Source organism: Pseudomonas sp. NFACC51, from assembly GCF_900103575.1.
Taxonomy (GTDB): domain Bacteria; phylum Pseudomonadota; class Gammaproteobacteria; order Pseudomonadales; family Pseudomonadaceae; genus Aquipseudomonas; species Aquipseudomonas fluorescens_Q.
The window spans coordinates 1-57,671 of record NZ_FMXH01000016.1 but is presented as its reverse complement, the minus strand read 5'-3'; the positions used below and the strand labels follow the sequence as shown (position 1 = coordinate 57,671).

Sequence of the window (57,671 nt, the reverse complement as noted above, 5' to 3'; positions counted from 1 at the left end):
TATTCAAGCCAAACTGCTGATCGTCGATGATCTGCCTGAGAATCTGTTGGCCCTGGAAGCGTTGATCAAGGGGGGCGACCGCGAGGTCTTCAAGGCCCTGTCGGCGGACGAAGCACTGTCCCTGCTGCTGCAACACGACTTTGCCCTGGCCATCATCGATGTGCAGATGCCGGACATGAACGGTTTCCAACTGGCCGAGCTGATGCGCGGCACGGAGAAGACCCGCAGCATCCCTATCATTTTCGTCAGTGCCGCTGGTCGTGAACGCAACTATGCCTTTACCGGTTATGAAAACGGAGCGGTGGACTTCCTGCACAAGCCGTTGGACACCCAGGCGGTCAAAAGCAAGGTCAATGTGTTCGTCGAGTTGTACCGTCAACGAAAGGCCATGAAGGAGCAGGTCGTAGCCCTTGAGCAAAGTCGCCGCGAGCAGGAGGTTCTGTTGCAGCAACTGGAGGCTACCCGTGGCGAGCTGGAGCAAGCGGTGCGCATGCGTGACGACTTCATGTCCATCGTCGCCCACGAGGTGCGCACGCCCCTCAATGGCCTCATCCTCGAGACACAACTGCGCAAGATGCACCTGGCCCGGGACAACGCCGCGGCCTTCAGCCTGGACAAGGTGCGGGCGATGGTTGAACGCGATGAGCGGCAGATCAAGAGCCTGATCCGGCTGATCGAGGACATGCTGGATGTCTCGCGGATTCGCACTGGCAAGCTGTCGATTCGTCCGACCCGCTTCAACTTGACAGCATTGGTGGAAAACCTGCTGCGCAATTTTCAGCCGCAGATCGCCGTTGCCGAATGCTCGTTGACCTGCCTGGCTGAACCGTCGGTGGAGGGGCTTTGGGATGAGTTTCGTATCGAGCAGGTGATCTCGAACTTGTTGACCAATGCGTTGCGCTACGGCGGCAAGGGCCCGATCGAGGTGCGCGTCTACAAGACGCCCGACCACGCCTGTATCGAGGTCCAGGACCATGGCATCGGTATCAGCGAGGAAAACCAGAAACGTATTTTTCAGCAGTTCGAACGCGTATCGTCCAAGGCGGCTGCTGCCGGCCTTGGGCTGGGGCTGTTCATTTCCGAGCAGATTGTCACGGCCCATGGCGGGACAATCACGGTCAACAGTCGCCTCCATGAAGGGGCCTTGTTTCGTGTTTGCCTGCCTTTGCAGAAAACTGTCTTGGACAAAACCGCCGAACAGACGCAACCTCTGCGAGACCCCAAGGTCGTATCAGCAGCTATTGATCGAACAAAGGCTTCTCATGAGTGAAGATGCGCAAGATGTTGTATTGATCGTCGAGGATGACCCGTCGATCCTGATGGTGTTGTCGGCCTACCTGTCGGGCGAGGGATACCGGGTGCTACAGGCCGAAAACGGTGCCCAGGCGTTCGAGATCCTGGCGAGCAAGCCTCATCTGGACATGATGATTACCGATTTCCGCCTGCCGGGTGGTATTTCCGGCGTGCAGATCGCCGAGCCTGCGGTAAAGTTGCGTCCTGAGCTGAAGGTCATTTTCATCAGTGGCTACGCGCAGGAAGTGCGCGACACTGACAGCCCCATTACCCGCAAGGCGCCGGTCCTGGACAAGCCGTTCGACCTGGATGAGCTGCAGCGCATCATGCAGTCGATGTTGTCGTAGGTTTTGTCTGGGCTGGGGACATGGCTGTGGCGCTGCAACTGATTTTTCCCAGCCTGCTACCAAGTGTTTGTATCCGGGTTGCTTCATGCAGATAAATGAGGCGCCAGGGCGGCTTTTTGTGGCGAGGGAGCTTGCTCCCGTTGGACTGCGCAGCAGGCCCAAGGCAGGCGACATCATTGAATCTGGCATAACCGGGATTGAGGTTTTAGGGCCGCTTCGCGCCCCAGCGGGAGCAAGCTCCCTCGCCACAACAGACATTCAATCGACTCAAACCGTGATCATCTCCCGCACCTTGGCTGTCAACAAATCAAACGTGAATGGCTTGGTGATCATCTGCATCCCCGGGTCAAGGAAACCGCCGCGTACCGCTGCATGTTCCGCGTAACCGGTGATGAACAGTACCCGCAGGTCCGGGCGGATCTGCCGGCCGATTTCTGCCAGTTGCCGGCCATTCATGCCGGGCAGGCCCACGTCGCTGATCAGCAGGTCGATGCGTTGGCCTGACTGGAGGATTGGTACTGCGCCGTTGGCATCGGCCGCTTCCACAAAGGCATAGCCCAACTCGCTCAACACCGCGCTCACGAGCACTCGCACCGCTGGATCGTCCTCGACGATCAGCACGGTCTCACCGTCCTGCGCATGCGGTGCATGTGGGGTGGTGGCCTGTGGTTCGTGTATTTCCTCGCCGCGAAAGCGCGGCAGGTAAAGGTTCACCGTGGTGCCTTTGTCGACTTCGCTGTCGATGGTCACATGCCCGCGCGATTGCTTGCTGAACCCATAGATCATCGACAGGCCCAGCCCGGTGCCCTGGCCGATTGGCTTGGTGGTGAAGAACGGATCGAACGCACGACCGATGATCGCTTCGGGCATGCCGCAACCGCTGTCCTGCACGCTCAGCACCACATAGTCGCCGGGTTCCAGGTTGGTGTAGGCGTCGGTAAAGTCGGCGTCAAGGTGCTGGTTGCAGGTCTTTACCACCAGGTTCCCGCCATTGGGCATGGCATCCCGGGCGTTGAGGACCAGGTTGAGCAGGGCGCTTTCCAGTTGGTTGGGGTCGGCTTCGGCGACCCAGAGCTGCTCGTCCAGCTGCATGTCCAGGTGGATGCTTTCGTTGAGGCTGCGTTGCAGCAACTCGCCCATGGACAGTACCAGCGTATTCATCTGGACGGCCTTGGAGTCCAGTGATTGCCGACGGGAAAACGCCAGCAGGCGATGGGTCAGGCCGGCGGCGCGGTTGGCCGAGGTCACGCCCAGGTCGATCAGGCTGTCCAGGTCCTCGGTGCGGCCCCGGGCCAGGCGCCGGCGCAGCAGTTCGAGGCTGCCGATGATTCCGGTGAGCATGTTGTTGAAGTCGTGGGCGATACCGCCGGTGAGTTGGCCGACTGCTTCCATTTTCTGTGACTGGCGCAATGCCTCTTCGTTATGGCGCAACTGGGCGGTGCGTTCTTCCACTTGCTGTTCAAGGGTTTCAAGGGTGGTTTGCAGGCGCAGTTCGCTGTTGCTGAGGTCGATCAGGCGGTCGCGGGCTTCGTACTGCCTTCGACGACCTCGCAGGGCGGTGGTCACCAGGCTGATCAGGGTCACTGGGTGGAAAGGGCGCTCAAGGAAGGTCACGTTGCCCAGTTGCGTGCCGATACGCGCCGCCGGGTTCTGTTCCGGGCCGCCGTGATGAGTCAGCAAGACAATGGGCAGGTCAGACCAGGCCGGCTGCTGCTCGATGTACAGGAACAGCGCTTCCAGATCAGGCCCCACCAGCGCTTCCGAGGAAATCACCAACAGGCCGGCACCTTTTTCCAATTCTTCGCACAAATGGCCCAGATGACGGCAGATGAGGCCGGCAAAACCGGCTTCATTGAGGATCATCAAGGCGATCTGGCTGTCCCGTCCCAGCGGCGCGAGGATCAGCGCCCGCTCGGACAGGGGCTCGGCCAGCGTCACCGGTGTTCATCCCTGAGCAGCGGGTTGCTCTCGCCCACATAAGAGGGAACCCCTCGCAAGACACCTTGGAACGCCTCGAGCGGCTCGCCGATGGTCATGCCCAAGCCGCTGATGCGGTATTCGCGGATGGTCGACTCATGGCTGCCCGTGCGTTTCTTGATGATGGAGATCGCCCGGCGCACCTTGCCCAGTGCTTCGAAATAACGCAAGAGAATCACCGTGTCAGCCAGGTAAGTAATGTCGACGGGCGCCTGCATGTCGCCGACCAGACCGTGCTGTGCAACAGTCATGAAGGTCGCCGCGCCCTTGCGGTTGAGGTAGAGCAACAATTCATGCATGTGCAGGACCAGGGCGTTCTCCTCCGGCATGGCCGCCTGATAGCCATTGATGCTGTCGATGACCACGGTCTTGATGTCTCCCTCATCGACACAACGGCGCACGCGGTGGGAGAACTCACCCGGAGACAGCTCGGCGGCGTCCACTTGTTCGATCAGCAGGTTGCCGGTCTCTTGCAGGGCTTGCAGGTCGATGCCGATGTTTTTCATGCGTTCGAACAACAAACCCAGTTCTTCATCGAAGATGAACAGCGCGGCTTTCTCGCCGCGATGTACGGCGGCGGCGGCAAAAATCAGCGCTATCAGCGACTTGCCGGTCCCCGCCGGGCCGAGAATCAACGTGCTGGAGCCGGTCTCGATACCGCCACCCAGCAGGGCGTCCATTTCGCCGATGCCGCTGGAGAGTTGCTGGCGCAGGTATTGGCCTCGGTGCTCGGCGGCCACCAGGCGTGGGAAGACATGTACCCCGTCGCCCATGATGGTGAAGTCATGATAACCGCCGCGGTATTTCTGCCCGCGATACTTGACCACCCGGATCCGCCGCCGTTCGGCGCCATAGTTGGGCGTCAGTTCTTCCAGGCGAATCACCCCGTGGGCGACACTGTGGACGGTCTTGTCGAGGGACTCGGTGGTCAGGTCGTCGAGCAGCAGGACCGTGGCGTCGTAGCGCACGAAGTAGTGCTTGATCGCGAGGATCTGGCGACGATAGCGCAAGGAGCTTTGCGCCAGCAGGCGGATCTCCGACAGGCTGTCGAGCACCACCCGGGTCGGCTTGACCCGTTCGACCACTTCGAAGATCTGCCGCGTCGCTTCGCCCAGCTCCAGGTCCGAGGAGTACAGCAGGCTCTGCTGGTGCTCGGCATTGAGCAGGCTTTCGGGCGGGGTCAGTTCGAAAATATGAATGTTGTCGTCCAGCGTCCACCCGTGGGAGGTTGCGCCCTGACGCAGTTCACGCTCGGTTTCCGATAGCGTGATGTACAACGAGCGCTCGCCAGCCTTGGCGCCGGCCAACAGAAAATGCAGCGCGACCGTGGTCTTACCAGTCCCTGGTTCCCCCTCGAGCAGGAACACATGGCCGCGGGACAATCCACCGGAAAGGACATCGTCCAGTCCTTCGATGCCGGTGGCGGCTTTTGCACTGATCAACTCGTTAGATGTAGACAAAAATAGCCCTCTCATGACTAGGGAAGTGGGCAGCAGGCGGGGTAACGCCTGAATTCAACTGCCTGAACACTTGACCTTTGGCGGTGATGGCGGTTCCGCTTACATCGATAAAACGCGGTGTATTGCACAACTTTCGGCGTGCAATGAGGGCCTACAGACCAATGCCAGTCAGCTAAGCGAAATGAAGCCGAGCAGTAACCCCGTGGCGAGGGAGCTTGCTCCCGCTGGGTCGCGAAGCGGCCCTGTTTTGGAGCTGCTGCGCAGCCCAGCGGGAGCAAGCTCCCTCGCCACGGTTTGTGTGTTTGCCCAAGGTTCCAGCTGACAAAAGTTAGGCATTAGGCCTACAGGCCTTGCTGCAGCGCCGGGTCATCGGGGTTCAACTGTTCAAGTTGCGCCAGCAGGATTTGAACATTCTGCAATTGGCCGGTCTCCTTCCAATAGTTGATCAGCAGCACCCGTGCCTTGCGGTCGGCGGGATAGCGCTGGACGATTTCCTGCAGCTGTTTCTGCGCGGCTTCCACTTCCTGCTCGGCATGCAGGGTGGTCGCCAGGTCATAACGGTAATGGCGGTTCTCGGGCTCCAGCTCCACCGCTTTTGCCAAGCCGAGCACCGCATACTCGTTCTGGCCGTGTTGCAGCAGCCACATGCCCAGCGCATGTTGCAGATAAGCCGACGCTGGCTGGGTTTGCAACTGTCGGGCGAGCAATAATCGCGCAGCTTCGCTTTGGCCCTGTTTGTCCAGTACTTCGATCTGCATGACCAGTGCTGGCAGGTTGTCCGGTTGCAGGCGCAGGGCCTGTTCAAGGGCCCGTTGGGCTTTCTTCAGTTCGGCGTTGTGCAGGTGCAGTCGGGCGAGCTGGCAGTGGGTCTCAGCGGTTTTCGGACCGTCCTCGAGCACCTGTTCCCAGGTGTCGATGGCTAACTGCATCGCCCCGAAATACAGGCCGAGATCATCCGGCGACAAGCCCAGCAGCGCGTTCACGGCGGCGAACCGGACGTTCTGGTCATCATCATCCAGGAGCGGGCCGAGCAACAGGCTGCGCTGGCCTGTCGGTACCAGCCCGACGACGCTGCCGATGGCGGCTCGACGCACGTCCGGCGATTCGTTGTGCAGGTCCGCGTCCGCCAGCTTCAGGGCTTGGGGGCTGGGGTAGTTGGGCAGTTCCGCGTGCAGCAACACGCGGCGCTTGGGCGAGAGGTCTGGGCGCCCCAGTTGCTGGTAAAGCATGCGCGCCGCTCCCGGCTGTCCGTTGCGGGCGCTTTCCAGGGCTTCACTGTAACCACGCTTGATCGCTTCGGGGATTTGCGGCGTGGTGCTGCGTAGCCATAGCGCGACAAGACCGATCAACAACAGGACACAGAGGCTGAGGAGCAGATAGCGGCGGCGAGGCGAGGGCATGCAGGGAATCCATTACCAGAAGCGTGAAATGCCGCAAGCTTCGGTCAGGTGGCGGCTTGAGTCAAACCTTGTCACAGCGGTAGCGGAGCTGTGGGGTCGAGCTTGCTGGTGATGGCGTCGGTTCAGCGATATCGATGTCGACTGACCCACCGCTATCGCGAGCAAGCTCATTCCCCACAATGGGCTCTTTCACGCTGGGTCGTGGGCGATAGGCAAAAAAAGCCCCGCGTCCAAATGAACGCGGGGCAAAGAATTGGTTGGTTGCGGCCAACCAAAGGAGCTCGGTTGAGCAGGGCGGGTCAGTTGCTGGCAACGGTTTCCGGTTTCCAGCCGCCGCCCAGGGCCTTGTAGATCGCGACGATGCCGCGGTACAGGTCCACTTCGGCCTGGGCCTGGGTGTCTTCGGCGGCCAGGCGTTCGCGCTGGGCGTCGAGCAGCACGAGGAAGTCCACAGTGCCTTCGCGGTAGCGAATCTCGGCCAGGTCGGCGGCGGCACGGCTCGATTCACTCTGGCGGATCAGCGAGATCAGCCGTTGTTGGCGCTTGCCGTAGTCACTGAAGGCGTTCTCCGATTCTTCCAGGGCCAGCAGTACTTGCTGTTCGTAGGTCGCCAAGGCGCCGTCCGCCTCGGCGTCGGCACCGCGCAAGCGAGCCCGCACGCTGCCCAGGTCGAAAGCGGCCCAGGTAATGCTCGGGCCCAGCGCCCAGGCGTTGGCCGCCGAGGAGCCGATCTGCGAACCGCGTCCAGCCGTGAAACCGAGGAAACCGCTCAGGCTGACCCGTGGGAACAGGTCGGCCTTGGCCACGCCGATGCGCGCCGTGGCAGCGGCCAGTTGGCGTTCGGCACTGAGAATGTCCGGGCGTCGTTGCAGCAGTTCACCCGGGTCGCCGATGGGCAGGGCCTTGGCGATGGCTGGCAACTGTTTCGGGCTCAGGTCCACGCTGAGTTTGTCCGGGCGCTCGCCCAGCAACGTGGCGATGCGATTGCGTTGGCGCACCTGTTCGGCCTGCAACTGCGGCACGCTGGCTTCCACCGAGGCCAGGCGCGCATCGGCGCGAACCACGTCGAGCTGATCACCGACGCCGGCATCGCGCAGGCTTTCGGTGATCTTGCGCGAATCCTGCTGGTTCTTCAGGTTCGCCAGGGCGATCTTTTCCCGTAGTTGGGCGCCGCGCAGTTGACCGTAGGCATCCACCAGCTCGGCGATCATCGTCACCTGCAACTGATAGAGATCGGCTTCGGCCGCCTGCTGATCGGCGTCGCTGGCTTCCAGGTTGCGCTGGATGCGCCCGAACAAGTCCAGCTCCCAGGCCATGTCCAGGCCAAGGTCGTAACGCTCGGTGTTGACTCGTTCGTCTGTCTGCCCCGTTGGGATCTGGCCTTTGCCCAAGTTGCTGCTGGCACGGCTGGTGATGGTCGGCATGGCGTCATTGCTGGCGTCATCGCGAATCGCCCGGGCGGCCCGCAAACGGGCGAAGGCCACGCGCAACTCGCGGTTGCCTTCCAGGGAGCGGGTCACCAACGCGTTAAGGGTCGGGTCATCGAACTGCTGCCACCAGATGCCTTCGAACCGGGCACGGTCGAAATTCTTCTGGCCGGCGGCGCCGTCGGTGGCGGTGGTGATATTCGCCGCCTCCGTTTGCGGGGCCTTGTAGTCCGGGCCCACGGCGCAGGCACTCAAGGCCAATACCAGCAAGCTCGGCACGAACGCTTTCAAACTCATTGTTGCGCCTCCAGTTTCAAAGCCCGGGCCGCCTTGCGGGCCTCGCTGCGCTCGACGAAGTTGCGGATCAGTACATAGAACACAGGGGTGAGCAGCAGGCCGAAGAAGGTCACGCCGAGCATCCCGGAGAACACCGCCACACCCATGGCATGGCGCATTTCCGCACCTGCGCCGCTGGAGAACACCAGGGGCACCACGCCCATGATGAAGGCGAAGGAGGTCATCAGGATCGGCCGCAGACGCAGGCGGCACGCTTCGAGGACCGCCGCCAGCGGGTTCATGCCTTCGAGCTGTTTATCCTTGGCGAACTCGACGATCAGGATCGCGTTCTTGCAGGCAAGCCCCACCAGTACGATCAAGCCGATCTGGGTAAAGATGTTGTTGTCGCCGCCGGAGAGAATCACCCCGGTAATGGCCGACAGCAGGGTCATCGGTACGATCAGGATCACCGCCAATGGCAGGCTCCAGCTTTCGTACTGTGCCGCGAGCACCAGGAACGCCAGCAGTACGCAGAGCGGGAACACGAACAGCGCGGTGTTGCCCGAGAGGATCTGCTGGTACGTCAGGTCGGTCCACTCGTACGTCATGCCGTTGGGCAATTCGTCCTTGAGCAGCTTCTCGATGGCTTTTTCAGCCTGGCCGGAGCTGTAGCCCGGGGCGGCGGCACCGTTGATTTCAGCGGTGATGAAGCCGTTGTAGTGCATCACGCGATCTGGCCCCGAGGTGTCGCTGACCTTGATGAAGGTCGCCAGCGGGATCATTTCGCCACGGTTGTTGCGCACCTTGAGCTGGCCGATCTGGTCCGACTCGAGACGGAATTGCTGCTCGGCCTGGACGTTGACCTGGTAGGTGCGACCGAAGCGGTTGAAGTCGTTGGCATACAGCGAACCCAGGTAGATCTGCAGGGTGTCGAAGATGTCGCTGACGGCCACGCCGTGGGTCTTGGCTTTTTCACGGTCGATGGCGGCATCGACCTGGGGCACGTTCACGGTGTAGCTGGTGAACAACCCGGCCAGTTCCGGCACGCTGCGGCTCTTGGTGATGATGTTCATGGTTTCTTTGTACAGCTCGTCGTAGCCCAGGTTGCCCCGGTCTTCGATTTGCAGGCGGAAACCACCGATCGTGCCCAGGCCCTGTACCGGCGGTGGCGGGAAGATCGCCATGTAGGCTTCCTGGATCCCGGCGTACTGGCCGTTCAAGGCGCCGGCGATGGCACCGGCCGACATGCTCGGGTCCTTGCGCTCATCGAAAGGCTTGAGGGTCACGAACACGATGCCGGCGTTCGGGCTGTTGGTGAAACCGTTGATCGACAGGCCCGGGAAGGCCACGGCGCTTTCCACGCCCGGTTGCTTGAGGGCCAGGTCGGACATGCGCTTGATCACGTCTTCGGTACGGTCCAGGCTCGCGGCGTCCGGCAGTTGGGCGAAGGCCACCAGGTACTGTTTGTCCTGGCCGGGCACGAAACCGGTCGGGGTGGTGGAGAAACCGAAGAAGGTCAACACCATCAGGCCTGCATAGAGCACCAGGGCGATGCCGCTGCTGCGAATCACTCGAGCGACGGTGCCCACATAACCATGACTGGCGCGCTCGAAGAAACGGTTGAACGGACGGAACAGCCAGCCACCGAAGACCTTGTCCAGGAACTTGGAGAAACGGTCCTTGGGCGCGTCATGGCCCTTGAGCAACACCGCGGCCAAGGCTGGCGACAGGGTCAGGGAGTTGATCGCCGAAATCACCGTGGAGATGGCAATGGTCAGGGCGAACTGTTTATAGAACTGCCCGGTCAGGCCGCTGATGAATGCCGCCGGAACGAACACCGCGCACAGCACCAGGGCGGTGGCGATGATCGGGCCGGTCACTTCGCCCATGGCGCGCTTGGTCGCTTCCACCGGGGTAAGCCCCAGTTCGATGTTTCGCTCGACGTTCTCCACCACCACGATCGCGTCGTCCACCACGATACCGATCGCCAGTACCAGGCCGAACAGCGAGAGGGCGTTCAACGAGAAGCCGAATAGATGCATCACGGCGAACGTACCGATCAGCGATACCGGCACCGCCACCAATGGAATGATCGAGGCGCGCCAGGTCTGCAGGAACAGGATCACCACCAGCACCACGAGAATCAGTGCTTCGAACAGGGTATGTACCACCGCCTCGATGGAACCGCGGACGAAGATCGTCGGGTCATAGACGATGCTGTAGTCCATTCCCGCCGGGAAGCCTTTCTTCAGTTCTTCCATCTTGGCGCGAACGTCGTTGGAGATCTGGATAGCGTTGGAACCCGGGCGCTGGAAGATCGGGATCGCCACTGCCGGCTGGTTGTCCAGCAGCGAACGCAGGGCGTATTGGCTGGAACCCAGTTCGACCCGGGCGATGTCCTTCAGACGAGTGATCTCACCGTTGGCACCGGAACGAATGATGATGTTCTCGAACTCTTCCTCATTTACCAGGCGCCCCTGGGTGTTGATCGACAGCTGGAAAGCCTGGGCATTGGGCGCTGGCGGTGCGCCCAGGGCGCCGGCAGCCACCTGGCGGTTCTGTTCACGGATCGCGGTGACCACGTCGGTGGCGGTCAGGTTGCGTGAAGCGGTCTTGTTCGGATCCAGCCAGACCCGCAGGGAGTAGTCACCCATGCCGAACAGTTGCACATCACCCACGCCGCCCAGGCGCGCCAGCTCATCCTTGATGTTGAGCAGGGCGTAGTTGGACAGGTAGAGCATGTCGTAGCGTTTGTCCGGCGAGGTCAAGTGCACGACCATGGTCAGGTCGGGCGACGCCTTGTCCACCGTGATGCCGATCCGGGTCACTTCTTCCGGCAGCTTGGGCTCGGTTCGGGTGACGCGGTTCTGCACCTGCACCTGGGCGTTGTCCAGGTCGGTGCCCAGGGCGAAGGTGATGGTCAGGGTGATCTTGCCGTCAGCGGTGGATTGCGAGGACATGTACAGCATGTTCTCGACACCGGTGATGGCCTGCTCCAGGGGGGCGGCCACGGTTTCGCCGATGACCTTGGGGTTGGCGCCCGGGAAGTTGGCGCGCACGACCACGGTCGGCGGCACGACTTCCGGGTATTCGCTGATCGGCAATTGGAACAGCGAGATGGCGCCGGCGATCAGGATCAGTAGCGAAAGCACTGCTGCGAAGATCGGCCGCGAAATGAAGAACTGGGAAAATTTCATCTTGGATTCAGTCCCTTAACCGCGTGGGGTCGCAGCGGCCAATTTGCCAGCCGCCCCTGACGCGTCCTTGGATGGCGCGACTTGGGGCAGGTTGCTGGCTTCGAGCGCTTTACGTTGTTGTGCCAGGGCGGCAATGGTTTCGTCGCTGGCCATCGGCACGGTTTCAGGCGTGACCGGTGCCCCCGGACGAGCCCGTTGCAGCCCCTTGACGATGATGGTGTCGTTCTTGCTCAGGCCGCTGCGCACGATACGCAGGCCTTCGATTTTCGGACCCAGCTCGACGGCGCGGTAGGCCGGCTTGTTCTCGGCGTCCATCACCAGCACGAATTTCTTGCCCAGGTCGGTGCCGACGGCTTCGTCGTTGATCAGCACGGCGGCGTAAGTACCGCTGCCCACTAGCTTCAGACGGGCATAGAGGCCTGGGGTGTAGGCGCCGTCCTTGTTGTCGAACACGGCACGACCACGGATGGTGCCGGTCTGCGGATTGACCTGGTTGTCGACGAAGTTCATCTGGCCCTGGTGCGGGTTGCCGTCTTCGTTGGACAGGCCCATGTAGACCGGCGTGGCCTGGCCGCGCTGGCCCTGGCGGGCGAGTTGGGTGTACTTGAGGAAGACACGTTCGTCGGCGTCGAAGTAGGCGTAGACCTTGTCCGTGGAGACCACGCTGGTGAGCGGGGTGACGTCGGCGGTCACCAGGTTGCCGGCGGTGATGGCCGCCCGGCTGACGCGACCGCTGATGGGCGAGGTCACCCGGGTGAAGCTCAGGTTCAGCTTGGCCAGGTCCAGTTGCGCCTGAATGGCCGCGGCGGCGGCGCGGGCTTCCTGGGCGGCGCTGGTGCGCGAGTCTGCCAGTTCGGCGGAAATGGCGTTGCTCAAGCGCAGGCGTTCGCCACGCTGGGCTTCGTTTTCGCTGCGGGTGGCAGTGGCGCGGGCCTGGGCCAGTTGGGCTTCGAGACGACGTACTTCAGCCTGGAAAGGGCGCGGGTCGATCTGGAACAACAGGTCGCCTTTCTTGACCAGCGCGCCTTCGGTGAAGGCCACTTCGTCGATCTGCCCGGAAACCCGTGGGCGGATCTCGACGGTTTCCGGCGCCTCGAGGCGGCCGGTGAACTCATCCCATTCGTTGACAGGTTGCTCCAATACCTTGGCCACACTGACTTTGGCCGGCGGCATGGACGCTGCCGTGTCGGGAGTCTTGCCGCAGGCGCTCATCACCAGCACCGCCAGCAGCGCGAGGGGAAAACGCAGTTTTGAAAGTGAATGTTCCATGGATAGCATCCGCCAATGTATTGAGAATGGGCGGATGATGCGTGGCGCAAGGCAGAGGAACGAATCGAATGAAGCAAAGGTAACTATCATTCGGAATGATATAAGCCATCGATGAGGGCTCTAGTTCAGCGATGCTATTCATTCGATGTTGAACTGCATGTGGCGAGGGGATTTATCCCCGCTGGGTTGCGAAGCAACCCTGAATCCAGCCACCGCGTCATCTCAGGTTGGTTGCACCCTGCCTTTGGGGCTGCTGCACAGCCCAGCGGGGATAAATCCCCTCGCCACAGCCTACTGCGGCAAATAGAGGTCATGGATATGCTTGACCGTCCCATCCGCGCGAAGCGCTTCAACCGCCTCGCGCAAATCCTCGACCATTTTTGGTGAGCATTGCTTCGAGCAGGCCAGGTATAGATCGGCGCTGCTGCCGACCGAGCTCATGAGCAGTTTGCGTTTAGACACCTTCGGCCAGATGTATCGACTCTCCGGCACTCCGTTGAACCAGGCATCGATACGCCCCATCAACAGCATCTGGGCGGGATTGTCGCCGATGGCCAACGGATAGATCTGTTCATCGCTGAAGCCTTCGCTGCGCAGGATATCTTCCTGTGCGCTGCCCAGGCCGACGCCGATCTTGCGGTAGGTCTCTTTCGCTTGGGCGAAGCTGCTCACCCGTCGTTCGAGGCTGAAAAAGGCACGTTCCATGGGCATGATCGAGGCAATCCAGGTGAAGCGATCTTCACGAGTTGGGATGCGCGACAGGGGGGTGATCAAGTGGTCATGTTCTTCACTGACATGCTTTTGTGCCCGGGCCCAGGGAAGTACATGGACCTTTACGGTGTACCCGGCCCTGGTCATCGCCGCCACGGCGACATCGCCCACGATTCCGTGACCCCTGGGGTCGTTGACGAACGTCAGCGGCGGTGCGTCGGGAAAGTGCAGTTCAATGACCGGAGATTCGGCGCTCGCTCCATGGCTAGCCAGCAGCGGCAGTAACAGACAAAGCCGGTAAAGCGCTTTGGTTGATGCGTTCAAAACGCGTGTAGTCGGGCTCATGGACGATACTTCAGGCATTGAAAGGGGGGCGCCAATTCCGGCGTACGAGGCGCCGGAAACAACGTCTACAGGCCAGCTTTTTTTATGATGCGGCGCATGATGCAGCGATCCGGCAGGATTCGCCAGAACCGTTCCATCCCATCATGTTAGTGCCGCCTTGGTCTGACTGTGTGCTTCTGAAGGTATAGTTCATTTGCTCGGCTAAAGCGGCTAATTTGGATGTGTACCTGCACGACGGGCCTGCGGTGCATGATCCTGCCGCGAAAAACCCGTCGCTCCCGGTGTCGCTTGGACACGGTCTGTAGGGTTTTCTTGCCGCAAGCGCGGCGCTACGATGGCCCAACCTCACACGTTAAGAGGATTCTCGATGAGCCTTTCTCCATTCCACCTGGCGATTCCGGTCTACGATCTTGCCGCCGCCCGTACGTTCTACCGTGAAGTGTTTGGCTTGGAAGAAGGCCGTTCCAGCAGTCAGTGGGTCGACTTCAATTTCTACGGTCACCAACTGGTGATTCATGAGCAACCCAAGACCGCTTTCCAGGAAAGCGCCCAGAGCAATCCGGTGGACGGGCATGATGTGCCGGTCCCGCACTTTGGTGTTGTTTTGGCTTGGGAGGCGTGGGAGGCACTGGCTGAACGATTGAGATCTTTCGGCACGGAGTTTGTGATTGAACCCTACGTCCGCTTCAAAGGGCAGGTTGGCGAGCAAGCCACGATGTTCCTGTTCGATCCTTGTGGCAATGCCCTTGAATTCAAGGCGTTCAAGGATATGAGTCAGCTTTTTGCCAAATGACACGGACAAATCGGAGCCCTTGTGACGAGGGAGCAAGGTGCGTGTAACGGACGGACGGCTGTTTTGTGACTGTATTCATAGGTGGTCACAAGTTGTCATCCCTCGCAGGGATGCGTAAGCTGCTCCCATGAATCAGCCAACATCACCTTCGCCCAGCACTCGCGGCCCAGCCGATCATGACATTCGCGACCAGATTGTCGCGGCGGCCAACGAGCATTTCAGTCAATACGGCTACGCCAAGACCACCGTGTCTGACCTGGCCAAGGCCATCGGCTTTTCCAAGGCGTACATCTACAAGTTCTTCGATTCCAAGCAGGCGATTGGCGAAGCCATTTGCTCCGGCTGTCTTGCGAAGATCGTTGCGGCCGTGGAGGAGGCCATCGGCGAGGAAGGGCTCTCTTCGACCGAGCGCTTTCGCCGCCTGGTCAAGACCCTGATTACCACGGGGATCGACCTGTTCTTCAATGATCGCAAGCTCTACGACATTGCCGCATTCTCCGCGTCGGAGCGCTGGCCCAGCTCCCTGGTGTATGACGCACGGATCAAGCAATTCGTGGTGCAGGTCGTACGGGAAGGGCGCGAAAGCGGTGAGTTCGAACGCAAGACGCCGTTGGATGAAACCGTCGAAGCGATACACCTGACCCTTCGACCTTTCGTCAATCCTCTATTGCTGCAGTACAGCCTCGATCATGTCGAGGTGGCGCCGACGCTGACCGCCAACCTCATCCTGCGTAGCCTGATGCCCTGAGGGACGGCTGCGACGAGCGGCCGTCCCGATTCAGAAACGACTTCCTTGCCTTCCGGTTGTACCTGACCGATCGGTCTCTTTTTGCCTGTTTAGTGACTATTGACAATAATGGTCACGTGAATAAGTATGGCATCGACTTTCAAGTGATCCTTCTTGCGATGCTTCTGCGGGTTCACGTTCAGGCCGTCGGAGGACGTCTAAATGACCAGTTTTGCTCAGGTGCTGGCGCAGTTTGATCCGAGCGTGCCGTTCGTTGCTCCAGCCAATTGGCAGCAGGGCCGGACGATCTTCGGTGGTCTTTCGGCGGCGTTGTCGTTGGAAACGGTTCTGCGCGAGCGCCCACAGGGCTTTCCTCCGTTCAAGTCTGCGCAGGTTTCATTCATAGGTCCGGTCACGCAAGCCCAGACGTTCGATACAAGCGTGTTGCGCGAAGGGCGGTCCGTGACTTCGGTGTCTGTCGACTGCAAGTCGGGCGATGAGCTGGCGTTGCGCACGACCTTGCTGTTCGCTCAGCCACGCGCCAGCAGGATTACCCATGAGGCATGGGGATGCCCGTTGGTGGAGCAGGCGTCGCGGTACGCCACGCTGGCGCTGGACAACACCATTGCGCCTGCCTGCGCCTTCAACTTCGAAATGCGCCCTGCGGGTGGGTCATTGCCGGTGTCCGGGGCTACAGATCCCGAGTTGCTGATGTGGGTTCGTCACCTGGATGCCCAGGGGGTAGACCCGGCGGTGGCTTTGATCGCCCTCGCTGACAGTCTGCCGCCCGCCGCGATGACCTGCTTCACAGAGCCGGCAGCCATCAGCTCGGCTTCCTGGACAATCGATCTGCCGCAGCCCGCCGTGGCCGGCGAATGGTTTCTCATCAGCGCCTTCAGCCAGCAGGCTTCGGAGGGCTACTCCTTGCAAGATATGGAAATCTGGGACGAAAGCGGTCGGCGAGTGCTTTGGGCGCGCCAGACCGTGGCGATTTTTACCTAATAGAAAAACAAACCGTTCCATCCCCCAGCAATTGTTCCTAGAGTCCTAATAATGAAAAGAATCTTGCTCAAGACCCCCATGAGTCTCGCCGTTGCGCTTGCAACGTCCCAAGTGTTTGCCAGCGGCTTCGCGCTGAACGAACAAAGTATCAGTGGGATGGGCGCGGGTTTTGCCGGGCGGTCCTCTTCCGCTGAAGATGCCAGTACTGTCTTCGGCAACCCGGCGGGCATGTCTCGCTTGAAGAAAGAGCAGGTCAGCCTGGGCGCTGCGACACTGTTTACCCAGAGCGATATCAGCCAGACCCGCAGCACTTTCGGTGGCCGAGAGGACGGTGACATGGTGCCGACCACCACGGTGCCGATGGGTTACTACGTCAAGCCGGTGGATGAGCATTGGGCTGTCGGCGTTGGCTTTTATGTGCCATTTGGTTTGATCACCGATTATGGCAGCGACTTTGCCGGGCGTTATTACGGCAATAAAAGCGAAGTGACGACGCTGACTTTCCAGCCTACCGTCAGCTATGCCTTCAACGACAAGGTGTCGATCGGGTTTGGTCCGACCATCAACCGGATCAGCGGTGAGATCTCCGGGATGGTGCCCAATCCCCTCAGTCCCGGCAGCAACGATGGGAAGCTGAAAAGCAACGGCGACGATACGGCGCTCGGCTTCAACGCCGGCATCCTGGTGCAGGCGACGGACCAGACTCGCCTGGGGCTGACTTACCACTCCAAGGTCAGTTACCACCTGGATGCCAAGTCCAAGCTCACGGGTGGCATTTTCAGTGTGTTGGGGGTAAGTGGCCGCAGCTATGACGCGTCGTTGGACGTGGATACTCCGGAGTCAGTGGACATCTCGCTCACTCATCAGCTCAATGACGACTGGACGATGTACCTGGGAAGTACCTGGACGCGCTGGAGCCGCTTCAAGGAGCTGACCATCGAGAACTCCGGCTTGCCTGCGCTGCTGAGCGGCGCGCTGGGCACCGTCAGCGAAGAACAGGACTGGCATGATACTTGGGCCCATGCCATCGGTGCCGCGTATAAACTCAACGATCAATGGGTCTTGCGCGCGGGCTTGTCGGTCGACCAGTCGCCCGCCAACAACACCAACCGTGGGCCTCGGATACCAACCGGCGACCGCACGGTGCTCAGCTTCGGTGCCGGCTGGACGCCTGTGGAAGAGGTGACGATCGACGTGGCTTACTCCTACTTGCAGGAAGAGAGCGTGCGCATCAACGAAACCTCGTCGACCCGTGGCGCATACAGTTCCAAATACCGGAACAGTGCCAGCGGTTTTGGTACTTCAGTCAGCTATCGCTTCTAGCGCAATAGGGCGTGTGCCGGGAGCCCTTGCAGTTCCCGGTCCTTCGCCGCATCGCATTCATACCCCCATGACATTCGCCATGAGACGCTGGTGAAATCGGCGTGGTGTGGCCCAGGTCAACACCGTGAGCGCCTTGTTGCCGAAGCCGGGCACCACACTCATGCGCCCGGCTTGCAGCGCGCGGATGCCTGCGCGAACCACTGGTTGGGGTTGCATCATCACCATCTTCAGCGCTGGCGTGAGGGTCTGGTTGGCACTCTGCGCAAACCCGGTATCCGACATACCTGGGCACAGCGCGGTCACGACGACACCGTCGCCCTTGAGTTCCTGGTGCAGCGCCTCGGAGAAGCGAAGCACGTAGGCCTTGGCCGCTGAATAGACCGCGAAATTTTTCACGCCTTGATAGGAAAGCAAGCTGGCGACCTGCAAGATGTGGCCGCGGCGGCGGATGCGCATGTCCTGGGCAAAGAGGCGAGTCATGGTGGTCAGGCTGGCGATGTCCAGATCGATCATTGCCAGGGATTGGTCAATGGCGTGGTCCAGGAACGGGCCCTGCAATCCATGGCCGGCGTTGTTGATGAGCACATCGACTGCAATACCCTGTTGAACCAGTCGCTTGTGCAGGTCGATGACTGCCGGAATCGACGACAGGTCGACTTGTTCGGTGATCACCTCGGTGCCGAAACGCTCGCGCAGTTCTTTTGACAGCGCTTCCAGTTTGTCCAGCCTGCGGGCTACCAGGACGAGGGATTTTCCCTGTGCTGCGTATTGCCGGGCGAACTCCTCGCCAAAGCCGCTTGAAGCGCCCGTGATGAGCACCCAGGAATTCTCGTTGGTTTTCATGTGGCTGGACTCCGGTTGTAAAGATTGAAAATAGTGGTGATTGCCTGATCATCGGCTCGCTACCGGCTGCGGTGGCTGTGGCGCTTGCCAGCCGCCACCGAGGGCTCTGAATGCTGCGACCGCCGCCCGTGCCGATTCCGTCCGTGCTTGTGCCCGGGCATCGGATGCCTGGAGCAGTGTCTGGTCGGCGTTGAGGACATCGATCAGGCTGGCCGTGCCTTTCTGATAGGCAATAAAGGATGATCGACGCGCCTCGCTCAATGACGCTTCGCCTGTGGTGAGTGTCGTGGCCTGGGCTTCTCGGTTGACCAAGGCGGAGAAGGCATTCTCGACATCCTCGGTGGCGCGCAACGCGGACTGGCGATAAGCAGCCAGCGCTTCGGCTTCCTGTCCCTTGGCCTGGTCGATCTGGGCGTTGATCCGGCCAAAATCGAACAGCCTCCAGCGCAGTCCCAGCGCGCCCGACGCCTGGCTGGCGCCGCCGGAGAAAAGGTGCCCGGCAGAGACCGCAGTGGCGCTGCCGAGCAACGCGCTGAGGGAAAATTTCGGATAGTACTCGGCGACGGCTTCGCCGATACGGGCATTGGAGGCGGCGAGACGGCGCTCGGCGACGATGAGGTCTGGCCGGCGGCGCAGTAGATCAGCCGGCGTACCCATCTCGCTGATTTGTGGGGGCAGGGGGATGCTACCCGTCTCGGTCAGTTGCGGGCGGTGAGTGCCTGGCGGCGTGCCGAGCATGACATCCAGCGCATTCATGGCGGCGTCCAGCCCGGTTTGCAGGACCGGTACCGTTGCCTGGACCTGGGCAAGCGCGCCTTCGGTCTGGCGGACCTGATAGCTGGCGGCGAGCCCTTTGCTGTAGAGCAACTGGACTTTTTCCAGCAGGTCCTGCTGGGTCTTGACCTGGTGGTTCGCAATATCCAGCCGCGCTTGCAAGCCGCGCAGGGTGATGTAGATGTCTGCGGTCTGCGCGGCCACGGCCAGCCTTGTCGCCGCGGCTCCGGCCTCGGAGGCCTGGTATTCGGCCAATGCAGCTTCGCGTCCGCGTCGCAGGCCGCCAAAGACATCCAGTTCCCAGCTCGCGCCGAGGTCCAGCTCGTAGCTGTTCCCGTACCGATCAAAACCAGGGTTCGAGTTGAGCAATTGGCCCTGCGGCGTCTCGACGGATTGATAGGCGCGTGCGGCCTGGCCACTGATATTTCCCGAGGGCAACAAGGCGGCGTTGGCTGCACCAAGGCCGGCCCGCGCCTGAGCAACGCGCGCCGACGCCTGGGCGAGCTCAAGGTTCTGCTCCAGGGCTTTGGCGATAAAGTCGCTCAGCACCGGGTCGCCAAACCCCTCCCACCAGGTGGTGAGGCTGGCCTGTGTTGTACCGCTCCTTTGCTCGACAGAAGGCTGGCCCAGGAAACGATCCGACAGGACAGCGTTGGGACGCTGATAGTCCGGACCGACCGCGCAGCCGGCCATCAAGCTGACGCTTACTAATAAAGCAAGGGGGCGGAGGGGAGGCATTGCGGTTTCCTCGGGATCGACATTTGTGACCATATTATAGAATGGTCACAGTCTGTCAATTGGTTATGAAGTCCGCTTCGTGGATCCAAGGCCCTTTGTTTACCGGGGATTATCCGTGAGCCAACAGGGCCAAAAACAAAACTTCAATTGGTGACCATTGACAGTATTGGTCACGAGCGCAAGAATGGGTTCCCCATCCTCTGTCCAGTAAAGGGAACCTATGCTCCGGCTCCGACCTGTCACCCTTGCCGCTTGCTTGTTGCCTCTTGTCCTCACGGCGTGCGGCGACTCATCCACTGCCACCGATCCGCGCACGCTTGCTCCTCTGGTGAGGGTTGCGCAGGTGCAGGGTTCCTCCGTCGGCGCTCGCTCTTTCACTGGCGTCGTGGCGGCCCGCGTCCAGAGCGACCTGGGTTTTCGTGTGTCAGGCAAGGTCCTGGAGCGGTTGGTGGATGCCGGTCAGGCGGTCAAGAAAGGCCAGCCGCTGATGCGTCTGGACCCCATCGACCTGGGCTTGCAGGCGCGAGCCCAGCAAGAGGCTGTCACGGCCGCGCGCGCCCGGGCCAAGCAGACCGCGGACGATGAAGCTCGATATCGCGAACTGGTGGCCGCCGGGGCGATTTCGGCGTCGGGCTATGACCAGATCAAAGCCGCCTCCGATACCGCGAAGGCGCAGCTCAGCGCCGCCGAGGCGCAAGCCGACGTGGCCCGCAATGCGTCCGGCTATGCAGTGCTCCTAGCCGACGCCGATGGTGTGGTGATGGAAACGCTCGCCGAACCGGGGCAAGTCGTCAGTCCGGGTCAACCGGTGGTCCGACTGGCGCGAGCCGGGCAGCGCGAAGCCGTCGTGCAACTGCCCGAGACCCTGCGACCAGCCGTCGGGTCCAGTGCCCAGGCGACGCTGTATGGCAGCACCAGCGGGGCGGTCACCGCCAGGCTCAGGCTGCTTTCCGATTCGGCTGACCGGGTGACCCGTACCTTTGAAGCGCGCTATGTCCTGGAGGGCGCCCTGGCTAATGCACCGCTGGGCTCGACCGTCACACTGCGTATCGCCGAGGGCGTGGCCCAGGGGCCGGTGCTGCAAGTGCCGATTGCGGCGCTGTACGACCCCGGCAATGGCACTGGCGTGTGGGTCATCGACGGCGAGCCGGCAAAAGTGACTTGGCGTCCCGTCCAGGTCTTGGGCTTGAGCGACGACGCGGCGCGCGTTGCAGGCCGTCTCAACGTTGGTGAGCGGATTGTCGCCCTGGGTGCACATCTGTTGCGTGAAGGCGAGCCCGTCCGGCTGCTTGCACCGGGCGATGTGAACGTCGCGGGGACCCGCCAATGAGCTTCAATCTTTCGGCGCTCGCCGTGCGCGAGCGCGCCATCACGGTATTTCTGATTTTCCTGATCGCCGTCGCCGGGACCTTGGCGTTCTTCAAGCTTGGCCGCGCGGAGGATCCGCCGTTCACGGTCAAGCAACTGACCGTCATTACTGCATGGCCGGGGGCGACGGCGCGGGAGATGCAGGACCAGGTCGCCGAGCCCCTGGAAAAACGCCTGCAGGAGTTGAAATGGTACGACCGCTCGGAAACCTACACTCGTCCCGGCCTGGCTTTCACCATGGTTTCGCTACTGGACCGCACGCCGCCTTCACAGGTGCAGGAAGAGTTCTACCAGGCGCGCAAGAAGCTCGACGACGAAGCCACCAAGTTGCCGGCGGGGGTGATCGGGCCACTGGTCAACGACGAGTACTCGGACGTGACGTTTGCGCTGTTTGCCCTCAAGGCCAAGGGTGAGCCGCAGCGCCTGCTGGTGCGTGATGCCGAGGTGTTGCGCCAGCGCCTGTTGCATGTGGCGGGGGTGAAGAAGGTCAACATCATCGGCGAACAGGCCGAGCGCATTTTCATTTCCTTTTCCCATGACCGGCTGGCGACCTTGGGGGTCTCCCCCCAGGACATCTTCGCCGCACTGAACAGCCAGAACGTACTGACGCCCGCCGGCTCCATCGAAACCAAAGGGCCACAGGTTTTCCTGCGGGTGGAGGGGGCCTTCGATACCTTGGAGAAAATCCGCGACACGCCGCTGACAATCCAGGGGCGCACGTTGAAGCTCTCGGACGTGGCGACGGTTGAACGTGGCTACGAAGATCCGGCCACCTTCCTGGTGCGCAACAATGGCGAAGAGGCGTTGTTGCTGGGCGTGATCATGCGCGAGGGTTGGAACGGCCTCGATCTGGGCAAGGCGCTCGATGCCGAGACGAGCAAGATCAATGAAGACATGCCGCTGGGCATGACGCTGACCAAGGTGACCGATCAAGCCGTGAACATCGATTCGGCCGTCGGCGAGTTCATGGTCAAGTTTTTTGTCGCGCTGCTGGTTGTGATGCTCGTGTGCTTTCTCAGCATGGGCTGGCGTGTAGGCGTTGTGGTCGCAGCGGCCGTACCGTTGACACTGGCCATCGTGTTTGTGGTGATGGCGGCTACCGGAAAGAACTTTGACCGGATCACCTTGGGTTCGCTGATCCTGGCGCTCGGGCTGCTGGTGGACGACGCGATCATCGCGATCGAAATGATGGTGGTGAAAATGGAGGAGGGCTACGACCGGATCAAAGCCTCGGCCTATGCCTGGAGTCACACGGCTGCACCGATGCTGTCCGGTACGCTGGTGACGGCGATTGGCTTCATGCCCAACGGTTTTGCCCAATCGACCGCTGGCGAATACACCAGCAACATGTTCTGGATCGTCGGCATCGCCCTGATCGCCTCCTGGGTGGTCGCGGTGGCTTTTACCCCTTACCTGGGGGTGAAAATGTTGCCGGACATCAAACCGGTCGAGGGCGGACATGCCGCCATTTACAACACCCGCCACTACAATCGCTTCCGCCAGGTCCTGACGCGGGTCATCGGCCACAAATGGCTGGTGGCCGGTACGGTGATCACGCTGTTTGTCGTGGCCGTCCTGGGCATGGGCCTGGTGAAAAAGCAGTTCTTTCCGACTTCTGACCGTCCCGAGGTCATGGTCGAGGTGCAAATGCCCTATGGAACTTCCATCGAGCAGACCAGCGCCGCCACGGCCAAGGTCGAAGCCTGGCTGCAAAAACAGGCGGAAGCGAAAATCGTCACCGCCTATATCGGACAGGGCGCGCCGCGTTTCTTCCTGGCAATGGCGCCAGAACTCCCAGATCCGTCGTTCGCCAAGATCGTCGTGCTGACGGACAGCCAGGAGGCACGGGAAACCCTCAAGTTCCGTCTTCGCGAAGCGGTTGCCGCAGGGCTTGCCCCAGAGGCCCGTGTCAGGGCGACCCAGATTGTGTTCGGGCCGTATTCACCGTTTCCGGTGGCCTACCGGGTGATGGGGCCTGATCCGACGAAACTGCGGGAGATTGCCGCACGCGTACAGGACGTCATGCAAGCCGGCCCGATGATGAGGACGGTCAACACCGATTGGGGGCCGCTGGTGCCGACGCTGCATTTCAACTTGGATCAGGATCGCCTGCAGGCGGTCGGACTGACATCCAGTGCCGTCGCCGAGCAACTGCAATTCCTGCTGGCCGGGGTGCCGATCACGGCGGTTCGTGAGGACATCCGTTCGGTGCAGGTCGTTGGTCGAGCCGCCGGTGACATCCGTCTTGACCCTGCCCGGATCGAAGGCTTTACGCTGGTAGGGGCCGCCGGGCAGCGTATCCCGCTGTCCCAGGTCGGCGAGGTGGATGTACGCATGGAGGATCCGATCCTTCGGCGGCGCGATCGTACGCCGACCATCACCGTGCGCGGCGACATCGCCGAAGGTTTGCAGCCACCAGACGTATCGAGCGCGATGCTCGTGCTATTGCAGCCGATCCTCGACACGCTTCCTGACGGCTACCGGATCGAGCAGGCAGGGGCTATCGAGGAATCGGGCAAGGCCAACCAAGCAATCCTGCCCCTGCTGCCGATCATGGTGGCGCTGACGCTGCTGATCATCATTGTCCAGGTGCGTTCGATCTCGGCGATGCTCATGGTGTTCTTAACCGCGCCCTTGGGACTGATTGGCGTGGTGCCTATACTGCTGATATTCCAACAGCCGTTCGGCATCAATGCCCTGGTCGGCCTGATCGCACTGTCGGGCATCCTGATGCGCAACACGCTGATCCTGATCGGGCAGATCCATCACAACGCCCAAGAAGGGCTGGATCCGTTCAATGCTGTCATCGAAGCCACCGTACAGCGGGCCCGCCCCGTGCTGTTGACGGCGCTGGCGGCGATCCTGGCGTTCATTCCCCTGACGCACTCGGTGTTCTGGGGTACGTTGGCCTACACGCTGATCGGCGGTACGTTCGTCGGCACCCTCATGACCCTGGTGTTCCTGCCGGCAATGTATTCCATCTGGTTCAAGATCCGTCCAGTCCAGCCTGCTCCAATGGAAACAGTACGGCTGGTATAAGCGAGTGTTCGCGCGTGGCTGCCAGTGAGCGCCCACCGAAATGAAGAGGTTCTTATGAGTACTCCCGAAGGTCAAAAGCGAATCGTCGTCACGGGTGTCGGCATTGTCGGCCCCCTGGGCTGCGGTGTAGAAGAGGTATGGCAGCGGTTGCTGGCCGGCCGCTCCGGCATTCGTATCCTGCCTGGCGATATCACCGAGGGTACCGGTGTGGCCGTGGGCGGCCAGGTGCCGTCGTTGGAGGAAGACGCCAGCGCGGGTTACGACCCCGAACGCGTCATCCCGCCCAAGGATCGCAAGAAAATGGATCGCTTCATCGAGTTTGCGCTGGTGGCCGCCCATGAGGCCCTGGAGCAGGCGGGCTGGCATCCGACTGAAGCCGTCGACCAGGAACGCACCGCGACGATCATTTCATCGGGCGTGGGTGGGTTTGGCGCCATTGCCGATGCCGTACGCACCACCGACTCGCGGGGGCCGCGTCGGCTGTCACCGTTCTCTGCACCGGCGTTTCTCGCCAACATGGCGGCCGGCCACGTGTCCATCCGGCATGGCCTCAAAGGCCCGCTCGGCGCACCGGTAACTGCCTGTGCCGCCGGCGTCCAGGCCATCGGCGATGCGGCCCGGCTGATCCGGAGCGGGGAGGCGGACATTGCCATTTGTGGCGGTACCGAGGCGGCGATCGATCGCGTGACCCTGGGTTGTTTCGCGGCGGCCAGGGCGCTCTCCACCGGTTTTGCCGAACGCCCGCAGGAAGCGTCGCGCCCCTTCGACCGTGATCGCGACGGCTTTGTCATGGCCGAAGGCGCGGGGTTGTTGGTGATCGAGTCGCTGGAACACGCGTTGGCGCGTGGGGCCAAGCCCCTGGCGGAACTGGTCGGCTATGGCACCAGCGCCGATGCCTACCACCTGACGGCTGGCCCGGAAGACGGCAACGGCGCCCGCCGCGCAATGGAACAGGCGCTGCGCCAGGCTGCTGTCAGTCCGGCCGACGTGCAGCATATCAATGCCCACGCGACCTCTACCCAGGTCGGCGACAGCGGGGAGCTGGCGGCGATTCGTTCGGTGTTCGGCACGGAATCCGGGGTGGCGATTACCTCGACTAAATCGGCTACCGGCCACCTGCTGGGCGCGGCCGGGGGCATTGAAGCGGTTTTCACGGTATTGGCGCTGCGTGACCAGATCGTGCCGCCGACCCTGAACCTGGTTAATCCTGACGAAGCCGCCGCTGGGCTTGATCTGGTTGGCCTGAAGGCCAGGAAGATGCCGATTACCCATGCGCTTTCCAATGGGTTCGGGTTCGGTGGCGTCAATGCCAGTGTGTTGTTTCGTCGTTGGGAGGCTGAGGCTTGAGCATTTGATCTGGTGTCGCCCGCCGCGAAGGGCCATCCCGCGCGGCGTATCACCCGTCACGCCAATTTCGATTTTTCCTTAAGAACTGCAAAACCGTGCCGATACAGCGCGGTAGATCCGATTGTGCGGGCGCTCCAGTGGTGTCCCGCCGAACGATATTCCAGGCGTTCGTGCGCCTGTGCCCTTGTGATTTTTCAGGTTTGACCAGAATCGGACCTCAGGTGATGAACCATGTCAGCCCACGCCAGGACCGAACTGGAAGGCGCCCTTGCCGTCTGCAAAGGTAGTTTTCTTGCCGTTGGTTTTTTCAGTTTTTTCGTCAACTTGCTGATGCTGGTTCCTTCGTTCTACATGCTGCAGGTGTATGACCGCGCGGTAGGCAGCGCCAGCCTGTCGACCCTGTTGATGCTGACGCTGATCATGTTGCTGTTGATGATCACCCTGGGTGGTTTGGAGTGGGTCCGTTCGCGAATCATGGTGCGGATCAGCACTCGCCTGGACACGCTGCTGAGCCAGCGTCTGTTCGACGCCAGTTTCAAGCAGGCGCTCAATACCAGTGGCATGAATGCCACGGCCCAGCCTTTGAGCGACTTGAATGGTTTGCGCCAGTTCCTGACAGGCAACGGCCTGTTTGCATTTTTTGACGCGCCGTGGATCCCGATCTACCTGGCTGTCATGTTCATGTTTCATCCCTGGTACGGCTGGATGGGGGTCGTGAGTGCAGCGTTGTTGGGCGCGCTGGCCTTTGCCAACGAAAAGCTTACCCACTCACCGCTGCAGGCCGCCAACCGCGAACAGGTGGCGGCCACCGCCTTCACCAACAAGAGCTTGCGCAACGCTGAAGTGGTGCAATCCATGGGCATGCTTGCCAGCCTGCGCCAGCACTGGAGTGGACGAGCCCACAAGGTCCTTGCGCTGCAAAGCCTGGCCAGCGACCGCGCCGCAACCATGACATCGGTGTCCAGGACATTCCGGCAGATCGTCCAGTCGCTGGTGCTGGGCCTGGGCGCCTATCTGACGATCAATCACGAGATTTCGTCTGGGCTGATGATTGCCGGCTCGATTTTGCTAGGGCGCGCGCTGGCGCCCATCGATCAGTTGATCGGTGTATGGAAAGGCTTTCTGGGGGCCCGCTCGCAATATGCCCGGCTGCACGAATTGCTGTTCAAGATTGCCGCCGAGCCTGAACGCATGCCGCTACCGGCACCTGAGGGGGCGATTCGCGTCGAGGGCCTTTCGGCCGGATCCCCCGATGCTCGCAAGCCGATTATTCGCGGCGTGGGCTTTCAGGTCGCCGCGGGTGAAGCAGTGGGCATCATTGGTCCCAGCGGCGCTGGGAAGTCGACCCTGGCCAGGGCACTGCTCGGCGTCTGGCCAAGCCTGGCCGGCACCGTACGCCTGGATGGCGCGGACATCAGCCAATGGCGTAGGGAGGAGTTGGGCCCGTACATCGGCTATCTGCCGCAGGACATCGAGTTGTTCGAGGGCACCATCAGCCAGAACATTTCCCGCTTCGGCCCGGTGAACGCACCTGCCGTGGTCGCTGCCGCGCGCATGGCGGGTGTGCATGAGCTGGTGCTGCAATTGCCCGATGGCTACGACACGGTGATCGGTGCCAATGGCGGTGGATTGTCCGGCGGTCAGCGGCAACGTATCGGCCTGGCGCGCGCCTTGTACGGTGAGCCGCGCCTGGTGGTGCTCGATGAACCCAACTCCAACCTGGATGAGGCCGGCGAAAAAATGCTCGCCGAGGCGCTGCAAAAACTCAGGCAGAGCAGGGCCACGGTGTTTGTCATTACCCATCGACCTGGGGTATTGGCGCAGGTGGATAAATTGTTGGTGCTCAATCATGGCGAACTGAGTCTGTTCGGGCCGCGGGACCAGGTCCTGGCCCGCTTGCGCGATGCGACGCCCGCGGCCCGCCAGGCTGCCGCGATTCAACCGTAGGAAGCGGATGAGCGATTTCATGCAAAACAGCAAACACTCGTCCACCGCGTTGCTTGTCGATGACACACCGGTAAGGCGCGTCGGCTACCTCATGCTGCTGGTCACCTTTGGCCTGTTCGGTGGCTGGGCTGCGTTGGCCCCGCTCGACAGCTCGGCACTCGCGCCGGGCGTGGTCACGGTCAAAAGCTACCGCAAGACGGTGCAGCACCTTGAGGGCGGCATCGTGCGCGAACTGCGCGTGCATGATGGTGACCTGGTCAAAACCGGCGATGTGTTGCTGGTGCTCGACAACACCCAGGCCCGTTCGGAAATGGAAACGACGCGCAGCCAGTTGATTGCCGCGCTTCAATTGCAGGCCCGGTTGGAGGCTGAGCGTGACGCATTGCCCGAGCCTCTGGCGGTGCCTGCCCTGGATCCCGCGGACCCACGGGTGCAAGAAGCCCGCGACAGTGAGGCCCGGATCTTCCAGACCCGACGGACCTCGTTGCTGGGCGAAATCGGCTTGCAAGAGAAGACCATCGGACAAATCGAAGAACAGATTCGCGGATTCAAGGCCATCATCGCCAGCAAGCAAGCGCTGGCGGCTTCCTATCAAGAAGAAATAGTCGATTTGCGGGCACTGCTTGCCGAAGGCTTCGTGGACAAACAGCGACTGCGCGAGCAGGAGCGCAGCCTCTCTCGCCTGCAAACCGAAATAGCTGAAAGCCAGTCCGAGATTGCGCAAGCGCATGTCCATATCGACGAGGCGAGATTGAAGATACTGCAGTTGAAAAAGACCTTCGCCAGTGAAGTCGCCGGCCTGTTGGGCGATGCACGGACCAAAGTGTACGAACTGCGCGAGCGACTGGCCACCCTGCGGGACCGCGATCAACGTACCGATATCCTCGCGCCCGAGTCCGGAATGGTCATGGGCATGACGGTCCATACCCTCGGCGCCGTGGTCAGCCCAGGCACTGCGCTATTGGACATCGTCCCGGCCAACGAAGAGCTGATCATCGAGGCGCAGGTGTCGCCGATGGACATCGACCGCATCGCGTTGGGCAAGCTGGCGGACATTCGCTTCAGCGCGTTCAAGAGCAGCACCACGCCTGTCATCGAGGGGCAGTTGGTGCAGATTTCCGCCGACCGTCTGATCAACAAGGACACAGGCACGGCTTATTACCTGGCACGCGTGGCCTTGACGGACAAAGGGCGCCAGACATTGGGCAACCTTACCCTGGTGCCGGGAATGCCGGTCGAAGTGCTGGTCAATACGGGCGCGCGGACGCTGTTGCAATACTTGATACAGCCGGCGAGCAATGTGTTCGCCCGTTCGTTGATCGAGGACTGAGATGAAGTTCCTGATCACGATGTGCCTGGCCCTCCTGCCGCTGGGAGCGCTCGCTGATGATACTTATGTCGACCTGTGGCAACTGCACCAGGAAGCGCAGGGGGCTGATCCGCGTGTCCTGCGGGCACAAGCCCTGGTTCGAAGCGGCGAGGGCAAGGAACGCGCGGCCTTTGGTCAACTATTGCCACAGCTCAACGCCAGCGGCAGTGTCAACCGCAGCCGGCGCGACGACGACCTGGACCGTATCCAGTACAACGGCAAACGCATGGCCGTGATGCTCAATCAGGTGATCTACGATCCCCAGGTCTGGCGCAGTTACCAGAAGTACCTTGAGTTGGCCCGGCAGAGTGGCTACGAGTCGGTCGATACGCGGGTGCAGGCCAGCATTGATTTGTCCGAGCGTTATTTCGCCGTTCTTGCTGCGGAGGACGAGTTGTCGCTGGTGCGCAGCGAGCTGGAGGCGACCGAGCGTAACCTCAAGCGAGTCAAGGCCTTGTACGCGCGGCAGATGGCGATGGTGACCGACACACTCGACCTTGAGGCGCGAGTGGATGCGCTCAAGGCTGACGAGATCGAAGCCAGCAACAAAGTCCTGGTCAGTCGTGAAGCGATTTCCGAACTGGTGGGGCGCGATGTCAGCGAGCGGTTCAAGCGCATCGGCGACAATCCAGCCTTCATCCTGCCAGCGCAAGCGCAGGACTACTGGGTGCAGACGGCGCTCGACAGCAACCCGGCGCTGCACGCCCGGGAGCACAGTGTCCTCGCCGCCGAGGCGGCCATCGCTGAAAACAAGGCAGGGCATCTTCCCCGGCTGGGCCTGAATTTGACGGCGCAACGCAGTGACATTGGCTATGAAGGCGCCGTGACGCCTCGCTCGGACAACCTCGTTGCCTCCCTGGATTTACAGATGCCGCTCTACAGCGGCGGTTCCACCCGTGCACGGGTATCGAGTTCCGAAAGTGACAAGGAAGCCGCCCAGCAGGAGCTGGAAGCCTTGCGTCGCCAGGTCATCAAGGAAACCCGCACTGCTTATCTCGGCATGACGGCCGAGCTCAGCCGGATCAAGGCTACACGGCGGGCGCTGGAGTCGGCTGAAAAGTCTCGGGTCGCCACGGAAAAAGCCTTCGGCTATGGCGTCAAGAATGCGGTCGATGTGCTGGACAGTATCAAGGACGAGTTTCGTGCGCGGCGTGATTTCTATCAGTCCCAATACAAGTTCGTGACCAGCTTGCTGGTGCTGCATCGCTGGAGCGGAAGATTGGGAGAAGGGGATATTCGCCGGGCCAATGAGTGGTTGGTTGCGCCATAGCTGGTTGGATTCAAGCTTGAAGAGAGTGGCTATGTGATATCACTTTTTTTGTTTCTAATGCAAAATAACCCATTGTAGCGGCCGCATTTCGGAAGGCCGCAGATTGCTCACAGGAGATTTCATATGCCCACTCCGGTTGGTTATTCATACACTTCGTCGGCAACGCTGACCGGCAATGCACAAGTCGACAGCTTGCTGGTTGGTACCTATTGGATGGGCAATACCTGGAGTACCGGTACGTTCACCACACCCCTGACGTACAGTTTCATGACTGAGACTTCGCGTTTTGCCCGCTACTACAGCAGTGACAATGAGTATGAGGCCAGCTACGTCCTGACGTCAGCCCAGCAAAGTGGTATTACCAGTGCGCTCGACCTGTGGGGCTCGGTTGCCAATATCAAATTCACCCAGGTCAGTGAATCCACCACCACCGTAGGCGACCTGCGGTTCGGCGGCTATCTGAATATGGAGAGCGACACCGCAGCCTGGGGCTATTTCCCTGCCGATACCCCCAGCGGCGGTGATGTCTGGCTCGGGCCAGTGACGAACAACCCAACCCCGGACAAGGGCACTTACGACTACCTGGTTTTTATGCATGAGATCGGCCATGCACTTGGTCTCAAGCATCCGTTCTCCCAAAGTCTGTCAAACACCACGGTGCTTGCAGCTCAGTTCGATGACGTTCGCAATACGATCATGAGTTACAACACCTCGTATTCTTATGAGCCCACCACTCCCATGGTGCTGGATATTGCCGCCATCCAAAGTCTCTATGGGGCCAACACTCAATGGCAGACTGGCAATAACACGTATCGCTGGGAGCCCAGCCAATCGGTTTTCGAGACGATCTGGGACGCGGGTGGTATTGACACGATCGACGCGAGCAATCAGCTGGCAGCGGTCCGCATCAACCTGAATGAAGGCCAGTTCAGTAAGATCGGCCAATCGTTTCTGGAGCTCGACACTCAAACGGCCTTCAGCGAAGGATTGGCGATCGCCTACGGTGCCAAAATTGAAAACGCATTCGGCTCGGCCAATGACGACACACTGATCGGCAATGCATTGGCCAACGTTCTGAACGGTCGCGCGGGCGAGGATACGATGATCGGCGGGGCTGGCAACGACACTTACGTCGTCGATAACATCGGTGACAGCGTGCAGGAAAGCAGCACCTTGGCCAGCGAAATCGATGCTGTCATTTCGTCCGTCAGCTACGTCCTGGGTGCCAACATCGAGACGTTGAGGCTGGGCGCAAGCGCCAATATCAACGGCACGGGCAACACGTTGAACAATCGCATCGACGGTAACGCCGGCGCCAATACCCTGGATGGCGGCAGCGGTATCGATAACTTGACTGGTGGTGCAGGCAATGACACTTACGTGGTCGACAACCTCAAGGATGTCGTCAGCGAAACCAGCGCCCTGGCCAGCGAAATCGACACCGTGCGCTCTTCAGTGAGCTGGACGCTGGGCGCCAACGTGGAAAACCTGATCCTGGCCGGTTCCGCCCCTATTAACGGCATTGGCAATGCCCTGAACAATGTGCTGACTGGTAACGCCGCCAACAACGTGCTGAACGGTGGAGTCGGACAGGACACACTGATCGGTGGCGCGGGGAATGACACCTACTTGGTCGACGACCTCAAGGATATTGTCAGCGAAACCAGCACCCTGGCTGGCGAAACCGATACCGTGCGTTCCTCACTGAAATGGAGCCTGGGCGCCAATCTGGAGAACCTCACGTTGACCGGCAGCGCTCACCTCAATGGCGGTGGTAACGCCCTGAACAACGTGCTGATCGGCAACGATGGCAACAACGTGCTGAGCGGTTGGGGGGGCAGCGACACGTTGGACGGCGGTAGCGGTATCGACACGCTTGTTGGTGGTACCGGCAACGACACTTATGTGGTCGACAACCTCAAGGATATCGTCAGCGAAACCAGCACCCTGGCCGGTGAAATCGATACCGTGCGCTCCTCACTGAAATGGAGCCTGGGCGCCAATCTGGAGAACCTCACGCTGACCGGCAGCGCTCACCTCAAGGGCGGCGGTAACGCCCTGGACAACGTGCTGATCGGCAACGACGGCAACAACGTGCTGAGCGGTTGGGGGGGCAATGACACACTGAGCGGCGGTCTGGGCATTGACAGCCTCACCGGTGGAGCTGGAAGCGACCGCTTTGTCTTTAATACGCTGGGTGAGCTGGGCATGGGGTCCACCCGTGACACTATTTCCGACTTCAGCAGCCTACAGGGCGACAAGTTGGATCTGTCGAAACTCGATGCCAATCTCTTGACCTCGTTTGCCGACACGTTCAGCTTCGTAAATTCGAATGACTTCACGGCAGCAGGACAACTGCGCTTCGTCGATCAGGTGCTGTACGGCAACGTCAATGGCGATCTGGGCGCGGATTTTGAAATCCAACTGGTGGGTGTCAATACCCTTAATGTCACCGATCTGATCGCCTGATAGAGCAGTTCGGGGGGCCGAGGGAATGATCAGGGTCCTGAACCATTGAGCGCTCAGTGTCCCGACGGGCGCTCACTCAAGACAACCATGAACCCCATGGCGAGGAAGCACGCCCCCTCGCCACCTGTTTTGTCTTCTGCCTAATCAGTTCATTGATTTCATGAGCGCTGATCTATTTAAGCGCCGGGAGAAACGCTGGCCGCATCATCAACATCGGCTCTATCCTTGGTGTCGTGCCGGTTCCTTATGCTGCCCTCTATTCAGCCAGCAAGCATGCGGTGGGAGGTTATTCTCAAGCGCTGGATCCCGAATTGCGTACACACGGCATCAGGGGCACGGTCGTCGAGCCCGGCTATACCAATACTCGATTTGAGAGCAACACCCTCCAACCCCACGCTAGACTCGACGTGTACGAAGACGTTCGGGTAAAAGTGACGAAAGTGGTGAGCCAGGCCATGGCTCCGGCGCACTTGCTGGACACGGGCATTCGCAGAGCGCTGCAGCTCGAACCAGATGGCCTGCTCAGGCACGCTGACAGCGATGACCATCCGTTTGAACGAACAGGACAAAAACCATGACCTTCAAAGCGCTGCTCACGACCAAAACCGGCGAAGCGATCTCGACCCAGCTGGTTGACTTCAAGGACGAGGACCTGATGCCCGGTGATGTCACTGTCGCGATCGAGTTCTCGACCGTGAACTACAAGGACGCCATGGCCCTCAGCGGACGCTCCCCCGTCATTCGCCAGTTTCCGCTGATTCCGGGCATCGACTTCGCCGGTATCGTCGAGACGTCCAGCCACCCGGGGTTCGAGGCCGGCGACCGTGTGCTGGTCAACGGCTGGGGGCTGAGCCAGACCCACCACGGGGGCTTTGCGCAGAAGGCGCGGGTGAGCGGTGACTGGCTGGTAAAGATCCCGGAAGTATTCTCGACCCAGGCGGCCATGGCCATCGGCACCGCGGGCTATACGGCGATGCTCAGCGTCCTGGCATTGGAGCATGGCGGGCTGACCCCTGATCGAGGCGATATCCTGGTCACCGGCGCCAGCGGTGGCGCCGGCTCGGTGGCTATCGCACTGCTGTCGGGCCTGGGTTATCGAGTGATCGCCTCGACCGGACGACTAGAGGAGGGTGACTACCTGCGCGACCTTGGTGCGACGCAGGTTATCGACCGCAACACCTTGTCGCAGCCGGGCGCACCGATCGCCAAGGAACGCTGGGCTGGCGTCATTGATTCGGTGGGCAGTCACACCCTGGCCAATGCTTTGGCACAGACCCAATATCGCGGTGTTGTCGCTGCCTTCGGCCTGGCTCAGGGCGCGGATCTGCCTGGCTCGGTGCTGCCCTTCATCCTGCGCAACGTGACCCTGGCCGGTATCGATTCGGTCAACGCTCCGCAAGCGGTGCGCCTGCAGGCATGGTCGCGACTCGCCCAGGACCTTGATTTGAGCAAGCTGACCCGCACCACCCAGATGGTTGGCTTGGCAGAGGTGCCGGCCGTTGCCGCTCGGGTACTGGAAGGCAAGGTGCGCGGGCGCACTGTCGTGGACGTGAATGCATGAGCAACCACTTGTGGACCACCACGTGGATGTCACGCTCGCGCAGGTATCGGGTCAGCACAGTGCGGTCGGCGTCGCTCCAGTCGATGTCCTGTTGGACGAACCAGCCGTCGACAAAGGCGCCGAATTCGCCGCACAGCTAGATGAACTCATTGGCCAGCGACAGCACGCGTAGGTCCGGGTTTCTATGCGTTATCGGTCTGGTCGATGGTGATCGGTGTCGTGGCTGACCAGATCGTCTCCACGCTCCAGGCCCAGCAGGATCCCACGACGTTTATCTAGGGCCTGTCCGACACGTTGTCGGCTCGCACCTGACTCAGGTCTCATCCCCGCAGCGCTGCTGGTTGGCGTGTTCCTCGCGGCGCGACTGCGCAAGGCAGCACCGCAGCGGTATTTGGTGCTGGGTAGTCACAAGCTATAGGAGCGGCGCAGTATCGATGACGCATGAAAAGGATAAGGCTAAGCTCATTGGATCCCCGCGTTCCAGAGCCTCGGCGGCCGGTGTGCCAGGCTGGACCTAAATAGCAGAGGAGTCTTGCGATGGCGCTTGCACGAGCGTTGGCATTCGATGTGTTCGGTACGGTGGTTGACTGGCATTCAGGCATCGCACGTGAGGCGAGTCCATTCGTGTCGACCTACCTGCCCGCTGTCAGCCCCGCGGAATTTGCCATGCAATGGCGCCGGTTGTATGCGCCAGCGTTGCGCGAGTGCATCAAGGGGCATGGAGGCTTTGTTGTCCTGGACACATTGCACTACGAGACGCTGGTCCAATTGTTGACGGCTTACGGCCTGGAAGTCGACCAGGTTGACCCCGGGGTATTGCACACGCTTGCCCATGCCTGGCGTCGCCTGGACCCTTGGCCTGACGTAGCCGAGGGCCTGGCCCTGCTGCGTCGGCGCTTTACGGTGGTGACTTTGTCCAATGCCAATGTGGCCTTGATGATCGCTATGAACCGCTACAACGGTTTGCAATGGGACGCGCTACTGGGAGCGGAGTTCGCGCAAACCTACAAACCGGATCCTGCGGCGTACCTGTCCACGGCCAGGGCATTGGACATCAAACCCGCTGAACTCTGCCTGGTGGCCTGCCACCACAGCGATCTTGCGGCAGCCAGGGATTGCGGCCTGATGACGGCCTATATCGACCGGCCCATGGAGTATGGCGGAGCGCCCGCACCCGATGCAGCCCAAGCCCAGGATTGGGATTGGCAGGCCGATGGTTTCATCGACCTTGATCGCAAGCTTCAGGCGTTGTCTACCTGATCAAACGCCGGGCTACGCCATGGTGCACCACCAGCCCTTTCCAGCGTGCATGAGTTGCCGGATGTCTGGCTGACGAAGGGACTTGATATATATCAACGCCAAGGTTGCTCTGACAGAGGATGGTGAATCTGCAGCGGAGGTGCCCGTTGTAACGCAACGACGGCGACCCGCCGCAGCGTACTAGCCATCTGGCGCGACCAGGATCGTCCATCACATCAATGCCTCAGGAGGTTCCCCATGATTCAGAGCCCCTCATTGCAAACCACGTTGCCGAACCGCACCGAGGCCGGTCGGCGATTGGTCGAGCCCTTGCTCAAATACACCAACAGAGCTGACGTCATCATCCTTGCCTTGCCTCGTGGTGGTGTCCCGGTGGCTTACGAAGTCGCTACGGCCCTGGACGTTCGCCTGGACCTGATGCTGGTGCGCAAGCTTGGCGTCCCTTCGCATCCGGAGTTTGCCATGGGCGCCATTGCCAGCGGCGGCATACAAATCCTCAATGACGACGCACTGCGGGTACACCCGATCGACCGTGCCAGTTTCGAGGCCGTAGTCGCGCGGGAAACGCAGGAGTTGTCGCGGCGCGAACAGGTGTATCGGGGAAACCGTCCGCCATTGCAGCTCAAGGACCAGATCGTGATCCTGGTCGACGACGGCTTGGCAACCGGTTCCTCCATGATGGCCGCGGTCCATGCGGTGCGCGTGCAGTCCCCGGCGCGCATTGTTGTCGCGGTGCCGGTTGGTCCGCTGGAAACGGTCGAGGCTTTGCGCAGCGAAGTGAATGAAGTGATTTGCCCACTCATTCCCGAGTGGATGATGTCGATCGGTTATTGGTATTTGGATTTTGCCCAGACGTCGGACGCAGAAGTCATTGAGCTCATGCGCCAGGCCTGGCAGCGGGAAGCTTTGAGTGGTGGCAGGAAGGAGTGAACACGAACCTGCGATTACATTGGACCACTTGAAGAGTGGCGCGGTGTACGGCGCTCTCCAGCTTTCCAGGAATTACGCCCAGTTCGAGGATGAGAAGACTAAGCGATTTCAGGACGTTGTACTCACGGTCACGGAGGGCCCTGACAAGATGCCAACCGCCAAAGCTCTTGAGGCAGCAGCTGAGAGCAAGGATAAAGTCAACGCCTACCTGATCGAGAAGCTGACGGAGAAGATGGGGCCCAAGAAGAATAACGATCCGGGTAACTGACACCTTTCAATGAGATAAATCCATTAAATTGTGCCTAAGACCAGAAATTAAGCAATAAGACACAGTTTTAGGGAATTAAGTCGCTTGCTGGGGCTGAGCGTTAATTCTATAATTTTGTGCACTAACTGGCACAGAATGGGCTTGGTACACGTTATGTTGGATTTAAGCTTCAGCAAGCCGAGCGAGGTCGTCAAGCGCCTCTGCGATCGCTTGCGCACAGAGCGCTTGGCGCGGGATATGACACAAGCCGACTTGGCCGGGCGTGCCGGCATCGGCACAAATACAGTGTCCAACCTTGAAGCCGGGCGCAATGTCGGATTCGAGAACGTCGTTCGGGTGGCGATGGCTCTTGGCCGAACCAAGGAACTGGAAGGCCTGTTCCTGCCAAAGCTGGACAGCATCGAGGATATTCGGCGCTACGAAAACAGCGCCAATCGTCTGCGTACAAAGAGGAAGTCCGGCAATGCTTGAGCAGGTCAACGTCTTCTACGAGGGATGGGGTGAGCGATGGCAATGGGGCACGCTGGTCTCCACGACTGCCCTGACCGGTCGCCCGCTGATCGTGTTCGAGTACAGCAATGAAGCCAGGCAAAGGGGCTTGGAACTGTCCTCCTACACGCTGCCGTTGGAGGGGGCTCACTTGCGCCGAGATTTTCCGGACCACCAACTGTACCTGCCAGGGCCTGTTTACGACTCCTTGCCGGATGGGTGGGGCATGTTGCTGATGGACCGTATGTTCAGGCGCCGCGGGCTCACCACGGCGCGCATCGGCTCACTGGAACGGCTGGCCTACATCGGTAGCAATGCAATGGGGGCCATGACGTTTGAGCCCGTGGCACCCGAAGGGCAGGAATCTGATGTCCACATCCCGCTGGAGCAGCTTGCCGCCGAAGTGCGGGAAGTGCTCCATGGAGACGGTGGCGAGTTCCTGCAGACGTTGCTGTTGGTGGGCGGCTCGCCTCAAGGTGCAAGGCCTAAGGCCCTCGTCTATCGCGATCCCGAAACTGGCCGGTTTACCACTGCCGTCACGCCGGGTTTTGAAGCCTGGTTGATCAAGTTCCCGGCCAAAGAAGAACAAGCCGAGGTTTGCGCAATCGAAATGGTCTACGCCGAGTGCCTGCGCATGTGCGGTATCGAAACCCCTGACACGCAGTATTTCAGTCTGCCTGACGGGTTGGCAGCGTTTGCCAGTAAGCGATTTGACCGCCGGGATGGTCTGCGCGTACCCATGCAAAGCCTCGCGGCCTTTACGGGGGCAAATTACCAATCTCCGGGGGTGTTGGACTACGTCAATTTTTTGCGGGCAACACAGATGTGTACCAACGACGTGCGAGAGATGGCGGTGGCCTTCGAACGTGCAGTCTTCAATGTTGCGTTCAACAACAGAGACGATCATCCCAAGAACTTTGCCTACATCATGTCGCAAGACGGTCAGTGGAGACTGTCGCCGGCTTACGACGTGACCTTCTGCGAGGGGCCAAGTGGATATCACCAGATGGATGTGATGGGGGAAGCCCTGTCGATTTCCCGCACGCAAATGCTTCGGCTTGCCGAGGAAGCCGAGGTGCCCCCGGACGTCGCAGGCAGAATGATTGACGGCATTTGTGATGTGGCGAGCCAGTTTGCAAGCATTGCCGAGAACCTATACCCACAGGTTATTACTCGAGACACCTTGCGCACGATCCAAGACCGCATCGATCAGAACGTAGCTCGGTTACACCGTGGTCATGCGGTCGGCGGTCGCCGTTGAAGATCGGAGGAGCAGACGCTCGTCGGCTGCATGTTCACCGTTGCGCTGAAAGTCTCATATCGGTCTAGCGACTCGCAGAGAGTCCGGTCGGAGCTATCACATCAATATGGGCTAAGGGAAAGGCAGGATGATCAGATGAACAGCCTGCCAGAAGACGCTTAGAGACTCTCAGGGAATATTTTCAGTGAACGGAGGAGGCCCTCCTACCAAGGGACTCACTCAGTCCCTTGCAGGTTTGAACCCTATAACCAACCCTTGATCTGTGCGCACACAGCCTGGGTGGAAATACCGTAGCGATCGTGCAACGTCGGAAGCGCACCAGCATCGAGAAACGCGTCCGGCAACGCTATTTGCCGGAACGTCGGCGTAACGCCATTGCGCAACAGCACGGTCGCCACCGCTTCGCCCAATCCGCCGATGATGGAGTGATTCTCGGCAGTCACTACCAGTCGTCCCGGCTTTCTGGCTTCCGCCAGAATAGTCTGCTCATCCAAAGGTTTGATGGTGGGAACGTGAAGCACCGCGACATCCACGCCGTCAGCCTGAAGTTCCTTGGCGGCTTCCAGGGCGCGCATGGTCATCAAACCGGTGGAAATGATTAAAACCTCATTGCCCGTGCGCAGGGTCTTGGCTTTGCCGATCTCGAATTCATAGCCATATTCGTCGAGCACCAGCGGTACGTTGCCGCGCAGTAACCGCATGTAGACTGGCCCTTGGTGCGCGGCTATGGCGGGCACGGCTTGTTCGATTTCCAGGGCATCGCAAGGGTCGACGATCATCAGGTTGGGCATGGCGCGGAAGATCGCCAGATCATCCGTTGCCTGGTGGCTGGGGCCGTATCCGGTGGTCAGGCCCGGCAGACCGCAGACGATTTTAACGTTGAGGTTTTCCTCAGCAATCGCCATGCAGATGAAGTCATAGGCCCGGCGCGACGCAAACACCGCGTAAGTGGTGGCGAAGGGCACGAACCCCTCCCGAGCCATGCCGGCTGCCGCGCTCATCAACAGCTGCTCAGCCATGCCCATCTGGTAGAAGCGCTCTGGGTGCGCCTTCGCAAAAATGTGCAGGTCGGTGTATTTGGACAAGTCAGCCGATAAACCCACGATGTCCTGGCGCTGGTCCGCGAGTGCGGCCAGTGCGTGACCGAATGGCGCTGGTTTTGTGGCCTGGCCTTCAGCGGCAATCGAGGCAATCATCGCCGAGGTGGTCAGCTTTTTCTTCGGCGCTACAGGCGCCTGAGCCGTCATGTTGGTTGCGTTGCTCATACTGTTTTGCCTTCTTCCAGGTTGTTCAGGGCCACATCCCATTCATGCTCGTCGACGCGGATGAAGTGAGTCTTTTCGCGGTTTTCCAGGAACGGCACGCCTTTGCCCATCCTGGTATCGCAGATGATGACGCGCGGTTGTGCGCCAGGATGGCTGCGGGCAGCGTCGAACGCCTTGACCAAGGCGTCCAGGTCATTGCCGTCTACCCGCTGGGTGAACCAGCCAAAGGCTTGCCATCGGTCAACGATGGGTTCAAATGCCAGCACTTCACTGGAATGTCCGTCGGCTTGCTGGTTATTCACGTCGACGATGGCGATCAGGTTGTCGAGTTTCCAGTGCGAAGCGGACATGACCGCTTCCCAGGTGGATCCCTCATTCAGCTCGCCGTCCGACAGCAGGTTGTAGACGAATGAGGTGGACTGTTTGCGCTTCAAACCCAGGCAGGCACCCACTGCGATACCCAGCCCCTGGCCTAGCGAACCGCCGGTGATCTCCATGCCGGGGGTATAGGCGGCCATGCCGGACATGGGCAGGCGGCTGTCATCCGAACCGTAGGTTTCAAGCTCATCCAGTGGAATGATTTGCGCCTCGATCAGCGCGGCATACAGCGCAATCGCGTAGTGACCGATGGAGAGGTAGAAGCGATCACGCTGTTCCCACTCAGGGTCTTCGGGCTTGTAGTTCAAGGCGTGGAAGTACGACACGGCCAGCAAGTCTGCCGCGCCCAGCGCCTGGCCCACATAGCCCTGACCCTGGACTTGGCCCATGCGCAAGGCATGGCGGCGAATGTTATGGGCGCGCTGCACCAGTGTGATGGAGGACGCGCGCGATAAGGTGGCAGTCATGGAAATTCTCCGTTAACTCAACGATTGACCGAAGCGGCAGGAATACGCAGCACCAAACAGGCACCGATGCACAGCACACCGGTAATCAGGTACATGCCGATGGCGCTCGAACCGGTCGTGGTAGTGATCCAACCAATCAGGTAGGGCGAGCAGAAACCCGCCAGATTGGCAAAGCTGTTGATTCCAGCGATCCCGGCAGCGGCGGAGACGCCACCGAGCAAGGTGGTCGGCAGCATCCAGAACAGTGACGACGCCGACAGCACCCCTGCTGCTGCAAGGCAGAGGCACAACACCGACAACGTCAGGTTGGCTCCGAACACCGCCGCCAACGTGAGGCCCAGCGCACCGGCAATCATCGGCGCCACCAGATGCCAGCGGCGCTCCTGGTGCTTGTCGCCGCTGCGCCCCATCAGCACCATCGCGACGATGGCGCACAGGTAGGGGAGGCTGGTGAGCAAGCCGATGAGCATCGGATCGGCAACACCGGCATTACGGATAAGTGTCGGCAGCCAGAAGGTGATCGCGTATTGGCCCATGACCACGCAAAAGTAGATGCAGGCGAGAATCCACAGGCGGCGGTCGCGCAGGAATGCGCCGACCGATGCATGGGTGACTTTGCGGCTGTTGTCCTCGGCCAGTTCTTTGCTGACCAGCGCTTTTTCTTCATCGGTGAGCCAGGTCGCCTGGTGCACGCCATCCTTGAGATAGGCCAGCACCATCAGGCCAACGATGACGGTCGGAATGGCTTCGATCACGAACATCCACTGCCAGCCCGCCCAGCCATGCACGCCGGCGAACTGGGTCATGATATAGCCTGAGAGCGGCCCGCCGATCATGCCGGAGAGCGGGATGGCGATGAACCACAGCACGGTCATTTTGGCGCGGCGGTAGGAGGGGAACCAGTAGGTGAGATAGAGCAGCAGGCCCGGTGCGAGACCGGCTTCGGCGATGCCGAGCAGGAAGCGCAGCGCATAGAACTGCCAAGCCGTTTCCACGAAGGCGAAGAGGGCGGAGATAATGCCCCACGAAATCATGATGCGCGCGATCCAGCGACGGGCACCGACCTTGTGGAGAATGAGGTTGCTCGGCACTTCGCAGAGGAAATAGCCAAGAAAGAACACGCCCGCGCCGAGCCCGTAGACGGTTTCGCTCAGGGACAGGTCGTTCATCATCTGCAGCTTTGCAAACCCGACATTTACCCGGTCCAGATAGGCGCACAGGTAGCACAACATCAGGAAAGGCATCAGTCGCCAGGCAGTTTTGTGATACGCGCTTGCGCGCACTGTGGACACAGTGTCGAGCGTCATGGTGGTCATCATGAGGGTCTGATCTCTTGTTTTTATAGAACGCCGCGCTTGAAGCCCGGCGTATCCTCGATCCTGAACTTGATGGACAGCGGGTGCTGACACCTGTGGTCAGTGGATCAACATGCCGCCGTTTACATCCAACGTGATGCCGGTGAGGTAAGAGGACAAGTCGCTGGCGAGAAACAGTGCCGCATTGGCAACATCCTGCGCTGCGCCAAGCCGACCCAGCGGGATGCTTTCGATGATTGCGTGGCGGCGTTCATCCTGCATCAGGCCCCCGGTGATGTCGGTATGGATCAGGCCTGGCGTAATGGAGTTGACGCGAATGTTGTCCGCGCCAAATTCGCGTGCCATGGCCTTGCCCAGTCCGAGTACGCCGGCCTTGGCGGCGCTGTAGTGCGGGCCGCCGAAAATACCGCCGCCGCGCTGGGCCGATACGGATGACATGCAGACGATGCTGCCCGAAGCCTGAGCGCGCATCACCGGAATCACTGCCTGGGACATCAACAGCGTGCCGCGCAGGCTGACATCCAGGACCTTGTCGTAATCGCTCGGGCGAATATCCAGGGTCTTGATGGGCTGGGTGATGCCGGCATTGTTGACGAGTATGTCGATACGGCCGTAGTGCTCCACTACCTTGGCGACCGCAGCCTGGACTTGTGTCTCATCGGCGACGTTGGCAGCCAGGCCCAGGTGGCCTTCGCCGAGGGTGGCTGCGGCGTCACGGGCGGCGGATTCGTCGAGATCCAGGATTACAACGCGGGCGCCGTGTTGGGCGAAGGTGAGCGCGGTTGCGCGGCCGATGCCGCGTGCGGATGCGGCGCCAGTAATAATCGCGATTTTGCCTTGAAGAAGCATGAGGGATACCTCTGATTGTTTTTATGGTTCGATTCAACGATCGATGGCTCAGAGTGGTCCCCGTCGACAGGCCGAGCAATAACGCAAACGTCACTGCTACATGAATAAAGTTCAGCACTCGTCAATGCGGACCGCAAATGCTTGAATGGCACGATCCGCTCGCGACCCAAAAACAATAGGCTGAATACCGATGCGCCAGGACGATCTCCCTTCATCCCATCTGCCACCGCTGAGAGCCATTCAAGCCTTCGAGCAGACTGCCCGTTTTGGCAACCTGGCAAGAGCCGCCGAAGTGCTCGACCTCACGCCGTCAGCGATCAGCCACCAATTGGCCAAGCTAGAGGTGATGATTGGTCGACAGTTGTTTGTGCGGGCAGCGCGTGGGGTGACCCTGACGCCAGTGGGTGAGCAGTACTTGAAGGACATTTCCGGTCTGTTGCAGAGCCTTGAGGTCGCCACCGAGCGGGCAGCGAGTGACGTCAGCATGGATTGCCTGCGGCTGCATTCCTCCCCCAGCTTTGGCTTACTCTGGTTGATGCCGCGGTTGGAGTCGTTTCGCTTGAGCAATCCGGACATCCAGATCAATTTGTCCTGTTCTTATGAATCGCTGCACTTCAGTCAGGACAAGATCGATGTCGATATTCGTCACGGCCGGCCTAATTGGCCCAGCTATGAAGTGCGCACCGTGCGTAACGAAAGTTTCGCTGTGCTGGCCTCGCCCAAGCTGATCGCGCGCTGCGCGGTAAAAAACGCAGCAGATCTTCTGGCGCAAGAGCTGATCCTTTCCGAAGCAACCTTGCTCAAGTGGCCTGAGTGGTTCGCCCAGCATGGTCTGGCGCGCCCCGAAAAGCCCTACGCCTTGAGTTTTGACCGGTCCTACATGAGCCTGGAAGCCGCTAGCCACGGCTTGGGCTTCGCCCTTGAAAGCACGCTGCTGGCGCAAAAATACCTCGCCAACGGTTCGCTGGTTGAAGTCGCCCCCGAAGCCTTGAGCTCTGCGGTCGCCGCCCACCATTTGGTGTTCCCCAAGGCTCACTCCAGTTTCCCCAGGGTCAGGCGGTTCTTGGGTTGGATGGAAGTGGAGTTAGGGCATAGCTTTGTGTTCTAGCGCAGCCCCCCGCGGGCACCATTACTGATCGAATCAGATAGGAGGTAGAGATCATGTCCGCCCCGGGCCTGATCATTGGAATCGCCTCTGACGTAGCAAATAGAACCAAGGTCGTGAAAGAAATATCCAGAGGGAGTTCCAGATCAATCAGAGGAGAATGATGAGGAACTCTTCTACATAGTCGATAGGATCGGATTACTCATCGCGTCGCGATGGGACCGGCGACGCTCAGGGTGGCCACCGGGCCCAGCAATGGCCATCCAACGTCGTGTCAGGGGGGCTAGAGGGTGATGGGAGTGCCGCCGAGGCGGTCTGACTCATAGGCCGCCTCGATGATGCGCATGACGTGGTGCATGGTTGCAAGTCCGGCACCGGTATAGGCTGTGTCACGGTCGGGGGGGAGGACATCGGTTACGAAGTTATCGTAATACACGTCAGAGTTCAGGCTCATGGTCAGGTCACTTGCCTCTCCAACCGTGTCGATCAGCCGCAAGCCATCCGGGGTCGAGCGCACGTAGAACTGATCGGTTGACAATGAAAACGAGTACTCCCGTTGCTCGGGTGTGTTAGCCGGGTAATTGTAGCCAGTTTCGATGGTGCAGATGCAGCCGCTCTCGGTCACCAGGGTCATCATTGAGGCGATCTCTACGGCGGTCAGCTGCGGGTCGCGATGCATGACGGCGGACACGCTGCATATGCGCTCTCCGGACATTTGCTGCGCCAGATCGACGAAATGAGGGGCAAGGTTGATCGTGCATCCACCACCCGAGCGTTTCGGGTCAAGCATCCAGGAGCAACTGTTCGTCAAGTAGCGTCCGGGCGGGCCGGCGTTGAATCGAAACGACAGGGTTCTCCATCTGGCACCACGCTGCAACGCCGCATGCTTGACGCGGTTCAGTAATTCACTGTGCCTCCAAACCAACGGCACCGCCGCGAACACGCCGGCAGCTTCGGCGCGTTGGTGCAGGTCCAGTACTTCATGCTGGGTAAGTCCGCAGGGCTTCTCCATCGCGAACGGAATGTTGCGATCGACCAGTGCCTTGCCCATGGCATACAACTCGTCGTGCGGGCCAAAGGCGAAGGCGAAATCAGCCTCTTCGTTATCGAGCAGGGTTTTCCAGTGATCGTAGCGTCGCGCTCCGAAGCGCTGGGCGAGGGCGGGACCACGGGACCCGGTGGCGTCGGATACCGCCGTGACGCTCACATCAGGCAGGCGCTCAAGGGCATCAAGGTAGAGCGGAGTGTGCCAGTGGCTTACTTCAAGAAGAACGACTTTCAAGCACTCATTCCTTATAAATAAGTATGTTTGACGAACTTGCCGGTGCCCTCGGGTGCGATCAAGCCCGAACATAACAGCGCGCGAGCCACGCTGTTAAGCGTTTCGGTTCGGGTTATGAAGAGGGGAGCCGGGGCAGGTTGTACGGGACCTCTTATAATCCGGTCGAGTAGCGACGCTCGATATCTTCGAAACCTAGAAAACTCAATGCCAGCAGGGCTTGACCTACGTGCATAGGCTCGCCATTGAGGGTTTGACAGCCGCGCGATTGCGCCTCGAGCAGCAAGGCAGTCGGCTCTGACCTGGTGATGATATCGACCACCACCGTCGCTGGGTCCAGTCGCGTTGCGTCTATAGGCATTGGATCATCAGGGTTCATGCCGAGCGGGGTAGCATTGATAACGATGTCGTGACCTGCGGGGGCTGCCGGGCCTGCATACACAGCACACGGACCCTCTTTGGCAACGCGGTGCGCAAGGTCCGAGGCGCGGTGCGGATCCAGGTCTGCAATGACCAGTGATCGTGCGCCAGCAGCGGCAACGGCAAACGCGATTGCCCGTCCCGAGCCGCCAGCGCCTATAAGCAGAACAGATTTTCCCTCCAGGGAAACTCCGTGGCGCTGCATGCCAGCTACGCAGCCAAGTCCGTCGAACACAGCGCCCACCCAGCGCCCGTCATTGTCACAACGAACGACGTTGATTGCGCCGATCTGGCGCGCAGTAGGGTGGAGCTCATCCACGATGTCCAGCATGCTCTGCTTGTGCGGCATGGTGACCAGAAGTCCAGCGAGGTTGCGCACGGCTCGCACGCCTTTGACAAACTCAGCCAGACCCCCCGCACCGATTTCCAAAGGAATGCAGACGGCGTCAGCCTGTGCTTCGGCAAACAGCTTATTCAACAGCATTGGAGACCTGGCGCTCTTGAGTGGATCGCCTATCAATCCATATATTCGCGTGGTGCCTGTGATGCGTGGATGCATGACAACCTACTTGTATTGGCTATTGCACGCCAGTTGCCGGTATGTAGATATCGGAATCCACCCCTGACGGGCGTGCGTATCACTGCCGTGCTGCTCGAAATCCTGTGCAAAAAACTGAGCAGCATGGCGGTGGTGAAAGGGCGGCCGTCAGGAGCGCATCACTGGCTCTGCTTTTTTGAACGCTTGATCGGAGGCTTTGGCGTTCAACTTGGTATTGGATTTTTCCCGCACCTCTTCGTATTCCTCCTTTGACATCGGGACAGCATTGGGGTCACCGAGGTCTTTCAGACGAATCCGGAAGGTTTCCCGGGTAGTAATAGCGGCGATAGCGGAGATTACACAGATACCAAAAGTCAGTGCCCCAATTTTCAGAGGGATATTGTCGCTACCGGGAGGCGCTACGGATACAAAAAGGGCCGGCAGAAACGCTGTGCATGCCACGCCTATGTTCTGTCCAATGGCCATGCCGGTAACTCGTACCCGTGTACGGAACAGTTCCGGGAACAAACTTGGGAACACACCATTAAAGCCTTGGTAAGCCACACCCCACATGAGCAGCGATAGAACCAGCGAAAGCCACATATTGTGAATGCTGATCGCATAGAGGTAGCCAAATGACAATATACCGCCGCACAGAACGCCAACGATCACCGGAGGCTTGCGGCCAATTCTATCGGAGAGCTTACCGACGAAGGGGATAAGGATAACTGCGCATATATTGCCTAGCACCGGTATCCACATGAATAAGCCGGAAGGAAATCCAATGCCATAGGCGGGTTGCACGGCATAGGTCGCACCGAATACAGAGGCGACGATTGCAAGTACCGCAGAGAGCGCCATGCAGATGACACGTAGCAGATCGCCCCAACTCTGCGTGAGCACTTCGATCACAGGTAGCTTGCGGGGTTTGGTCTGTGTCTGCGCCTCAGTGAAGATCGGAGCCTCATGAACCTGACGCCGGATGATCCACCCCATGACGAGCACCCCTGCGCTGAGCAGGAATGGAATCCGCCAGCCCCAAGAAGCAAACTGATCGGCTGGCATGAACTGGGCAAGAGGCAGGAAAACCGCAGCGGCTAGCAGTTGCCCGGCTTGGACGCCTTGAAGGGTAAAACTTGCGAAGTAACCGCGACGCCCATCAGGCGCATGTTCCAGGATCATGGAGCTGGCGCAAGACATTTCACCCGCGACCGCAAAACCTTGAATCAGGCGCAACAGTATCAATAGGGCAGGTGCCCAGATACCAATCTGTGCATAGGTAGGAAGCAGACCGATGCACATCGTCGATGCGCCCATCAGGAACATGCAGTAGACGAGCACCGTCTTGCGTCCATGGCGGTCGCCCATGTGCCCCAGGACTACAGCGCCTAGTGGCCGGGCGATATAACCAACGCCGAAGCTGGCCAGCGAAATGATGATCCCAACCGTCGGGTTGTCTGACGGGAAGAACAGCTGTGGGAAAAGTAGCGCTGCCGCAGTGGCATAGATAAAAAAGTCGTAGTACTCCAGCGCTGAGCCTATCCAGCCGCTCGCTGCGGCCTTTTTAGACTGACGCTTGGAGTGTGGATCGCCTTGAATGCTTTGGCTCATGACATGTCTCCGGATTCTCGATTGTTGTTATTGTAACGTCGTTCCATCAGTAATTCTGTTACCAGAATCGCCGCCTTGTCAAGGGAGTTCCTTTGGTCGATCAAGGTATGGCGCTGGTTTTCTGCGGGTGCGTCGCCACGCCGAGCGAGCACGCTGGAGCCCGCCCATGCGATAGAGCGAATGGTTGTTAGGAGGGTGAACTACAAGCGATCTCTCGAAAGACAGCCGTCGACGAGCCTCGAAATGTTCAACGGATTCGCGTTCTTGAGCGCATCGGGAAGCAACGCGTCGGGGTAGTTCTGGAAGCAGACGGGCCTCAGGAAGCGGTCGATGGCCAAGGTGCCGACCGAGGTGCCGCGGCTATCGGAAGTGGCAGGATAAGGGCCACCGTGCACCATTGAATCGCAGACCTCGACACCTGTTGGGTAGCCATTGATGAGGATGCGGCCAACCTTCATCTCCAGCAAAGCCGTCAACTCCATGAACTGCGCAAGGTCTTCTGGCTCGCCGATCAAGGTTGCAGTCAATTGTCCGTGAAGGGCATTGATTGCCGAGTTGAGTTGGACCTGGTCAGCGACCTCGATGAAGATGGACGTGGGGCCGAAGATTTCTTCTTGAAGAACCTTGTCGCCGTTAAGCAGCAACGCAACGTCAGCCTTGAACAGCTGTGGCTGGGCCTGGTGACCCTGCTGGTTGCTGCCAGCCAGGTGCGCGATGCCGGGGTGCGCGTGCAGGTTCTGCAAGCCAGCCGCGTAGCTGCGCAGGGTGCCCGCATTGAGCATTGTCTGTGGCGGTTGGTCGTTGATCAACGCTGCCACTCGGTCCTGAAAAGCAGTGAAAGCATCCGAACGAATGCCAACCACCAGTCCGGGATTGGTGCAAAACTGCCCACAACCTTGAACCACCGAGGCGACAAGATCGTGAGCGATACTGTCGGCTCGAAGCGCGAGCGCTTGAGGCAGGATCACGACCGGGTTGATGCTCGACATCTCAGCGAAGACTGGAATGGGCTCGGGGCGAGCGGCGGCCATATCGCACAACGCTCGACCACCCTTGAGCGAGCCGGTAAAGCCAACGCCCTTGATGAGCGGGTGTTTTACCAGGGCTTCGCCTACGCCACTGCCATAAATCATGTTGAAGACACCGGCGGGCATGCCGCTGCGTTCGGCCGCGCGGATGATCGCATTGGCGACTTGTTCTGCAGTGGCCATATGGCCGCTGTGGGCTTTGAATACCACCGGACAACCCGCCGCGAGCGCGGAGGCGGTATCGCCGCCGGCCGTGGAGAAAGCCAACGGGAAATTACTTGCCCCAAACACAGCGACCGGACCGATTGCGGTGCGGTACTGGCGAAGGTCAGGACGTGGCAACGGCTTGCGAAGGGGTAGTGCCTGGTCGATGCGGGCCCCATAGAAGTCACCACGCCGCAACACGTTTGCAAACAAGCGCATTTGACCGCTGGTACGTGCGCGTTCGCCCTGGATGCGAGCGACAGGCAGTGCTGTTTCACGGCAAACCAGCGCAATGAACTCATCGTCCAAAGCCTCTAGCTCTTGCGCAATGGCATCGAGAAATTCAGCCCGTTTGCTCGCGCTCAGGGTGGGGTAGCTGGAAAAAGCATGGTGGGCTGCATGAGCCGCGTTCTCGACTTCTTGCGCAGTCGCCTGGTGGAACGCATAGGGTAAGGTTTCCCCTGTGCTGGCATCCACGCTCTTGACGATGATGGTGCCGGCGGCGCTACGCTGCCCGCCGATAAAGTTCTGGCCGGTGATGAGGGACATGGTTGTCTCCAGGTTGAATGTGCATGTGATAGAAGGGCAAGGCGTCCCCAGGACTGAAAATCAGGTGACGGCGCCGATCTGCCAAGGCACGAACTCGTTTTGTCCGTATCCGTGTTGTTCGCTCATGCTGCGTTCGCCCGAGGCAATGCGCAGCATGGTTTCAAAGATCGCTGCACCGCATGCCTCGATGGTCAAAGTGTCTTCGGCTATTTCGCCGCAGTTGATGTCCATGTCTTCTCGCTGACGCGCCCATAAGGCGCTATTGGTCGCCAGCTTGATTGATGGGGCAGGGGCACAGCCATAGGCCGATCCACGACCGGTGGTAAACGCAATCAGGTTCGCACCACCGGCGACCTGACCGGTTGCCGAGACCGGGTCATAGCCAGGGGTGTCCATGAAAACCAGCCCGTTGGCCGTAACGGCCTGGGCGTATTCGTAAACATCCATCAGGTTGCTCGAACCCGCCTTTGCCACCGCGCCCAGTGATTTTTCCAGGATGGTGGTCAAGCCACCTGCCTTGTTGCCGGCAGAGGGGTTATTGTTCAGTTCGGCTCCCATACGCTCGCAGTACTGTTCCCACCAATGAATGCGAGCGATGAGTTTTTCGCCGACTTCACGGCTCACAGCCCGTCGTGTCAGCAAATGTTCGGCACCGTAAATTTCCGGGGTTTCGGAGAGAATCGCGGTACCGCCGCAGGCGACCAGGCGATCCACCGCGTTGCCCAGCGCTGGGTTGGCAGTAATGCCGGAGTAGCCATCCGAGCCGCCGCACTGAAGCCCGACGGTCAAATGGCGAGCGCTGACCGGTTCACGCTGAATCTGATTGGCCTCGCCAAGCAATTGCTTCACGTGGTCAATGCCACTGGCGATAGCCTTGGATGTACCGCCACTGTCCTGGATGTTGAACGTGCGTAGGGTATTGCTACGGGTGAGTCCTTGCGTTGTGAGTAATGAGTCGATTTGGTTCGTCTCGCAGCCCAACCCGATCACCAGCACGGCCGCAAAGTTGGCGTGGGTCGCATAGCCGGCCAATGTCCGGCGCAACATGCTCAAGCCGTCGCCTGCGGGATCAACGGCGCAGCCGGCGGAATGCGTGAGAGCGACAACACCGTCGACGTTTGGAAACGCTTGCAGTGCGGCGGGATTGATGTCCCGACGAAAATGGTCGGCGATGGCCCGGGCGACTGTGGCAGAGCAATTCACTGATGTAAGAATGCCGATGTAGTTGCGTGTCGCGACGCGTCCATCCGGGCGTACGATACCCATGAACGACGGGGCTTCACTCGGCTTGACGTTGGGCTTCGCATCGACGCTGAAAGCATAATCTCGAGTGAATTCCCCCATCGCCAGGTTGTGCACATGGATATGCTCGCCTGCTTCTATGTCGACAACAGCAAAACCAATGATTTGCCCATAGCGCCTCACCGGTTGACCGGCTTCGATACGGCGGGAGGCAACTTTATGGCCTGGGACAATCGCTTGCCGGACAGTCACGCCTTCTTGATCGAGGACTTCGCCAGCGAGTAGCGGTCGGCGTGCAATCAGCACATCGTCCAGCGGGTTCAAGCGCAGCACAGCTGCTGCGCCGGTTTTCGTGATCAGTTCCATCGCATCCTCACGGGCTGCTGGGTGGTGGGCGGTCGCTAATAGCGCCGCACTTTTGTGCCGGCACTATAGGATTCATGGAAATGGCTGCCTAATGAGAGCTTTCGATTGCTCGATAACTTTGCCTCATCGACTTTTTTTGAAATGGCTGCGGTCTCTCTTCTCTGTAGCCGTTTGCCGCTGTTTGGCGAACGCCAGCAAGGTCGCAATAAACGTCCGTGTCGGCTCTGACAGGGGCTCATCCTTGCGAGTGATAACTCCGTAATCCTGGGATTCAACTTTGAAGGGCGTGTTGAGGATTTGAAGCTGCCCGTTTTGTAGCTGTGACTGGACCATGGACTCGGGGAGCATGGCGAGCATTGGCCCGGACTGAAGCAACTGCAGGAAGGTCTGCATCGAAATGGTCTCCACCGTGTTGGTCGGCGGGGCGATCTTGAACGTCCTGAACGCGCGCTCCATGCGTTGTCGGATCGGCGTATTGAAGGGATACATGACCCATGGCCATTCACTGAGTGCTTCAGTGGGGACCTCCTCAAGCCCGCACAGAGGGTGTGTGCTGTTCACGACAAGGCAAAAGGGTTCGGGTCCCAGCGACGTAAATTCGAACGGCTGACAATCCTCATCCGTGAAGCGCGCGATGATCAAATCGAGTTTCTTTTGTTCGAGCATCTCCAGCAGATGGTTACTGGTTTGTTCGATCACCTCGATAGAAAGGAGGGGGCGCTCCCGTTTTATGCTGGCAATGGCTTCAGGCAGCACCACGGATGTGGCGGCGAAAATAGTGCCGACTTTTAAATGACCATGCCCGCCTTTACGCAGCTTGTTGACTTGGTCGACGAACGACTCTGTGTCCTCCAAGGTAATACGCGCATAACGGGCTACGAACTCCCCCAGTTCGGTGAGAACCAGGCTGCGCGTTTGACGCTCAAACAGCGGAAAACCAAGGAGAACTTCCAGGTCACGCAGCAATTTACTGATGGCCGGCTGCGTAACATTCATGTGCTCTGCGGTTACGTGCATGTTGCGGGTCTTGGCCAAGCTATTGACCAGTACCAAATGTTTGATCTTCAGCCATCGGCTGACACTGCCAAAAGTAATTAGATCGTTTTCCATCGGATAAGGCCTTGTCTGTCGATAACGAAACAGCATTGATGAGTGAGTTTCTTTCATTGGGATTTACGGGGGCAGTCCATTAGTTTTACGGCTCTGATGGCCGACTGATCTGGAAGCTCCATGGCGAATTTGAAACTGACGCGCGAAAACACACTGCCAGTGGATGGCCTGGCCGGAACGCTGATCGGCCGTGCCTGGATCCCGGGTGCGATTGCCGGCCCCTCGCCGGTGGTGCTGCGCGATGAAGGTGTGTTCGATCTTGCTGAAACCTTTTCGACAATCAGCGAACTGCTGGAACACCCCTCGCCGTTGTTGGCGGTTCGTCAGGCGCCAGGCAGGTACATCGGGACTGTCGAGGCGTTGCTTGGGAACACCGGCAGCCATGCCGATCCCGGCAAGGCATCGCTGCTGCCTCCGGCGGATCTGCAAGTCATCAAGGCGGCCGGGGTGACGTTCGCGTCCAGCATGATTGAGCGGGTCATCGAGGAGCAGGCCCGAGGCGATGCAGCCAAAGCTGAAAGTGTTCGCCGCTTGGTGCACGAAGCAATAGGCGACAACTTGCGGGCAATCAAACCGGGCTCGCCAGAAGCGATGCGCCTTAAAACTGTGCTGATCAAGCAAGGCATGTGGTCGCAATACCTGGAAGTCGGTATCGGCCCGGATGCGGAAATTTTCACAAAGGCACCGGTTCTGGCCGCAGTGGGCAGCGGCAGCGAAATCGGCATTCATCGCAAGTCTGAATGGAACAACCCGGAACCGGAAATCGTGCTGGCGGTGAACAGTCGAGGCCAAGTGCATGGCGTTACCCTGGGCAACGACGTCAATTTGCGTGATTTCGAAGGCCGCAGCGCACTGCTGTTGAGCAAGGCCAAGGACAACAATGCGTCCTGTGCGATCGGCCCGTTTATTCGTCTGTTCGATGAAGCGTTTACGCTCGATGACGTGCGCAATTGCGTCGTGGATTTGCACGTCCAGGGCGACGACGGCTTTACGCTTGAAGGCAGCAGTTCCATGGCCCTGATCAGCCGTGACCCGTTGGATCTCGTGGCCCAGACGGTCGGCGGTGATCACCAGTACCCGGATGGCTTCATGCTTTTTCTCGGGACATTGTTTGCACCTACCCAGGACCGTGAGGAGCCAGGAAGCGGCTTCACTCATAAGCAGGGTGATGAGGTCAGCATCGGCAGTCCGTTGCTGGGCACACTGCGCAACACCGTCACCTACAGCCATGAAGCTGCGCCCTGGACTTTCGGCTTGCGAGCCATGATGCACAATCTTGCTGCCCGCGGATTGCTGTAGGTAAGGCAGGGTGGTGAGAGGCATTGGGCGTTCTTCCGCAAAGATTGAACATGCACAGGCGCTTGTCTATGGATAAGGAGCCGTACCCGAAGGGTTCGGTTTTTATCTCAGTCCAGCGTCCCACGTCCCGGAAACCCGGCTGCATGGCCCGCTCTGTCTCGATAGGGCCAACCCGATGCACGCGGGTTTGACTTATCCGGGGGCGCCTGCATACTATTGGAACGCGGTTCCAGTACGAACAATGTTGCTCGAATCCACCTCATTGTCAAAGATAAGTCGAGAAAAATATGAGAGTCGTTAAAGGTGCTGTTGACCGTTGCCTGGAGGCGATTGAACTGCTGGCCCGTGAGGCTCGCTGGATGCGGATGTCCGATATTGCAGCCGAGCTGGGCTTGGAGAAGGGCCCCGCCCATCGAGTGCTTGCTCAGTTAGTCGAGCAAGGGTGGGCGGAGCAGGATGAAGCCACGTCGCAGTACCGCTTGACGCTGAAGCTGGCACTGCTGGGGCAGCGCTACTTACATGGCATTGGCTTGCCTGAATTGGTCCAGCCGATCATCGAGCAAGTGGCTGTTCAATGTCATGAGTTGGTGCGGTTGACGGTGGTCAACGAGGGCACCTTGTCCTGGTTGTCTTCGGCCCAAGGCGCCGCGCCGGGGCTTATGTATTCGCCGGCCATGGATAAACCGATCAATCTCTATGCAACCGCCAATGGCAAAGCCTGGCTGGCAACGATGTCTGATGAGCAGGCCATTGAGCATGCGTTGCGCAGCGGGCTGGGGAAAGCTGATGCCGGGATTGGGCAGGGGCCGAAAGCGATCAACAGCATCGAAGGCTTGTTGGCCGAGCTGGCACTGACCCGAAAGCGCGGGTATGGCTTGGTCATTGAAGAAGCCGAGGCGGGTGTCTGGGCGATTGCCGTACCGGTCAAGCTGGTTCCGTCCGGCACTGTGGTCGGCACGATGAGTATCGCCGGCCCGGTATTGCGCATGCAGCCCGAACGCTATGAAGAATTGCATGCCCTGCTGGAAGAGGCCGCCAACAAGCTGGGTACGGTTTGGCCGCGCCAGAACAACGTGCATTCGGAGAGCGTATGAGCCAACTCGCTCCTCTAGGGGCCGAGTCGGGGGCAGGGCTGGAAGTCGCCGCTGCCGCTTTGGTCCGTGCACGGCTGGAGGGGGTTCGGCTGGCATCCTTGCCTGGCCCGAACCTGCCAAGCAGCCTCGCAGAAGGTTTTGCCATTCAGCAACACGTGGGCCTGTTGGCTGGAAAAACCGTGGGAGGCTGGAAGTGCGCGTTACCGCCGGCTGGCAAGTGGATCGTCGCCCCGATCTACAGCGACAGCATCGTAGAAGGTGAACGTTATCGACTGGCCGCTGACGCCGATAAGGCGCGCATCGAGCCCGAACTGGCGTGCGTCCTGGCCCATGATTTGGCGGCACGTGTCGAGCCTTATACCGCTGAACAGATCGCTGCTGCGATCAGCGACGTGCGCTTGGCATTGGAAGTGATCGACTGCCGTTATACCGATCCACACACACTGCCGTTCGAGCAATTGCTCGCGGATGGTCTATTCAATCATGGCCTGGTACTGGGGGCGCCAATCACGCTGTCGAACACTGCCAGCATGCCCTCTGAACTGGCTATCACCCTGAGCGATGCAACGTCGGAGCTCGTGAGTATCAAGGGCCGCCATCCGGACGGGGATCCGTTGTTGCCGATCGTCTGGCTGGCCAATTTTCTGTCTACACAAGGGATAGGGCTGCAAGCAGGGCAGGTGATTATCACAGGGTCCTATGCAGGTGTTCTCGATGTGCCCGTTAACCAGCCACTGCAGGTTCAGTTCGGCGAAGCAGGCTCATTGTCTGTCCATTTCTCAACGCTGGAGGAGTAACAAATGCGCTTAGTTCGTTTTGGTTTACCGGGGCAGGAACAGCCGGGAATCTTGGATTCGCAAGGGATCGTTCGGGACCTCTCGGGCATTGTCGATGACATCGATGCGTCGGCCCTGAGCCCGTCAGTGCTTGAAAAGCTGCGCGCGGTCGACGTTGAAAAGCTGCCCGTGGTGGCGCCTGGCACGCGTCTTGGTCCGTGCGTGGGCAGCGTACCGAACCTGATTTGCATTGGTCTGAACTACTCCGATCACGCGGCTGAAACGAATACGCCGATCCCGAGCCAACCGGTGGTCTTCAATAAACACACCGCATCCATCAGCGGACCCAATGACCCGGTCATCTTGCCAACGGGCGCTCAGAAGCTGGATTGGGAAGTCGAATTGGCCATTGTCATCGGTACCCCTGCCTGGCAGATCGATGAGTCGCGGGCATTGGATCATATTGCCGGTTATTGCCTGGCCAATGATGTTTCCGAGCGGGCTTATCAGCTTGAGTACGAAGGCCAGTGGACCAAGGGCAAAAGCGGTTTTTCTTTCGCGCCTCTGGGACCTTGGCTGGTCACCCGTGACGAAATTGCCGATCCGCAGGCACTTGACCTCTGGCTCGACGTGAATGGCAAACGTCTCCAGACCGGCAATACCCGCACGATGATCTTCAGCGTTGCCCATATTGTCGCGTACCTCAGTCGCTTCATGCCGCTAATGCCGGGTGACGTCATCATTACCGGTACGCCGCCAGGTGTGGGGCTCGGGCAGAAACCACCGGTATTCCTCAAGGCAGGGGACACCATGCGTGTCGGTGGCCAGGGATTGGGTGAGCAATTTCAGACCGTGGTTCCTTACGTTGCTGAAATGGGGGCTGCATGGGGCGCGGGCCGTCACCCCAATGTTGACTGACTATCGCTAAAGGAAAAACGCTATGAGCTTTGCAGGAACAGGTGTAGTCGCGATCTGGCATGATCTTTTGCCCGAAGCGCGGGACGAGTTCTATGAGTGGCATAACCGTGAGCACATGCCTGAGCGGGCTGGAATTCCGGGCTTTTTGCGCGGGCGCCGGTACATCGCCTTGGATGCCGGACCGACCTATTTCAACCTCTATGAGGCTGATTCCGTGCAGGTGTTGGGCGGGCAGGATTATTTATCGCGTCTCAACACGCCGACGGCGTGGACCCAGCAGTCGGTGAAATCCTATCGCAATGTCGCGCGATCCATTTGCGAAGTCACTTACTCCAGCGGTGTGGGGCAGGGCGCGTATTTGTTAACGGTCCGTTTCGATGTTGTCGAAGGGCAACATAAATCGGTATCAGATGCACTGCGTCAGCGCGTGCTGCCTCCCCTGGCGGATAAACAGGGTATTACAGGCGTGCACTTGTGTGTGGCTGATGAGGCCGTGAGCAAGGTTGAAACCGCAGAGAAAAAGGCCCGCGCCGAAGGGACCCAGATACCGGCCTGGATCGTCATGATCGAAGGTTGTGCGCCTGACTACGTTCGCGTCGCCGGCGAGTCTTTTGTGGCCGAGCTGCAACGGCTGTTGGAGGGGCAATCGACGGGACCGGAAACCACGCTTTATCAATTGGAATACACACGTTGCAAAACGCCGGGGAGTGCGGGTTGATCGCCGAGCGTTCGAGTACGTTTTAACTTTCAGTCGTTGTTCTCATGCAATTCCTCACGAGCGTGCCAATACAGGCATTGAGTTTAGCTCGCGTCTGCGCACGCTCGGGTTTTGCTTACGGCGATATTAGACAATTATCAAGTTGCTCAATAACGGGCTAGATAAATAACTTCTTCGGTCGCTCGGAAGTTAGCTCTTCGGGCTGTCTGTGCATGCGTTGCCACGAGCTAAAAAACGCAACAAAAAACAATAATAATTCATTGTGAGGAAACATCATGCGCTACCCGGTTACTCTCCGCGGCGTGCCTGCACATCCATCGCTCATCAGTCTGACTCTTGCGTTATGCGCGGGTTCGTCAGCTGTTGTTCAAGCCGATCAAAATAGCGGTTTTGTCGATGGCGCTACGGCCACCCTCAATTTGCGCAACGCTTACATCAACCGCAACTTCACCAACCCGAACAGCGCCCAGGGCAAGGCCGAGGAATGGACCCAGAACTTCATCCTCGACGCCAAGTCCGGTTTCACCCAGGGCGTGGTCGGTTTCGGCGTGGACGTGCTCGGCACGTACTCGCTCAAGCTCGACGGCGGGCGCGGCACCACCGGCACGCAACTGCTGCCGGTGCATGACGACGGTCGCCCCGCCGATGACTTCGGTCGC

46 protein-coding genes (1 of these 46 running past the window's edge) are annotated in these 57,671 nt (G+C 59.9%); 27 read left to right on the top strand and 19 right to left on the bottom strand.

The features are described 5' to 3' along the window. Positions 1-1,270, top strand: partial view of a hybrid sensor histidine kinase/response regulator gene (locus BLT00_RS25430; RefSeq protein WP_063320933.1) — the 3' portion only. Its footprint begins 11 nt before the window's first position; the window shows 1,270 of its 1,281 coding nt (coding positions 12-1,281); the start codon falls outside the window, past its left edge; it ends in the stop codon at positions 1,268-1,270. Next, positions 1,263-1,640, top strand: coding sequence for a response regulator (locus tag BLT00_RS25425; protein WP_063320934.1), 378 nt, complete (start codon positions 1,263-1,265; stop codon positions 1,638-1,640). Before BLT00_RS25430 ends, BLT00_RS25425 begins: the two co-directional genes overlap by 8 nt. A 267-nt stretch (positions 1,641-1,907) precedes the next feature. Here the strand turns inward: BLT00_RS25425 and BLT00_RS25420 are convergent, their stop codons facing one another. From BLT00_RS25420 to BLT00_RS25390, 7 genes are all read right to left on the bottom strand, one after another. After that, on the bottom strand, positions 1,908-3,578 hold the full coding sequence (locus BLT00_RS25420; protein WP_092142915.1) for a response regulator: 1,671 nt from the start codon (positions 3,576-3,578) through the stop codon (positions 1,908-1,910). Continuing rightward, on the bottom strand, positions 3,575-5,077 hold the full coding sequence (locus BLT00_RS25415) for an ATPase domain-containing protein (RefSeq protein WP_092142919.1): 1,503 nt from the start codon (positions 5,075-5,077) through the stop codon (positions 3,575-3,577). Before BLT00_RS25415 ends, BLT00_RS25420 begins: the two co-directional genes overlap by 4 nt. 341 nt (positions 5,078-5,418) lie before the next feature. Continuing rightward, entirely contained in the window at positions 5,419-6,477 is a 1,059-nt protein-coding gene (locus BLT00_RS25410; protein ID WP_092142922.1) for a tetratricopeptide repeat protein, read from the bottom strand. 299 nt (positions 6,478-6,776) lie between these two features. Next, positions 6,777-8,201, bottom strand: coding sequence for an efflux transporter outer membrane subunit (locus BLT00_RS25405; protein WP_092142925.1), 1,425 nt, complete (start codon positions 8,199-8,201; stop codon positions 6,777-6,779). Continuing rightward, positions 8,198-11,377, bottom strand: a complete 3,180-nt coding sequence (locus tag BLT00_RS25400) for an efflux RND transporter permease subunit (protein ID WP_092142928.1) — start codon at positions 11,375-11,377, stop codon at positions 8,198-8,200. Before BLT00_RS25400 ends, BLT00_RS25405 begins: the two co-directional genes overlap by 4 nt. A 15-nt stretch (positions 11,378-11,392) precedes the next feature. Then, complete coding sequence (gene mexE / locus BLT00_RS25395; RefSeq protein WP_092142931.1) at positions 11,393-12,646, bottom strand: multidrug efflux RND transporter periplasmic adaptor subunit MexE; 1,254 nt, start codon at positions 12,644-12,646, stop codon at positions 11,393-11,395. A 291-nt stretch (positions 12,647-12,937) separates the two neighbouring features. After that, the gene (locus BLT00_RS25390; protein ID WP_092142934.1) at positions 12,938-13,702 is read right to left on the bottom strand and encodes a substrate-binding periplasmic protein; all 765 of its coding nucleotides are present in this window, start codon (positions 13,700-13,702) and stop codon (positions 12,938-12,940) included. Positions 13,703-14,069: 367 nt separating this feature from the next. Here BLT00_RS25390 and BLT00_RS25385 point away from each other — a divergent pair, with 367 nt between their 5' ends. The 4 genes from BLT00_RS25385 to BLT00_RS25370 all read left to right on the top strand — a co-directional run bounded on the left by BLT00_RS25385 (position 14,070) and on the right by BLT00_RS25370 (position 17,547). Next, a complete protein-coding gene (locus tag BLT00_RS25385) occupies positions 14,070-14,495 on the top strand; it encodes a VOC family protein (protein ID WP_063320942.1) in 426 nt (141 codons plus the stop codon). Positions 14,496-14,622: 127 nt separating this feature from the next. After that, positions 14,623-15,243 carry a TetR/AcrR family transcriptional regulator gene (locus tag BLT00_RS25380; protein WP_092142937.1) on the top strand — a complete coding sequence of 207 codons (621 nt, stop codon included), beginning with the start codon at positions 14,623-14,625 and terminating at the stop codon, positions 15,241-15,243. 201 nt (positions 15,244-15,444) lie between these two features. Then, on the top strand, positions 15,445-16,224 hold the full coding sequence (locus tag BLT00_RS25375) for a thioesterase family protein (RefSeq protein ID WP_063320944.1): 780 nt from the start codon (positions 15,445-15,447) through the stop codon (positions 16,222-16,224). A gap of 51 nt (positions 16,225-16,275) precedes the next feature. Next, positions 16,276-17,547 (top strand): OmpP1/FadL family transporter, encoded by a 1,272-nt coding sequence (locus BLT00_RS25370; RefSeq protein ID WP_092142941.1) that lies wholly within the window; start codon positions 16,276-16,278, stop codon positions 17,545-17,547. A gap of 57 nt (positions 17,548-17,604) precedes the next feature. Here the strand turns inward: BLT00_RS25370 and BLT00_RS25365 are convergent, their stop codons facing one another. Then, positions 17,605-18,390, bottom strand: a complete 786-nt coding sequence (locus BLT00_RS25365; protein ID WP_092142944.1) for an SDR family NAD(P)-dependent oxidoreductase — start codon at positions 18,388-18,390, stop codon at positions 17,605-17,607. Between the two features lie 48 nt (positions 18,391-18,438). Then, positions 18,439-19,902 (bottom strand): efflux transporter outer membrane subunit, encoded by a 1,464-nt coding sequence (locus BLT00_RS25360; protein ID WP_092142947.1) that lies wholly within the window; start codon positions 19,900-19,902, stop codon positions 18,439-18,441. A gap of 220 nt (positions 19,903-20,122) precedes the next feature. Here BLT00_RS25360 and BLT00_RS25355 point away from each other — a divergent pair, with 220 nt between their 5' ends. From BLT00_RS25355 to BLT00_RS25285, 14 genes are all read left to right on the top strand, one after another. Beyond that, positions 20,123-21,232, top strand: a complete 1,110-nt coding sequence (locus BLT00_RS25355; RefSeq protein WP_092142950.1) for an efflux RND transporter periplasmic adaptor subunit — start codon at positions 20,123-20,125, stop codon at positions 21,230-21,232. Next, positions 21,229-24,309 (top strand): efflux RND transporter permease subunit, encoded by a 3,081-nt coding sequence (locus tag BLT00_RS25350; RefSeq protein WP_092142953.1) that lies wholly within the window; start codon positions 21,229-21,231, stop codon positions 24,307-24,309. Before BLT00_RS25355 ends, BLT00_RS25350 begins: the two co-directional genes overlap by 4 nt. A gap of 54 nt (positions 24,310-24,363) precedes the next feature. After that, positions 24,364-25,656 (top strand): beta-ketoacyl-ACP synthase II, encoded by a 1,293-nt coding sequence (fabF, locus tag BLT00_RS25345; RefSeq protein ID WP_092142956.1) that lies wholly within the window; start codon positions 24,364-24,366, stop codon positions 25,654-25,656. Between the two features lie 231 nt (positions 25,657-25,887). Continuing rightward, entirely contained in the window at positions 25,888-27,603 is a 1,716-nt protein-coding gene (locus BLT00_RS25340; RefSeq protein ID WP_092142959.1) for a type I secretion system permease/ATPase, read from the top strand. A gap of 19 nt (positions 27,604-27,622) precedes the next feature. Then, positions 27,623-28,933, top strand: coding sequence for an HlyD family type I secretion periplasmic adaptor subunit (locus tag BLT00_RS25335; RefSeq protein WP_256572687.1), 1,311 nt, complete (start codon positions 27,623-27,625; stop codon positions 28,931-28,933). A gap of 1 nt (position 28,934) precedes the next feature. Continuing rightward, positions 28,935-30,242, top strand: a complete 1,308-nt coding sequence (locus tag BLT00_RS25330) for a TolC family protein (RefSeq protein ID WP_092142965.1) — start codon at positions 28,935-28,937, stop codon at positions 30,240-30,242. Positions 30,243-30,365: 123 nt separating this feature from the next. Beyond that, on the top strand, positions 30,366-32,711 hold the full coding sequence (locus tag BLT00_RS25325) for a M10 family metallopeptidase (RefSeq protein ID WP_092152587.1): 2,346 nt from the start codon (positions 30,366-30,368) through the stop codon (positions 32,709-32,711). A gap of 233 nt (positions 32,712-32,944) precedes the next feature. Next, positions 32,945-33,289, top strand: a complete 345-nt coding sequence (locus tag BLT00_RS25320) for an SDR family NAD(P)-dependent oxidoreductase (protein ID WP_256572790.1) — start codon at positions 32,945-32,947, stop codon at positions 33,287-33,289. Then, positions 33,286-34,272, top strand: a complete 987-nt coding sequence (locus BLT00_RS25315) for an acrylyl-CoA reductase (NADPH) (protein WP_092142968.1) — start codon at positions 33,286-33,288, stop codon at positions 34,270-34,272. The genes BLT00_RS25320 and BLT00_RS25315 overlap by 4 nt, the downstream gene beginning before the upstream one ends. A gap of 537 nt (positions 34,273-34,809) precedes the next feature. Continuing rightward, complete coding sequence (locus BLT00_RS25305) at positions 34,810-35,532, top strand: haloacid dehalogenase type II (protein WP_092142971.1); 723 nt, start codon at positions 34,810-34,812, stop codon at positions 35,530-35,532. A 237-nt stretch (positions 35,533-35,769) separates the two neighbouring features. Further along, complete coding sequence (locus tag BLT00_RS25300; RefSeq protein ID WP_092142974.1) at positions 35,770-36,462, top strand: phosphoribosyltransferase; 693 nt, start codon at positions 35,770-35,772, stop codon at positions 36,460-36,462. A 43-nt stretch (positions 36,463-36,505) separates the two neighbouring features. Beyond that, entirely contained in the window at positions 36,506-36,730 is a 225-nt protein-coding gene (locus BLT00_RS25295; protein ID WP_092464366.1) for a hypothetical protein, read from the top strand. Positions 36,731-36,883: 153 nt separating this feature from the next. Then, entirely contained in the window at positions 36,884-37,201 is a 318-nt protein-coding gene (locus BLT00_RS25290) for a helix-turn-helix domain-containing protein (protein ID WP_072346046.1), read from the top strand. Next, positions 37,194-38,480, top strand: a complete 1,287-nt coding sequence (locus tag BLT00_RS25285; protein ID WP_092142980.1) for a type II toxin-antitoxin system HipA family toxin — start codon at positions 37,194-37,196, stop codon at positions 38,478-38,480. The genes BLT00_RS25290 and BLT00_RS25285 overlap by 8 nt, the downstream gene beginning before the upstream one ends. Positions 38,481-38,722: 242 nt before the next feature. Here the strand turns inward: BLT00_RS25285 and BLT00_RS25280 are convergent, their stop codons facing one another. The 4 genes from BLT00_RS25280 to BLT00_RS25265 form a co-directional block, all read right to left on the bottom strand. Further along, positions 38,723-39,745 carry a transketolase family protein gene (locus tag BLT00_RS25280; RefSeq protein WP_092142983.1) on the bottom strand — a complete coding sequence of 341 codons (1,023 nt, stop codon included), beginning with the start codon at positions 39,743-39,745 and terminating at the stop codon, positions 38,723-38,725. Beyond that, on the bottom strand, positions 39,742-40,590 hold the full coding sequence (locus tag BLT00_RS25275; protein WP_092142986.1) for a transketolase: 849 nt from the start codon (positions 40,588-40,590) through the stop codon (positions 39,742-39,744). Before BLT00_RS25275 ends, BLT00_RS25280 begins: the two co-directional genes overlap by 4 nt. Before the next feature lie 17 nt (positions 40,591-40,607). After that, on the bottom strand, positions 40,608-41,909 hold the full coding sequence (locus BLT00_RS25270) for an MFS transporter (protein WP_092142989.1): 1,302 nt from the start codon (positions 41,907-41,909) through the stop codon (positions 40,608-40,610). 96 nt (positions 41,910-42,005) lie between these two features. Then, complete coding sequence (locus tag BLT00_RS25265; RefSeq protein WP_092142992.1) at positions 42,006-42,755, bottom strand: SDR family NAD(P)-dependent oxidoreductase; 750 nt, start codon at positions 42,753-42,755, stop codon at positions 42,006-42,008. Between the two features lie 190 nt (positions 42,756-42,945). Between BLT00_RS25265 and BLT00_RS25260 the strand changes: the two genes are divergently transcribed. Beyond that, positions 42,946-43,863 (top strand): LysR substrate-binding domain-containing protein, encoded by a 918-nt coding sequence (locus BLT00_RS25260; protein WP_092142995.1) that lies wholly within the window; start codon positions 42,946-42,948, stop codon positions 43,861-43,863. 280 nt (positions 43,864-44,143) lie between these two features. Here the strand turns inward: BLT00_RS25260 and BLT00_RS25255 are convergent, their stop codons facing one another. The 6 genes from BLT00_RS25255 to BLT00_RS25230 form a co-directional block, all read right to left on the bottom strand. Next, complete coding sequence (locus tag BLT00_RS25255; RefSeq protein ID WP_092142998.1) at positions 44,144-45,142, bottom strand: Gfo/Idh/MocA family protein; 999 nt, start codon at positions 45,140-45,142, stop codon at positions 44,144-44,146. 151 nt (positions 45,143-45,293) lie between these two features. Beyond that, on the bottom strand, positions 45,294-46,118 hold the full coding sequence (locus tag BLT00_RS25250; RefSeq protein WP_092143001.1) for a shikimate dehydrogenase family protein: 825 nt from the start codon (positions 46,116-46,118) through the stop codon (positions 45,294-45,296). A gap of 147 nt (positions 46,119-46,265) precedes the next feature. Next, positions 46,266-47,708: an MFS transporter gene (locus BLT00_RS25245; protein ID WP_092143004.1), complete on the bottom strand. Its 1,443-nt coding sequence runs from the start codon at positions 47,706-47,708 to the stop codon at positions 46,266-46,268. A gap of 200 nt (positions 47,709-47,908) precedes the next feature. Then, on the bottom strand, positions 47,909-49,489 hold the full coding sequence (locus BLT00_RS25240; protein WP_092143007.1) for an aldehyde dehydrogenase (NADP(+)): 1,581 nt from the start codon (positions 49,487-49,489) through the stop codon (positions 47,909-47,911). Between the two features lie 60 nt (positions 49,490-49,549). Beyond that, the gene (locus BLT00_RS25235) at positions 49,550-51,097 is read right to left on the bottom strand and encodes a UxaA family hydrolase (protein WP_092143010.1); all 1,548 of its coding nucleotides are present in this window, start codon (positions 51,095-51,097) and stop codon (positions 49,550-49,552) included. Positions 51,098-51,220: 123 nt separating this feature from the next. Next, positions 51,221-52,207 carry a LysR family transcriptional regulator gene (locus BLT00_RS25230; protein ID WP_092143013.1) on the bottom strand — a complete coding sequence of 329 codons (987 nt, stop codon included), beginning with the start codon at positions 52,205-52,207 and terminating at the stop codon, positions 51,221-51,223. Between the two features lie 120 nt (positions 52,208-52,327). Between BLT00_RS25230 and BLT00_RS25225 the strand changes: the two genes are divergently transcribed. The 6 genes from BLT00_RS25225 to BLT00_RS25200 all read left to right on the top strand — a co-directional run. Beyond that, positions 52,328-53,506 (top strand): fumarylacetoacetate hydrolase family protein, encoded by a 1,179-nt coding sequence (locus BLT00_RS25225; RefSeq protein WP_092143016.1) that lies wholly within the window; start codon positions 52,328-52,330, stop codon positions 53,504-53,506. 287 nt (positions 53,507-53,793) lie between these two features. After that, entirely contained in the window at positions 53,794-54,600 is an 807-nt protein-coding gene (locus BLT00_RS25220) for an IclR family transcriptional regulator (RefSeq protein WP_092143019.1), read from the top strand. Beyond that, positions 54,597-55,397: a fumarylacetoacetate hydrolase family protein gene (locus BLT00_RS25215; RefSeq protein WP_092143022.1), complete on the top strand. Its 801-nt coding sequence runs from the start codon at positions 54,597-54,599 to the stop codon at positions 55,395-55,397. Before BLT00_RS25220 ends, BLT00_RS25215 begins: the two co-directional genes overlap by 4 nt. 3 nt (positions 55,398-55,400) lie before the next feature. Next, positions 55,401-56,294, top strand: a complete 894-nt coding sequence (locus BLT00_RS25210; RefSeq protein ID WP_092143025.1) for a fumarylacetoacetate hydrolase family protein — start codon at positions 55,401-55,403, stop codon at positions 56,292-56,294. Between the two features lie 22 nt (positions 56,295-56,316). After that, complete coding sequence (locus BLT00_RS25205) at positions 56,317-57,012, top strand: DUF4286 family protein (RefSeq protein WP_057400013.1); 696 nt, start codon at positions 56,317-56,319, stop codon at positions 57,010-57,012. A 275-nt stretch (positions 57,013-57,287) separates the two neighbouring features. After that, a partial coding sequence (locus BLT00_RS25200; protein WP_139209655.1) for an OprD family outer membrane porin occupies positions 57,288-57,671 on the top strand: 384 nt, incomplete at its 3' end.

Bases quoted from the DNA above. Each gene is read 5' to 3' on its own strand.
- BLT00_RS25425 (WP_063320934.1), top strand. From the start codon at position 1,263: ATGAGTGAAGATGCGCAAGATGTTGTATTGATCGTCGAGGATGACCCG.
- BLT00_RS25410 (WP_092142922.1), bottom strand. From the start codon at position 6,477: ATGCCCTCGCCTCGCCGCCGCTATCTGCTCCTCAGCCTCTGTGTCCTG.
- BLT00_RS25405 (WP_092142925.1), bottom strand. From the start codon at position 8,201: ATGAGTTTGAAAGCGTTCGTGCCGAGCTTGCTGGTATTGGCCTTGAGT.
- BLT00_RS25400 (WP_092142928.1), bottom strand. From the start codon at position 11,377: ATGAAATTTTCCCAGTTCTTCATTTCGCGGCCGATCTTCGCAGCAGTG.
- mexE (WP_092142931.1), bottom strand. From the start codon at position 12,646: ATGGAACATTCACTTTCAAAACTGCGTTTTCCCCTCGCGCTGCTGGCG.
- BLT00_RS25390 (WP_092142934.1), bottom strand. From the start codon at position 13,702: ATGAGCCCGACTACACGCGTTTTGAACGCATCAACCAAAGCGCTTTAC.
- BLT00_RS25385 (WP_063320942.1), top strand. From the start codon at position 14,070: ATGAGCCTTTCTCCATTCCACCTGGCGATTCCGGTCTACGATCTTGCC.
- BLT00_RS25380 (WP_092142937.1), top strand. From the start codon at position 14,623: ATGAATCAGCCAACATCACCTTCGCCCAGCACTCGCGGCCCAGCCGAT.
- BLT00_RS25375 (WP_063320944.1), top strand. From the start codon at position 15,445: ATGACCAGTTTTGCTCAGGTGCTGGCGCAGTTTGATCCGAGCGTGCCG.
- BLT00_RS25370 (WP_092142941.1), top strand. From the start codon at position 16,276: ATGAAAAGAATCTTGCTCAAGACCCCCATGAGTCTCGCCGTTGCGCTT.
- BLT00_RS25365 (WP_092142944.1), bottom strand. From the start codon at position 18,390: ATGAAAACCAACGAGAATTCCTGGGTGCTCATCACGGGCGCTTCAAGC.
- BLT00_RS25360 (WP_092142947.1), bottom strand. From the start codon at position 19,902: ATGCCTCCCCTCCGCCCCCTTGCTTTATTAGTAAGCGTCAGCTTGATG.
- BLT00_RS25355 (WP_092142950.1), top strand. From the start codon at position 20,123: ATGCTCCGGCTCCGACCTGTCACCCTTGCCGCTTGCTTGTTGCCTCTT.
- BLT00_RS25350 (WP_092142953.1), top strand. From the start codon at position 21,229: ATGAGCTTCAATCTTTCGGCGCTCGCCGTGCGCGAGCGCGCCATCACG.
- fabF (WP_092142956.1), top strand. From the start codon at position 24,364: ATGAGTACTCCCGAAGGTCAAAAGCGAATCGTCGTCACGGGTGTCGGC.
- BLT00_RS25340 (WP_092142959.1), top strand. From the start codon at position 25,888: ATGTCAGCCCACGCCAGGACCGAACTGGAAGGCGCCCTTGCCGTCTGC.
- BLT00_RS25335 (WP_256572687.1), top strand. From the start codon at position 27,623: ATGCAAAACAGCAAACACTCGTCCACCGCGTTGCTTGTCGATGACACA.
- BLT00_RS25330 (WP_092142965.1), top strand. From the start codon at position 28,935: ATGAAGTTCCTGATCACGATGTGCCTGGCCCTCCTGCCGCTGGGAGCG.
- BLT00_RS25325 (WP_092152587.1), top strand. From the start codon at position 30,366: ATGCCCACTCCGGTTGGTTATTCATACACTTCGTCGGCAACGCTGACC.
- BLT00_RS25315 (WP_092142968.1), top strand. From the start codon at position 33,286: ATGACCTTCAAAGCGCTGCTCACGACCAAAACCGGCGAAGCGATCTCG.
- BLT00_RS25305 (WP_092142971.1), top strand. From the start codon at position 34,810: ATGGCGCTTGCACGAGCGTTGGCATTCGATGTGTTCGGTACGGTGGTT.
- BLT00_RS25300 (WP_092142974.1), top strand. From the start codon at position 35,770: ATGATTCAGAGCCCCTCATTGCAAACCACGTTGCCGAACCGCACCGAG.
- BLT00_RS25290 (WP_072346046.1), top strand. From the start codon at position 36,884: ATGTTGGATTTAAGCTTCAGCAAGCCGAGCGAGGTCGTCAAGCGCCTC.
- BLT00_RS25285 (WP_092142980.1), top strand. From the start codon at position 37,194: ATGCTTGAGCAGGTCAACGTCTTCTACGAGGGATGGGGTGAGCGATGG.
- BLT00_RS25280 (WP_092142983.1), bottom strand. From the start codon at position 39,745: ATGAGCAACGCAACCAACATGACGGCTCAGGCGCCTGTAGCGCCGAAG.
- BLT00_RS25275 (WP_092142986.1), bottom strand. From the start codon at position 40,590: ATGACTGCCACCTTATCGCGCGCGTCCTCCATCACACTGGTGCAGCGC.
- BLT00_RS25270 (WP_092142989.1), bottom strand. From the start codon at position 41,909: ATGATGACCACCATGACGCTCGACACTGTGTCCACAGTGCGCGCAAGC.
- BLT00_RS25265 (WP_092142992.1), bottom strand. From the start codon at position 42,755: ATGCTTCTTCAAGGCAAAATCGCGATTATTACTGGCGCCGCATCCGCA.
- BLT00_RS25260 (WP_092142995.1), top strand. From the start codon at position 42,946: ATGCGCCAGGACGATCTCCCTTCATCCCATCTGCCACCGCTGAGAGCC.
- BLT00_RS25250 (WP_092143001.1), bottom strand. From the start codon at position 46,118: ATGCATCCACGCATCACAGGCACCACGCGAATATATGGATTGATAGGC.
- BLT00_RS25245 (WP_092143004.1), bottom strand. From the start codon at position 47,708: ATGAGCCAAAGCATTCAAGGCGATCCACACTCCAAGCGTCAGTCTAAA.
- BLT00_RS25240 (WP_092143007.1), bottom strand. From the start codon at position 49,489: ATGTCCCTCATCACCGGCCAGAACTTTATCGGCGGGCAGCGTAGCGCC.
- BLT00_RS25235 (WP_092143010.1), bottom strand. From the start codon at position 51,097: ATGGAACTGATCACGAAAACCGGCGCAGCAGCTGTGCTGCGCTTGAAC.
- BLT00_RS25230 (WP_092143013.1), bottom strand. From the start codon at position 52,207: ATGGAAAACGATCTAATTACTTTTGGCAGTGTCAGCCGATGGCTGAAG.
- BLT00_RS25225 (WP_092143016.1), top strand. From the start codon at position 52,328: ATGGCGAATTTGAAACTGACGCGCGAAAACACACTGCCAGTGGATGGC.
- BLT00_RS25220 (WP_092143019.1), top strand. From the start codon at position 53,794: ATGAGAGTCGTTAAAGGTGCTGTTGACCGTTGCCTGGAGGCGATTGAA.
- BLT00_RS25215 (WP_092143022.1), top strand. From the start codon at position 54,597: ATGAGCCAACTCGCTCCTCTAGGGGCCGAGTCGGGGGCAGGGCTGGAA.
- BLT00_RS25210 (WP_092143025.1), top strand. From the start codon at position 55,401: ATGCGCTTAGTTCGTTTTGGTTTACCGGGGCAGGAACAGCCGGGAATC.
- BLT00_RS25205 (WP_057400013.1), top strand. From the start codon at position 56,317: ATGAGCTTTGCAGGAACAGGTGTAGTCGCGATCTGGCATGATCTTTTG.